The sequence below is a fragment of the Croceicoccus sp. BE223 genome (assembly GCF_031457155.1).
Classification (GTDB): Bacteria; Pseudomonadota; Alphaproteobacteria; order Sphingomonadales; family Sphingomonadaceae; genus Croceicoccus.
Genome location: NZ_JAVDWB010000001.1, coordinates 333114 through 389503, shown reverse-complemented (window position 1 = coordinate 389503; position 56390 = coordinate 333114). Strand labels below are relative to the sequence as shown.

Below are 56390 nucleotides of genomic sequence, written 5' to 3'. Positions count from 1 at the left end.
ATCGCGACGAGCGGCAGGATCTGGACCCATCCCGGAGGGCCGGCGGCCGGGGCGGCGGCGGCAAGAACGAGCAGGTTGCTGGACATGAAAGGCCTTTGGCGTTGTGGTGTGGCTTCAATAAGAGCCGTGGGCCGCGAAACAAGGGCCACGGGACATGGCCCGCGCGCCTAGCAGCTATGCATAGGCGAGGCAACGTGCGGCTGGTTTCGCGTGTGACGGAAAAATGCGGCAATGGCCGCGAAAGTCCTTTCAGAAAAGGACTGGTCGGGACGAGAGGATTCGAACCTCCGACCCCCACACCCCCAGTGTGATGCGCTACCAGGCTGCGCTACGTCCCGACCGGAGCGCGCCCTATAGGCGGGGCATTTCGGCTTGGCAAGCGGGCGCAAGGCCCGAAATCGCGACTTTCGTTTCGCGGCGCACCGGCACCGCCGCGCCCACCGCCTGGCCGATCAGGATGAGCGCCGGGCCATCGCCAAGCGCGGTCTGCGCCGCGATCGGCAGGAGGTCGAGCCGGGTCAGGAACGTACCGCCCTCCGGCAGGCTCGCCTGCTCGACCAGCGCGCAGGGCGTGTCGCCGGGCAGCCCCGCCGCGATGAGCCCCGCCGAAACGTCGCGCGCCGCCGCCTTGCCCATGTAGACGGCCAGCGTCGCCTGCGGATCGGCCAGCGCCGGCCAGTCGAGCGTGACGCACTCGCCCGCCCGCGCATGGGCGGTGACGAAGGTGAGCCGGCGGGCAAGGCCGCGCAAGGTCAGGCTCATGCCCAGGTCCGCCGCCGCCGCGCTGGCCGCCGTGATGCCGGGGCAGATGCGAACCGCGACGCCCGCCGCGCGGCAGGCCTCCAGCTCCTCGTTAGCGCGGGCGAAGATGGCGGGATCGCCGCCCTTAAGCCGCACCACCTTCTCGCCCGCCAGCGCCGCCTCGACGATAAGGCGGTCGATGCTGGCCTGGTCCTTCGAATGGCGGCCCGACCGCTTGCCGACCGGCTCCAGGCGCACATGCGCAGGGATCAGCGCCAGCACGCCTGCGCCAACCAGCGCATCGTAGAAGACGACGCTCGCCGCGCCGATAAGCCGCTCCGCCTTGCGCGTCAGCAGGTCGGGATCGCCCGGCCCGGCGCCGACCAGCCACACCTGTCCGGGTTCGAAGTCGTTCATTCCGCAGCCTCCGCCAGATTGGTCTCGCGCAGGATCGCGCTCAGTTGCGGGCGACAGCTGCCGCAGTTGGTGCCCGCGTTCAGCGCGCGGCCGATCGCCTCGACGCTGGTGAGCCGCTGCTGCGCGATCGCGGCGAGGATGGTGTTGAGGCCGACGTCGAAGCAGACGCACACCTGCGGCCCCGGATCGGGGCGCGGCGTGGCGGGGCGTGCGGCTAGCAGTTCGACCGGACCGGCGGCATCGTCGCCGAGTTGCGCGGCGATCCAGTCGCGTGGTGGCAGATCGCCGCTGCGGGTCACGAACATCGCGGCGGCAAGCCTGCCGTCCTCGCCGATCACGGCGATGCGTTGCATGCCGCGGCGCGTGTCCTCCGCCTCCAGCCGCCGCCCCTCGGGCAAGACAGCGTCCAGCGGCACGTCGCCCACGCCCGCCAGTTCAACCAGCCAGCCCTTCGCCTGGCGCGCCTTCGCCCAGTAGAGCACGTCAGGCCCGACCGGTTCGCCGGTGCTGGCGAGAAAGGCCCGCCATTCCGGCACCACCGGCGCGATCGCCGCGGCACAATCCTTGAAGCCCGGCTGGCCCGAGACCGGGTCGTGCGCAGGCGAGGTCAGGCGATTGGTGCGCCCGCCGCTGGCGAAAAGGTCGCTCCAGTGCATCGGCGCGAAGATCGTGCCCTTGGCCTGAGCATCGGTGACGCGCACCCGCAGCACGGTCGCGCCGCGCGGCGTCGCGATCCGGGCGAGGCCGCCATCGCTGATGCCTGCCACCGCCGCATCGATCGGATGCACTTCGGCCAGCGGTTCGGGTCGATGCGTCGCCAGCCGCGCCGAAAGGCCGGTGCGGGTCATCGTGTGCCACTGGTCGCGATAACGCCCGGTGTTGAGGCGCAGGGGAAAGGCCGGATCGAACGGCGTTGCGGCGAGGGGCGCGACATCGACCAGGCGGGCGCGGCGATCGGCAAAGGAAAAACCGTCGGCACGGAGGTTGCCCGTCCCCCAGCGGAAGGGTTCGAGCGCGTCGTAGCCTTCATCCGACAAGTCGGCCATGGCGGTGAAGTCGAGCTTCAGGCCGCGCCGCGCCGCAAGCCCGGTCATCGTCGCGTTTTCGCGGAAGACCGCCGCCGGGCCGGTCCAGCCGAAGGCAGCGCCATGCCCCATCGCGGCGGCCACTTCCGCGACGATGCGCCAGTCGGCCTTCGCCTCGCCCGCAGGGGCAAGGAAGGGCCGCTGGCGGCTGACCATCCGTTCCGAATTGGTGACGGTGCCGTTCTTCTCGCCCCACCCCTTGGCCGGGAGGCGCACGTGAGCAAGCCGGGCGGTATCGGTATCGGCCATGCAGTCGGAGACGACGACGAACGGGCATTTCTCGAGCGCTTTGCGCACGAAGCCCGCGTCGGGCATCGACACGGCAGGGTTGGTGGCCATGACCCAGATCGCCCTGATCCGCCCGTCATCGACCGCGCGGAACATATCGACCGCCTTCAGCCCCGGCCCGGAGCACAGCCGGTCGGTGCCCCAGAACCCGGCAACCGCCTCGCGCTCATCGTCGGCAAAGCCGAGGTGGCAGGCCAGTGTCGAGGCCAGGCCGCCGACTTCGCGCCCGCCCATCGCGTTCGGCTGGCCGGTGAGCGAGAACGGTCCCATCCCGGCCTGGCCGATCCGCCCCAGCGCGAGGTGGAGGTTGATGATCGCATTGCCCTTGTCGGTGCCGCGAACCGATTGGTTCGATCCCATCGAAAACACCGTCACCATCCGCGGATGGGCGGCGACGAGATCGGCGAGCGCGGCGAAGGCGTCCGGCAGATCCTCTCCATGCGCCCCGTCGAGATTCGTCCAGAAGCCGTCGGGCACGACGCACCGGTCATCCAGGAACGCGCCGTCCACCAAGCCTCGGCCCCGCATCTCGGCCAGCAGGGCGCGGAATAGCGGGATGTCGCCGTCGGGCGCGATCCGGACGTGGAGGTCGGCCTCCGACGCGGTTTCGGTGCGGCGCGGATCGACGACCACGACCTTGGTGCCCCGCGCCGCGCGGGCCGCCTCGATCCGTTGCCAGACGACCGGGTGGCACCACGCGGTGTTCGACCCGACCAGAACGATCAGGTCCGCCGCCTCGAGATCCTCGTAGCCGACGGGCACGTGATCCTCGCCGAAGGCGCGGTTGTGGGCGGCGACCGCGCTCGCCATGCAGAGACGCGAATTGGTGTCGATGTTGCCGCTGCCGATGAAGCCCTTCATCAGCTTGTTGGCGGCGTAGTAGTCCTCGGTCAGCAACTGGCCCGATACGTAGAACGCGACGCTGTCCGGCCCGTGCTCGGCGATGGTGTCGGCAAAGGTCCTTGCGACGAAGCGCGCCGCCTCGTCCCAGCTTGCTCTCCGGTTGCCGATCATCGGGTAAAGCAGCCGCCCTTCGAGGCCAACGGTGTCGCCCAGCGTCGTGCCCTTGATGCAGAGACGGCCGCGGTTCGCCGGATGGTTCGTGTCGCCCGCGATCGCCACTTCGCGATCCCCGGCCCCCGGCGTCGCGACGATGCCGCAGCCGACGCCGCAGTAAGCACAGGTCGTGGCGACAGGCGCGCGCATCGCGATCAGGCGGCCCGGGGCGCTTCGCCCCGCGTTTCGGGGTTCAGCACCGCATCGCGCAGCAGGAAGATGCGCCCGCCGTCGACCTTTACCGGGATAGTCGGCACGCAGCCCTCGTCGTCGCCGAGCGCGCGGCCGGTCACCAGGCTGATGTTCCAGTTGTGCAGCGGGCAGGTCACGACGTTGCCGTGGACGATGCCCTGCGACAGCGGCCCCTGTTTGTGCGGGCACGTGTTGACCACCGCGAAGACATCGCCGCGCATGGTGCGGAACACGGCCAGTTCCTCGCGCCCCTCGACCGGCAGGGTGCGCGCGGTGCCGGGTTCGATCTGGTCCACTGGGCCGATGTCGAGCCACTTGCCGTAAACCATTACACCGTCTCCACGATCGAAAGGGGGCGCACTTCGGCCAGATGGCTGTGCAGGTCGCGGCGGTCGCCACCGGCGCGCGCGGCCCAGGGGTCGTCCTGCGAGAAGCTCTGCGAATGACGGAAGCGGCGGGCCAGTTCGAACACCGTGCCGGGCTGGGCGAAGAGCGCCTGTTTCAGCCAGTCCAGCCCCTTGCGCTCGATCCACGGCGCGGTGCGTTCGAGGTATCGCGCATCCTCGCGGTAAAGCTGGATGAAGGCGGCGCAGACTTCCATCGCCTCCGCTTCGGTCTCCACCTTGCAGAGGAGGTCGGTAGCGCGGACGTGGATGCCGCCGTTGCCGCCGACGTGCAGTTCGTAGCCCGAATCGACGCAGACCACACCGAAGTCCTTGATCGTCGCCTCGGCGCAGTTGCGCGGGCAGCCGCTGACCGCGATCTTGAACTTGTGCGGCATCCAGCTGCCCCAGGTCATCTGTTCGATCTTCACGCCGAGTCCGGTCGAATCCTGCGTCCCGAAGCGGCACCATTCGCTGCCGACGCAGGTCTTCACCGTGCGCAGCGACTTGCCGTAGGCGTGACCCGACACCATCCCGGCGGCGTTGAGATCGGCCCAGATGCCTGGCAGGTCCTCCTTGCGGATGCCGAACAGGTCGATGCGCTGGCCGCCGGTCACCTTGACGAGGCGCGCCTGGTACTTGTCGGCGGCATCGGCGATGGCGCGCAATTCGTCGGGCGTCGTCACCCCGCCCCACATGCGCGGCACCACCGAATAGGTGCCGTCCTTCTGGATGTTGGCGTGGAGCCGTTCGTTGACGAAGCGGCTCTTCTGATCATCGACGTATTCGCCGGGCCACGCGCAGAGCAGATAGTAGTTGAGCGCCGGGCGGCACGAGGCGCAACCGTCGGGCGTGGTCCAGTGCAGTTCCTGCATGACCTGCGGGATTTCCTTCAGCTCCTTTTCCACGATGTGCTTGCGGACGTCGTCGTGGGTGAAGCTGGTGCACTTGCACATCGTCTTCGGCCCGCTTTCGACCGCGTCCGCGCCCAGCGTCAGCGACAGGAGGCTTTCGACGAGGCCGGTGCACGACCCGCAACTGGCCGAGGCCTTGCAGCCCGAACGAACCGCGTCGAGGCTGTGCGCCCCGCCCGAGATGCACGCGACGACCTGCCCCTTCGATACGCCGTTGCAGCCGCAGATCTCCGCGTCATCGGAAAGAGCAGCAACGGCGGCGTTAGGGTCCAGCGAAGCGCCTCCGCTGGCGAAGGCCTGCCCGAAGATCAGCGCCTCGCGGATCGGGGCGATGTCCTCGCCCTTGCGCAGGAGATCGAAATACCAGTTGCCGTCGGCGGTATCGCCGTAAAGCACCGCCCCGACGATGCGGTCGTCCCTGACCACGACCCGCTTGTAGACGCCGCGGCTGGCATCGCGCAGGACGATGTCCTCGCACCCCTCGCCGCCCGAGAAGTCGCCGGCGGAGAAAAGGTCGATCCCCGAAACCTTCAGCTTGGTCGAAGTGACCGAACCGCCGTAGCCCGAGGGCGCGTCGGTGGCATAGTCGGCGAGGCTGCGGCACATCTCCCACAGCGGCGCGACGAGGCCGTAGCATTGCCCCCGGTGCTGGACGCATTCGCCGACGGCCAGAATGTCGGGGTCGCTCGTCACCATGTGATCGTCGACCATGATGCCGCGCTCGACCTCGAGACCGGCCTCGCGCGCCAGCCCGGTCGCCGGACGGATGCCCGCGGCCATGACGACGATATCGGCGGGGATGACCGTGCCGTCGTCGAGGCGGACGGCGCTGACCTGGCCGTTCTGGCCGACGATCTCCCTGGTGTTGGCGCCGGTCAGGATGGTCTGCCCCCGGCTTTCGAGCTCCGCCTTCAGCAGGTAACCCGCCGCCTCGTCCAGCTGGCGTTCCATCAGGGTTGGCATCAGGTGGACGACGGTGACTTTCATCCCGCGCAGCGACAGGCCGTGCGCCGCCTCCAGCCCGAGCAGGCCGCCGCCGATGACGACCGCGTTCCCGCCCTTGCCGGCGGCTTCCAGCATCCTGTCGACATCGTCGAGATCGCGGAAGGTGACGACGCCGTCGAGATCCTTGCCCGGCACCGGAATGATGAAGGGGTCGGACCCGGTCGCGATCAGCAGGGTGTCATAGCCCTCGATCCGCCCGCCACGGGTCACGACCTGTTTCCTGTCGCGGTCGATGCCGACCACCGGGTCGCCCGAGACCAGCTCGATCCCGTTCTCGTCGTACCATTCGCGGGTGTTGATCACGATCTCGTCGAAGGTCTTTTCTCCGGCGAGGACCGGCGAGAGCATGATGCGGTTGTAGTTTACCCGCGGCTCCGCGCCGAAGATCGTCACGTCGAAACGGTCCGCATCGCGGGCCAGGATATCCTCCACCGCGCGGCACCCGGCCATGCCGTTGCCGATGACGACGAGCTTTCGCCCGCGGGAAAGGGCGGCGACGGCCCCGCTGGTGTCAGGTGCGACGGTCACGTTCATCCTCGATCCTCGAAACCGCGCAACGCAAAAAGCCGCCAAGATCCGTCGAGGGGACTGGGCCCCTTGATGGTTCCGGGCGGCTTCGTTGCCACGCAATGTTGAAAAGGGTTCGCTGCGACCTGCCGGTTGCCGGCCCCACCTTGGGCGGCGCAAGTGCTGCGGTCCGGTCGTTATAATCGATTCGCGGCGGGTGCGGCAAGCGGGTTTTTTGCATTGCAGCACGAATTTGCCGCACCGCACCCTCACCGCATCAGAACGCGAAGCCCGCCTGCACCCACAGCTTCTCGACATCGCCCGACGCGGGCCAGGCATCGGCCTTGTAGTTCGCGTACTTGAACAGGAATGGAAAGTTGCCGACCTTGAAGCCCAGCGTCGCATCCCATTCGCTGCCGTAGTCGATGCCACCGACATCGCTGTCGAAGCGGTGCCAGGTCACGCTGGCGTTGAGGCCGGGGATCGCCTTCACGTTGGGGAAGGCATAGGCAACGCCTGCGTAATAGTCCTGGATGCCCGCGGCCGGGGTGTTCAGGAACACGTCGGCGAACCCGTTGAACTTGTGGAGCGTCGCCATCGGCGTCGAAAAGCCGATGCCGTTGTCGCTGCCCAGCTTCTCGTACCCCGCGGTCAACTTGAAGCCCTTGATCGCAGCGGCCAGCTCGGCGTTGACGTAGTCTGCCGAATAGTCGGCGGTATGGCCCTTGTAGTCCTGCTGTCTGGCGTAGCTGGCGACGAAGGTTACCGCGACCGGCCCGTCGATCGGCAGCTTGCCCGCGGCGACCGCGCCGTAAGTCTGGCTCGACGGAGCCGCTTCGCCAGCGTCGTAATCGAGCAGGTAGGCAAAGACGGTGACGTCGATGTCCTTCACCTTCACGCCAGCGTTCGCCAGCACGAAGTCGCCGTCGAACGCGCGGCGCGCGCCGGCATCCTGGCCGAAGATCGTGCGCTGGGACTTCGAGTAGGTGGCGTCGAGATAGCCCTGCCCGAACTTTGCGGTGGCGCGCACGGCGTCGAAGGTCTGCTCGTTCTGGCGCCAGCCGACGTTGCCGACGAAGCGCTGGTTGCCGAGATTGATGCGCTGGCGGCCCAGCGTCACCGAACCGGCCTTGCCCGCATAGCCGACGTGGAGGCGGTTGAGCTCGAGCGTCTCGGGATCGGCGACCACCGAGTAGGGCTCGGCCCCGAGATAGCCGTTGTTGCCCGCGATGGTGTCGTTGTAATGGTCGTCGACCGCGACGGTGCCTTCCGCCTCGGCGAGAAGCGAGAAGCCCTTGGCCTTCAGCTCGGCGCCGAACTGGACGCCGATGGTGACGGCATCGGCGTCGAGGTTGGCGTCGTCCTGCTCGACGTGTTCGTAACGCAGCAGCCCTTCGATGATCGGGTCGAGCGTGACGCGGTCACCCAGCGCGATCGGCTCGCCCGGCCTGGCATGGGCGGTGCCGCTGGCGGCGATGGCCGAAAGGGCGGCGCACAGAACGATCGATGTCCTCATGTCATTACCTCCTTGGGCGGCGCCGGACCCCGTCTTCGGGTATCCGGACGTCGCAGTTTCCCTGAACCTGTGATGGGCGTACGGCAGCGTTGCCGACGGCATGGCGCGAAGGCGGGCGCATCGGGGACGGGCTCCGTTGCCCTTCCCCTGCCCCGCATCGCGGCGGGGCGCGGCGCTGTCGACCGGTTCGGTGCCCGGCCGGGAAAAGCGATCAGGCCGCCCTGGCGGCGGGTCCGTGATCGTATTCGGCAAGGAAGTGGAGCACTTCCTGCCGGTAGGCGTAGAACTGCGGATGTTCGAGCAGCGCCTTGCGATCGCGCGGGCGCGGCAGGTCGACCTTCAGCACCTTGCCGATCGTGGCGTTCGGGCCGTTGGTCATCATCACCACCCGGTCGGCCAGCAAGATCGCCTCGTCGACGTCGTGGGTCACCATGATCGCGGTGACCTTGGTGCGGTTCCACACTTCGACCAGCACGTCCTGAAGGTCCCAGCGGGTCAGCGAATCGAGCATCCCGAACGGCTCGTCGAGCAGCAACAGGCGCGGGCTGAGCGCGAAGGCGCGGGCGATGCCGACGCGCTGGCGCATGCCGTTCGACATTTCCGCCGCCATCTTGTCCTTCGCATCGGCCAGCCCGACACGGTCGAGGTAATAGTCGACGATGTCGCGGCGCTCGGCCCGGGAAGCGTGGGGATAGACCCGCTCCACACCGAGCGCGACGTTCTGGCGCGCGGTCAGCCACGGCATCAGGCTGGGGGCCTGGAACACCACCGCCTTGTCGGGGCCGGCGGCGCTGATCTCGCGGTTGTCGAGCACGATGCCCCCGCCGCTGATCTCGTTGAGGCCCGAGGCCATCGTCAGCACGGTCGACTTGCCGCAACCCGAATGGCCGATCAGCGAGACGAACTCGCCCTTGTCCATGATCAGGTTGAAATCGTCGACGACCTTCAGCGGACCGTTCGGCGTGGGGTAGACCTTGTCGAGCTTGTAGAATTCCAGATAGCGGTTCTCGACCGCGCTCCGCCCCGCTTCCATGTAGGCCCTGGGCGGTCCGTCGGCGGCGGTGAGGTCGAGCGGGGCGACGCCCGGCAGCGCAACGCCGCTCTCACCCTCGCCTGGCCCCTGCGCGTTCAGCGAGGACAGGTAATTGACGATGCGATTGCGCAGCGCCTTGAAGTGCTCGTCGTCGTTCACCCCTTCGCGATCGCGCGGGCGCGGCACGTCGACGTCGAAGATGCGCCCGATCCGGGCGGCGGGCGCGGGCGTCAGCACCGCGACCCGGTCGGCCAGCAGCAGCGCCTCGTCGACGTCGTTGGTGACGAGGATGATGGTCCGCTTCTCCTCCTCGCGGATGCGCTCGATCTCGTCCTGCAGCTTGGCACGGGTCAGCGCATCCAAGGCCGAGAGCGGCTCGTCGAGCAGCAGGATCTCCGGCTCCATCGCCAGCGCGCGGGCGACCGAGACGCGCTGCCGCATGCCGCCCGAAAGCTGCGCCGGCTTGCGGTCCATCGCGTGGCCCAGCCCGACAAGCTCGACCTTTTGCTTGACCAGCGCGGCGCGTTCGGCCCGCGACCGGTCCTTGTGCACCGCGTCCACCGCCAGTTCGACGTTCTGCCGCACGGTCAGCCACGGGAACAGCGAGTAGGACTGGAACACGAGGCCCCGGTCGCGGCCCGGCCCGCTGATCGCCTCTCCGCGCAGCAGGATGCGGCCCGCGTCGGGCTCGACCAGCCCGGCGACGGTGTTGATGAGCGTGGTCTTGCCCGCCCCGGAAAAGCCCAGGATGGCGACGAACTCGCCTTCGGCCACGTCAAGTTCGATGCCGCCCAGGACAGGGCTGACGCCGCCGCCCTTGCCGGTGTAGCTCTTGGTCACGCCCTGGAGCGAGAGGATCGGCCGGGTCGAGATCGGCAGCTGTTCCATGCGGGTTCTCCTGGCCTGTGCCGGCAATCAGATCGTGCGGTTCTTGGACACGGCGGCCTGCAGCGCCATCATGATCCGGTCGAGCCCGAAGCCGATGAAGCCGATGACGACGACCGCGAACATGATCCGGGCCAGCGACTGCGAGGAGCCGTTCTGGAACTCGTCCCACACGAACTTGCCGAGGCCGGGGTTCTGCGCGAGCATTTCGGCCGCGATCAGCACCATCCAGCCCACGCCCAGCGACAGCCGCATGCCGGTGAAGATGTAGGGAAGCGAGGCGGGCAGGACGAGCCGGGTCAGCTTGGCGAAGAAGCCGAGGCGCAGGACGCGGCCCACGTTGAGCAGGTCCTTGTCGATGCTGGCCGTGCCGACCGCGGTGTTGATCAGCGTCGGCCAGAGCGAGCAGAGCATCACCACCAGAGCGGAAATCACGAAGGCCTTGGGCAGCAGCGGATCGGCGCTGGTGATCATCGCCGAGATCACCATCGTCACGATCGGCAGCCAGGCGAGCGGGCTGACCGGCTTCATGATCTGGATCAGCGGGTTGATCGCGGCATTAAAGCGCGGCGACAGGCCGGCCAGCAGCCCGATCGGCACCGCGACCAGCGTCGCCAGCACGAAGCCGAGCGCCACCGTCTTGAGCGAGGTGAGGATCTGGTCGAGGAAGGTCGGCGGGCCGGAGTATGCGAAATCCTGCACCGCGCCCGGATTGCCGGCCGCCACGGCGGCGGCATTGCGAGCGTCCTGGTCGGCGTAGAACTGGGCTTCGGCATCCTTGGCCGCCGACCATTCGCCGGCCAGCACAACCCCCTGCTCGACCACCTCGACCGGGCCCGGCAGCGCGCCGAGCGAGGTCTGCACCTGCGGCGCCAGCGCGCCCCAGAGCGCGAGGAAGCCGAGGATGCCCAGGGTCGGGGCGACGAGAGCCTTCAGGACGCCGACCGCCTTTTGCGCGGCCGGGTGCGGGCGGCGCGGCTGGACCGGGGTGGCCGGGGGCGCCACCTTGCCGGCAACCGAGCCCGGCGCGGCTTCGATCACGGGGTTCGCGGGATCGCCGGCGGCGGTTTGCGAAGGCGCGGTATCGGCGAAAACGGTGGCCATTGTCGGATGCTCCTGAAGGGTCTTCTTCGCGTTACTTGACGCCAGCCGCGGTCACCGTCTGGCCCTGCTTCAGGCCGATGGCGAACTTGGCGAGATAGGCGTTGGGCTGCTTGCCGTCGTAAGTGACGCCGTCGATGAACCCGCTCTGCGCGGGGCGGAAGCCATCTGTTTCGGGCACCGCGGCGGCAGGGATCGTCCCGGCGTCGACCAGCTTCTTCGCGGCGGCGAGGTAAAGGTCGGGGCGATAGACAGCCTTGGCGCGGTCGAAATACCACTGGTCGTCGTGGTCTGCCGGGATCTGGCCCCAGCGGCGCATCTGCGTCAGGTACCAGACCGCGTCGGAATAGAACGGATAACCGGCGTACTTGTCGAAGAAGATGTTGAAGCCAGCCGCGTCGCGGGTGTCGCCCGGCTCGAACGTGAACTTGCCGGTCATCGAGGCGGCGATCACCGCCGCGTCGGCGCCGACGTAGTTCGACTGGGCCAGGATCTTCACCGCTTCGGCCCGATTCTTGCCGCCTTCGGCATCGAGCCACTGCTGCGCCTTGATGATCGCGCGGATCAGGGCGGCGGTGGTCGCGGGGTTCTTCTCGGCGAAGTCCTTCCTCAGGCCGAGCACCTTTTCAGGGTTGTCGTTCCAGATCTCGTTGTCGGTGATGATCGGCACGCCGATCTTCTTCTGCACCGCGGCCTGGTTCCACGGTTCGCCCACGCAATAGCCGTCGATGGTGCCCGCTTCCATCGTCGCAGGCATCTGCGGCGGCGGAGTGACCGAAAGCTGCACGTCGGCGCCGACCGTCCCGGCTACGTCGCCCTCGGTATAGTAGCCGGGGTTCAGCCCGCCCGCGGCAAGCCAGTAGCGCAGCTCGTAATTGTGGGTCGAGACCGGGAAGACCATGCCCATCTTGAACGACTTGCCCTGCGACTGCCACTTGGCGACCACCGGCTTCAGCACACTGGCGCTGATCGGGTGCCTGACCTTGCCGCCCTCCATCGGCAGCGTCGGCTTGATCTCGGCCCAGACCTTGTTCGAGACGGTGATCGCGTTGCCGTTGAGGTCGAGGCTCATCGGCGCGATCAGGTCGGCCTTGGTGCCGTAGCCGATGGTGGCGGCGATCGGCTGGCCGGCCAGCATGTGCGCGGCGTCGAGCTGTCCGCCGATCACGCCGTCGAGCAGGACCTTCCAGTTCGCCTGGGGCTCGAGCGTGACGTTGAGGCCCTCCTCGGCGAAGAAGCCCTTTTCCTTGGCGATGGCGAGCGGGGCCATGTCGGTCAGCTTGATGAAGCCCAGCTTCAGGTTCGGCTTCTCGATCGAGCCGTCGACATTGGCCGCCTGCACCGCGCCGTCGGGGGCGGTGCCGTCCTTGTGGCCCGAACCGCAACCGGCGAGCGCCGCCGAAGCGAGCATGGCGACGATCACGCCCCTGCGAGCGAAACCGGTCCGCCTGAACGAAACCCCGTCGAAACCCCTGGTGCTCATCGCCTTGTCGTTCCCCGTCTGGCGCGAAAACGAAAAAAGCCGCCACGAACCCTGCCCGGCCATCCGGGTGGATATCGGGCGGCATCGTTGCCACGCAGTGTCTGTCTAAAATCGGGCTGCGAGAGGTTCTGTGGGCCGCCCGTCCTTGGTCGGCGAACCGGTCTCGCTGCCCCTTTTGATTAAGCGATTCGTTGCACCTGCGTAAAGCGCTTTTTTGCACCGCAGCACAAAAAGCTCAGGGCAGGCTGGCCAGATAGTCCTCAAGCCGTTCGGGATCGAAGGTTTTCCCGTCGAAGAAGCGGTCGGGCGACATGACCAACGTACCTTGCGCCGCCCCGACGCCGAGCGGCATGCCAATCCCGCCCTCCACCTTGGAACTGGCACCGGGCAGCGGCGAATTGCGGCCGGTCAGCGCCGCGCGGTAGACGTCGGGCCGGAACACCCCCATCGCCGTGCGCGCCGCGTCGGGATCGAACCCCATGCCTTCCCAGCGGACCATCTGCGCGTAGAGCCACGCCGCCTGGCTGACCCAAGGGAAGTTCGCCGCCTCCCGGTACTGGAACATGAAATCGGGGAAGTGGACCAGCGCGCCGCCCTGCACCAGCCGCAGCCGGTCGGATATCGCGCGAAGGATCAGCGCCGGATCGGCGCCGACATATTCGGTCCGGGCCAGGATCGCGGCGTTGGTTTCCCAGTTCGCGGGATCGACGAAATGCTCGCCCGCCTTGCGCATCGCGATGACCAGCCTCTCGATTGCGCCGCGCTTCTCTTCGAGTCGCGCGGTCGGCACCGCCAGCACCTTTTCCACCCCGCGCCGCCAGATCTGCGCGGTGGTAAGGACGATCCGCCCCGCCCCCCGCTCCACCGCGACCGAGCTCCACGGCTCGCCCACGCAGATGCCGTCGATCTCTTCCGCCGCCAGCGCGTCGGCGGCGAACGGGGGGGCGATGGTGACGATCTCGACATCGCGATCGGGCTGCACGCCGCAGGCGGCCAGCCAGTAGCGCAGCATGTAGTTGTGGCTGGAATGGCGGTGGACCACGCCGAAGCGCGGTTTGCGCCCGTGCCCGGCGACCGCCGTCTTCAACCGCGCGCCGACATCGACCGCATTGCCGAGCCCCGCTTCGGGCTGGATGCGGTCGGCCAGCGCGTTCGACACGGTGATGGCATTGCCGTTGAGGCCGAGGACGAAGGGCACCGACAGCGAACGGGCGGGCCGGCCGATACCCAGCGTCGTCGCAATGGCCAGCGGGGCCAGCATGTGAGCGGCATCGCTATGGCCGTAGAGCAGCCGGTCGAGCACCGTTGCCCAGCTGAGGTCGCGCACGAATTCGAGCGCCAGGCCTTGCTCGGCGGCGAAGCCGTGTTCGTGTGCAAGGATCGGCAGCGCCGCGTCGACCAGCGGCAGAAACCCGATCTTCAGCCGCTCGCTCACCGTCCGCCTCCCAGCAATTCCTCTGCCATCAACAGCGCCTCGGCCACGTCGGCGATGCGCTTGCTCGACCGCATGGCCTGGCTGCGCAGTTCCTTGTAGGCCTCCGGCTCGCTCAGTCCACGGCTGTTCATCAGCAGCCGCTTGGCCTTGTCGATATTGGCCCGTTCGGCCAATTGTCCGCGCGCTTCGGCAAGGTCACTTTCCAGCCTGGAAAAGGCGTTGAAGCGCCTCACCGCAAGGTCGAGGAGCGGTTTGATCCGGTTCTTGGCGAAGCCGTCGACGACATAGGCCGAGACGCCGGCATCGACGCTGGCCGCGATCGATTCCTCGTCCGATTCGTCGACGAACATGGCAATGGGCTTGGCCAGCGCGCGACTGACCACGAAATATTCCTCGAGCACGTCGCGCGACGGGTTGCCGAGGTCCATCAGGACGATGTCCGGGCCGAACGCGGCGATGGCGGCGATCAGCCCCTTGCGATCGGTGATCACGACCGTTTCGCAATCGTCGACGTCAGCCAGTCCCTCCTGGATTATCGCGGCCCGGGCCGCACTTTCGTCGACGATGGCAATTCGCATCGTTGTGCAATGCAGCACGATCTTCGCGCTTGCAAGAGCGCTTTGCCGTTCAGCCGCCAGCCAGCTTGCCCTCGGCATTCCTGTCGCCGAAACGTGCATGAACTGCGCCAAATCGTGGGGAGTTGAGATGGCAGGCAATTCTGGTCGCGGGATGATCGCCGCAGTGTTGTTCGGCGGCTCTGCCGCTCTCGTCGCTCCGATGGCGGTCGGCCCCCTGTTCGCGCAGGATGCCGGGCAGGATCCCACCGGTCGCAGCCAGCAGGGCGACGTGTCGGTCACCATCTATAACAACGGGCAGGCGCTGGTGCAGGACGTGCGCCAGATCGCCATCGGCCAAGGGCGCAGCCGGATCGAGTTTCCCGACGTGTCGAGCCAGATCCGGCCCGAGACGCTGAGCTTCGTCGCCGAGGGCACCGGCGTGGTCGAGCAGAACTTCGACTTCGACCTGCTGACGCCGGGCAAGCTGATGGAAAAGGCGGTCGGCGAGACGATAACCCTCATCCGCACCAATCCCGCCACCGGTGCCGAAACGCGCGAGCGGGCCAAGGTGCTGTCCACGGCAGGCGGCGTCGTGGTCCAGATCGGCGAGCGGATCGAGGTGCTGCGCGACGACGGCCTACCGGTGCGTGCCATCTTCGACCGGGTGCCCGAAAACCTCCGGGCCCGCCCGACCCTTTCGGTGACGGTCGATTCCGCGCGGGGCGGAACGCGCCCGGTCTCGCTGCGCTACCTGACCCCCGGCCTCGGCTGGGTGGCCGACTATGTCGCGCTGTACGACGAGGCGAAGGGCACCGTTGACATGCAGGGGTGGGTCACGTTGACCAACAACACCGGCACGACCTTCGACGATGCCAGGACATTGCTGGTGGCGGGCAGCCCGGGCAGCGACCAAGGCAACTCCTATCCCCAGCCCTATCGCGGCTATCGCCCCGCACCGCCGCCTCCGCCGCCTCCCGGTTACGGCGACGTCGCGCAGATCGGCACCGAAAGCGCAAACCGGGACTGGCTGGGCGATTTCTACCTCTATCCTCTTGCCGCGCGCACCACGATCGCCAACGCGCAGACCAAGCAGGTCAGCTTCCTTGACACCGCGGGCGCGGCGGCGCGCAAGGTCTATTCACGCACGCTCGGCTGGCTGCAGAACGACGAGCAGCCGGTGAAGGCGTCGAGCGTCATCGCCTTTTCCTCCTCGCGCGATGGCGGGCTGGGCGATGCGCTTCCGGCAGGCACGGTCCGTTTCTACCAGCGCGACGCGCGCGGCACGCCGCAGTTCATCGGCGAAAACACCATCGGCCACACGCCGATGGGCACCCGCCTGACCCTGCGCACCGGCGACGCCTTCGATGTGGCCATCGAATCGACGCTGGTAAGCCGCGAGAAGATCGATTCGGAGGAATTCGTGCGGTCGGAAAAATACCGGGTCATCCGCGGCGGCCGGGTCGACGAGATCGAGGTGCAGCGCGCGCAGACCTTCTACCGCACCGCCATGCGCTATCGCGTGACCAACGCCCGCCCGGTGCCGGTGGAAGTGGACGTGACGCAGGCCGGGCTGGACCAGGGCCTTGCCACGCGCGATTTCCGCGTCGTTTCCGAAAGCATCAGGGGCGAACAGGACGGGATCGACCGGCGGCGCTGGACGGTGCCGGTGCCGGCGAACGGCACGGTCGACCTCAACGTCACCTACGAAGCGCGCTACTGATCCGGGGCGCATAATGCGGCCTCGCGCATCCCATCTGGCCCTGATCGCGGCCCCGATCGCGGCGCTGTCCGGAACGGCGGCGGCGCGCGACGTCGTGATCGCTTCCGCGCCGGAGACGGTTTCGGTCACCGTCTATCGCGATCCAACTCGCGACGACCGGTCGATGACGCTCGACTGGCTGAACGGCTTTGCACTGGTCTCCGAAACGCGCACCGTCACCCTGCCGCCGGGCGAGAGCACGATCCGCTTCGACAACGTGGCCGAAAGCATGGTCGCGGTCAGTGCCATCGTGACGGGCCTGCCCGGCGGCACGATCGAGAAGAACCGCAACGCCGCGATCCTGTCGCCCGCCGCGCTGGTCGACGGCACGCTGGGCAACCGCGTCACGATCACCCGCACCAGTCCGGCCACCGGCGCGCAGGTGAGCGAGAGCGCGATCGTGCGAACCCGTGCCGACGGCGGCCTCGTGCTGCAGACCGGCGCCGGTTACGAGGCGGTGCGTTGCGCGGGCCTGCCCGAAAGGCTGAGCTTCGACCGGGTGCCCGATGGCCTTTCGCCCAACCCGGTCTATTCGGTCGACAGCGCGAGCGATACGGGCGGCACCTACCGCGTCACCCTCACCTACCTCGCTTCCGGTTTCGACTGGAACGCGCACTATGTCGCGACTTTCGCCAAGGCCGGGCTGGAGCCGAAGCGCAAGCTGGCGCTGGAAGCGTGGCTCACCGTCGCCAATGCCAACGGGCAGAGCTTCGCCGATGCCGAACTGCTCGCCGTCGCGGGCAAGCTGGAGGTCACCAGCGACTATCGCGGCATGGCCGAACCCCCGCGCGGCGAGCCGCTGCGCCTGACCTGCTACCCGCTGGGCAACACCTCGATGGGCAGCGACCCTCGCTTTGGCGCCCCGCCCCCGCCGCCTCCGCCGCCCCCGCTGCCGCAAGCCTCGATGGCCATGGCGGACGAGGCGATCATCGTCACCGGCGCAGCGCGCTCTGCGGTCATGGAAAAGGCGGTCCTGGCGTCGGAGGAAGAGCTGGGCGACCTGAAGCTCTACCGCGTGCCCATGCCGGTCGACGTCGCCGCGAAATCGCAGAAACAAGTAGCTTTTCTCATGCTGGACGACGTGTCCGGTTCGCTGGTCCATATCGCGTCGTGCGGGCCGGGCGAAGTGTCGGAGACGGCGCCGGCCCGCCTGATCCTGCGCACCCGCAACGAGGAGTGGAACGGCCTTGGCCGCGCGCTGCCTGCGGGCGGGGTCACGGTGTTCGAGCCGAGCGCCTACGGCCCGTTGTTGCTGGGCGAGGACCGGATGCGCGACTTCGCGATCGGCGAGGAAGTCGAGATCGCGATGGCCGATACGTCGCAGGTGCTGGCAAGCTGCAAGGTGGACAGGGCGGGCGATGCGCCTTTCGACCTCTACGACCGCAAGCCCCATGCGATGCGCGCAACCTTGACCAACCCCTCGTCGCATGCCGCCGATGTCGAACTGCGCATCGGCACTCCGGCGGAATGGTCGTTCGCAAGGACCGGCAAGACCGCGCTGCAGAACGGCTATCGCGTCATCCGGGTTCGGCTGCCCGCGGGATCGACGAAGACGCTGCGCTGGACCGTCGCCTTCACTGGTTGATCGTTCGACCGGACCGGATCATTCGACCGGGATCGCGGGCGATTTCTTGACGTCGGCCAGCACCACGATCGACTTCACGTCGCGCACGCCGGGAATGCGGACCAGCGTCTTGAGCGTGATCTGCGACAGGTGCTCCATGTCCCGCGCGATGACATGGAGCAGGTAGTCCATCTCGCCTGTCACCGCATGGCAGGCGATGACGTAGGGATTGGTCTTGATCTCCCCCTCGAACCGGTCGATGATCTCGTCGCTGTGCGCCTGCAGGTTGATGGCGATATAGGCGTCGAGCGGCAGGCCCAGCTTCTTCGCATCGAGCCGCGGCGAATAGCCGGTGATGACTCCGTCCTCCTCCAGCTTGCGAAGGCGGCGGCTGACCGGCGTTGCCGATAGCGACACCCGCTCGGCGATCTGCGCTACGGTCATCCGCGCGTCTTCCTGCAAAGCGGCGATGATGCGACGGTCAAAACTGTCCAGCGGCACGAAATCACTCCCCCAGGTCGCATGGTTGGCGGAAACCTGCGCCGAACGCCGAAAACGCGCATGTCTTAGCACGGACATTCGTTCCCGACGATGGTATTGTGCCCGCAAAGACGAAAGGGCGAGATGAAAAAGCCGGGGGCCGCGAACAGCGACAGCGAACTGCGGGGCGATTATTCGCAGGCGGGGCGCGATTTCACCATCGCGCAGGACTGGGACGCCTACACGCCCGAGATGCACGACCGCTGGCGGCGGCTCTACCGGCGGCAGAGCGAACTGGCCGAACGCTACGCCGCGCCGCAGTTCCTCGAAGGGCTGCACCGGCTGGACTGTTCGTATGGCGTCCCGCGCTTCGAATATGCCAACATGGTGCTGGGCCATGCGACCCGCTGGCAACTGGTTGCGGTGCCCGGCTTCATTCCCGACGAGGTGTTCTTCGAGCATCTCGCCAACCGGCGCTTCCCGGTGACCCGCTGGATCCGCGAGGAAAGCGAGCTCGACTATCTGGTCGAACCCGACATTTTCCACGACTTCTTCGGCCACGTGCCGATGCTGCTCGATCCGCACGTCGCCGACTTCCTCGAACTGTATGGGAAGGCGGGGGCGCGGGCAATCGCGATGGACGCGCTGCCGATGCTGGCGCGGATCTACTGGTACACCATCGAATTCGGCCTGATCGCGACGCCAAAAGGGCTGAAGGCGTTCGGCGCGGGCATCGTGTCGAGCGCGGCGGAGACGGTTTTCTCGGTCACCGATCCCGATGTCTTGCGGCTGCGTTTCGAACCGGTGCGGGTGATGAACACCGCCTACCGGATCGACGATTTCCAGCCCAACTACTTCGTGCTCGAGAGCATGGAGCAGCTCATCACCGATCTCGTCGAACTCGATTTCGGACCGATCTACGAAACATGGCGCGACAAGGCGCCGATCGCGCCCGGCACCCTGATGGACGGGGAACGCCCGTGGCGCGGCAAGCTTGCGGAGAAACCCGAATGACCGATCTTTTCGACAACCCCATCGGCCTCGACGGGTTCGAATTCGTGGAATTCTCCGCGCCCGAAAAGGGCGTGCTCGAACCGGTCTTTGCGGCCATGGGCTTCACCCGCGTCGCGCGGCACCGGTCGAAGGACGTGGAGCTGTGGCGGCAGGGCGACATCAACCTCGTCACCAATTTCGAGCCGAAGAGCGCGGCCTGGTACTTCAGCCGCGAACACGGCCCCTCGGCCTGCGGCATGGGGTTCCGGGTGAGGGACGCGCACCACGCCTATGCCGAACTGCTCGCCCGCGGGGCAGAACCGGTGGAGACCCACACCGGCCCGATGGAGCTGCGCATTCCCGCCATCCGCGGCATCGGCAACGCGATCATCTACCTGACCGACCGTTACGACGACGGAAACGGGGGGATGAGCATCTACGACATCGACTTCGAATACCTGCCCGGCGTCGACCGCCGCCCGGTCGGCGCGGGGCTGGCGCGGATCGATCACCTGACCCACAACGTCTATGGCGGGCGGATGGCCTACTGGGCCGACTATTACGAGACGCTCTTCAACTTCCGCGAGATCCGCTATTTCGACATCAAGGGCGAATACACCGGCCTCACCAGCAAGGCGCTGACCGCGCCCGACGGCAAGATCCGCATCCCACTGAACGAAGAGGGAAAATCGGGCGGCGGCCAGATCGACGAGTTCCTGCGCGCCTACAACGGCGAGGGCATCCAGCACATCGCGTTCATCTGCGACGATCTCGTCGCGACGTGGGACCGGCTGAAGGCGGCGGGCGTGCCGTTCATGACCGCCCCGCCCGCGACCTATTACGAGATGCTGGCAGAGCGCCTGCCCGGTCACGGCGAACCGGTCGAGGAACTGCGCAAGCGCGGCATCCTGCTCGACGGAACGACCGCCGAAGTCCCGGAAGGCGGCCAGCCCCGCCTCCTCCTCCAGATCTTTGCCGAGGCGCAAGTGGGACCGGTCTTCTTCGAGTTCATCCAGCGGCGCGGCGACGAAGGTTTCGGCGAAGGCAACTTCAAGGCGCTGTTCGAGAGCATGGAGCGCGACCAGGTGCGCCGCGGCGTGCTGGCGGCCGACCAGCCGGCCTGAACCGCGCGACAGGACAGGGAGGGGCGCCCGGCGCGGTTCGCGACACGATGATACGGGGGTGTCATTTGACGCGGCCGCGCCGGGACGCCTAGAACGCCTCCATCCATCCACTGCCGGAGAAGCCCCATCCTGTCCGTACTCGACGTCGTTTCCATTCTCGAAGAACAGGTCCAGTCGATGGGCACCGGCTTCATCAAGGCCCTGCCCAATTTCGTGATCGCGCTGGTGGTGCTGATCATCACCTGGCTGGTCGCGAAATTCACCACCCGCATCGCCGACATGATCACCGGCCGCACCCGGCTGCGCGTCAGCCTGCAGGCGCTGGTGGAAACGCTGGTGAAGCTGACGATCTGGCTGATCGGCATCATGATCGCGCTGACCATCGTGTTGCCGGGGCTGGAACCGGGCAGCCTGATCGCCGGGCTTGGCGTCGGCACCGTGGCCATCGGCTTCGCGTTCCAGGACATCTTCGAGAATTTCCTGGCCGGCGTGCTGATCATGCTGCGCGACAAGATGGAGATCGGCGACACGATCGAGGTCGAGGGGATCATCGGCAAGGTCGAGCATATCTCCCTGCGCGAAACGCATATTCGCCAGCTGACCGGCGAACTGACCGTCTGCCCCAATTCGATGCTGTTCAAGAATCCGGTCAGGATCATGACCGAACAGCCGATCCGCCGCTGGGAAGTGACCGTGGGCGTCGCTTACGACACCGATCTCGACCACGCGACCGACGTCATGCGCCGGGCCCTGGAAGGGCAGGAGGACCTGCCCGACGATCACCCCGTCGACATCTACGTCAAGGAATTCGGTGCCAGCTCGGTCGATTTCATGGTGCGCTGGTGGTCGGGCAGCACGCCGCGCGACATGTTCGCGGTGCGCGACGACATCCTGCGCCGGATCAAGCGCGCGCTGGACGAGGCGGAGATCGAGATACCCTTCCCCTACGTGACCCACACCTTCAAGGAGCCGGTGCCGATCGCCGCGCGCGGAGAAGCTGACGCCCGAACCTAGGGCGCGATCCACCACCGGAGCACGGCGGCCAGCGCGCCCAGCACCGTTATGCTGAGTGCCCAGATGACCGCCAGCCAGCCCAGCCGCTGCCACAGCGGCCGCGCATCGCCGCGCTCGCCCGGCCGGCGACGCCGATGATCCTCAGTGGTAGCCATGCGCGCCGACCTTGCCGCGAAAGACGTAGTAGGCCCATCCGGTATAGGCGACGATCAGCGGCATCGTCAGGGCAAAGCCGACCAGCATGAACTGCTGGCTGCGTTCGGGGGCGGCGGCATCCCAGATCGTCAGGCTCGGCGGCACGATATCGGGCCACATCGTCAGGCCAAGCCCCGCCATGCCGAGCAGGAACAGCAGCAGGCTGAGCAGGAAGGGCGCGAGCTCGCTGCGCCTGGCAAGGCCGCGCCATAGCAACACCCCGGCCAGCGCGGTCAGCAGCGGGATCGGCCAGGTATAGGCGATTTCCGGCGCGCCCAGCCAGCGGCCCCGGTACTCGGGCCGCAGGAACAGGTTGTAAAGCGAGACCGCGACCATGAGCGCTCCGGTCGCCAGCATGGCGCGGAAGGCCAACTTGTAGGCATGGTCCTGCGCCGGGCCTTCCAGCTTCCAGACCAGCCAGGTCGCGCCCAGCAGCGCATAGCCCGCCGTCGTGCCGATGCCGGTCAGCAACGTGTAGGGCGTCAGCCAGTCGAACCACGAACCGGCATATTCGCGGCCCGACACCTCCACCCCCTGCAGCAGCGCGCCCAGGATCATCCCCTGCGCCATGGCGGCGACCAGCGATCCTCCCGCGAAAGCGAAGTCCCAGAAGGCCCGGTGCGCCGGGTCACGCCAGCGAAACTCGAAGGCGACGCCGCGAAAGACGAGGCCAAGCAGCATCGCGATGACCAGCGGATAAGTTGCGGGCAGCAGCACCGCGTAGGCCAGCGGAAAGGCCGCGAACAACCCGCCGCCGCCCAGCACCAGCCAGGTCTCGTTCCCGTCCCACACCGGGGCGATGGAATTCATCGCCATGTCCCGTTCGGGGCCGACCTTGAACGTCGGGAACAGCACCCCGATGCCGAGGTCGAACCCGTCCATCACCACGTATGCGAAGATGGCGAAGGCGATGATCCCCGCCCAGAGCACGGTCAGGTCCATCAGCGGTCTCCCTTGCCCACGCCGCGCGCCGTCGGCCCGCCATCGGTCGGATCGCTGTCGGGCAGGCGTTCCGCCTGGCCGGGATTCTGCGTCGGCCCGGGCGTGATGCCGGCGGTGCGGATCGGACCGTCCATGTCGTCCTTCACGTCGCCTTCGTGCGGATGCGGCGGCTTGTGCATCAGGTGGAGGATGTACCAGACGCCCATGCCGAACACCGCGAAGTAGATGACGACAAAGGCCAGCAGCGACGCCGCGACCGCCGGGGCATCGAGCGGGCTGGCGCTTTGCGAGGTGCGCAGCAAGCCGTAGATCGTGAACGGCTGGCGGCCCACCTCGGTCGTGATCCACCCGGCGATCACCGCAACGAAGCCGGACGGCCCCATCACGATGGCCGCCCGGTGCAGCAAGGGCCAGTCGTAGAGCCGGCCCCGCCAGCGCGCGAAAAGGCTCCACAGCCCCAGCCCCAGCATCGCGAAACCGATGCCGACCATGACCCGGAACGACCAGAACACGACACCCACCGGCGGCCGGTCCTCTTCCGGAATGGTGTCCAGACCGGCGAGCGGCGCGTCGGGATCGTGCTTGAGGATGAGCGAGGAGAGCTTCGGAATCTGCAGCGCGCACCTGACGCGGCCCTCGGTGCTGTCGGGAATGCCGAACAGGATCAGCGGCGCGCCGTTAGGGTGGCTTTCGTAATGCCCCTCCATCGCCATCACCTTGGCGGGCTGATGCTCCAGCGTGTTGAGGCCGTGCGCGTCGCCGGCGAAGATCTGCACCGGCGCGACCAGCGCGGCCATCCACATCGCCATCGAGAACATCTTGCGCGCGTGCGCATTCGTCCGGTCGCGCAGCAGGTGCCACGCCCCGACACCGCCCACCGCCAGCGCGGTCGTCAGGTAGGCGGCGATGACGGTGTGTGCGAGGCGATAGGGAAAGCTGGGATTGAACACGATCGCCCACCACGACGGGCCGGGCAGAAACTGGCCGTTCTCGCCGATCAGGAAGCCCGTCGGCGTTTGCATCCAGCTATTAACCGAAAGGATCCAGAAGGCCGAGATGAAAGTGCCCAGCGCCACCATGCAGGTCGCGGCGAAGTGAATGCGCCGGCCCACTTTCTCCATGCCGAACAGCATGACGCCGAGGAAACCGGCCTCCAGGAAAAAGGCCGTCAGCACCTCGTAGGCCATCAGCGGCCCGATCACCGGCCCGGCCTTGTCCGAGAACACCGCCCAGTTGGTGCCGAACTGGTAGGACATGACGATGCCCGAAACGACGCCCATCGCAAAGGCGACGGCGAAGATCTTGAGCCAGTAGCGGAACAGGGCGAGGTAGAGCGCCTTACCCGTCTTCAGCCACAACCCTTCGAGCACCATGAGGTAGCTGGCCAACCCGATCGAGAAGGCCGGGAATATGAAGTGGAAGCTGACCGTGAAGGCGAACTGTATGCGGGCCAGCAACAGGGCATCGAGACCGTCGAACATCGTCATCCTCGAATTTTCCGAGGACTAGAGGTTTTGCCGCGCGGGGAAAAGCGCGCATCCCGGTTTCGCGGTTGCACGAAACGCAACCGCCACGCGATCACTCCACAGTGACGGATTTCGCCAAGTTGCGCGGCTGGTCGACGTCGGTGCCTTTGACGCAGGCAACGTGGTAGGCCAGCAGCTGCACCGGAACGGCGTAGACCAGCGGCGCGATCAAAGGATGGACATTCGGCATCTCGATCGTGGCGATGCAGCCCTCGCCCGCTTCGGCGATGCCTTCGGCGTCGCTGATCAGCACGATCTGGCCGCCGCGCGCGCGCACTTCCTGCATGTTCGACACGGTCTTCTCGAACAGCGGGCCCGACGGGGCGAGCACGATCACCGGCACCTTGTCGTCGATCAGCGCGATCGGACCGTGCTTCATCTCGCCGCTGGCATAGCCTTCGGCGTGGATATAGCTGATTTCCTTGAGCTTGAGCGCGCCTTCCAGCGCGAGCGGATAATCCGGCCCGCGGCCGAGGTAGAGCACGTCGCGCGCCGGGGCGATGAGGTGGGCCATGCCCTTGATGTCCTCGTCGTGATCGAGCGCGGCGTTGAGGCAGGCCGGCGCCTCCAGCAGGTGTTCGACCACCGCGCGTTCCTCGGCGGCGTCCATCATCCCCTTCTTCACCGCAAGGTGCGCGGCCAGCGCGGCCAGCACCGCGAGCTGGCAGGTAAAGGCCTTGGTGCTGGCAACGCCGATCTCCGGCCCGGCGTGTGTCGGCAGCAGGAGGTCCGCCTCGCGCGCCATCGAACTGGTCGGCACGTTGACGACGACCGCAATGGTCTGTCCCGCCGCCTTGCAATGGCGCAGCGCGGCCAAGGTATCGGCGGTCTCGCCGCTCTGCGAAATGAACAGGGCAAGGCCGCCCGCGGGCAGCACCGGATCGCGGTAGCGGAACTCGCTCGCCACATCGATGTCGACCGGAACGCGGGCGAACTTCTCGAACCAGTACTTGGCCACCATCCCCGCATAGAAGCTGGTGCCGCAGGCGACGATGGTCACGCGGTCGATGGCGGAAAGGTCGAAATCGATCTGCGGCAGGGCGACGGTGCGCTCCAGCTGCCGGACATAGCTGCGCAGGGTCTGCGCCACCACGGTCGGCTGCTCGAAGATCTCCTTCTGCATGAAGTGGTGATAGTTACCCTTCTCGATCGCGGCGGCGGTCGCGCCCGAATGGACGATCGCGCGGGTGACGGGGGCATTGTCCTTGTCGAAGACCTGCGCGCCGTCACGGGTGATGACGACCCAGTCGCCTTCCTCGAGATAGCTGATCCGCTGCGTCAGCGGCGCCAGCGCCAGCGCGTCGGAGCCGAGGTAGGTCTCGCCCTCGCCGTATCCGACCACCAGCGGCGAGCCGAGCCGCGCGCCGATCAGCATGTCGGGATGCTGGCGAAACGCGACGGCAAGCGCGAAGGCACCGCGCAGGCGCGGCAGCACCTGCTGCATCGCCGCTTCGGGCGAGACGCCCTGTTCGATCAGGGTCGACACGAGATGGACGACGACCTCGGTATCGGTCTCGCTCTCGAACTTGCGGCCCGCCGCGACCAGTTCGTCGCGCAGCGGCTTGAAATTCTCGATGATGCCGTTGTGGACCAGCGCCACCTCTGCCGTGGCATGCGGATGCGCATTCGCCTCGGTCGGCGCGCCGTGCGTCGCCCAGCGGGTATGCGCGATGCCGACCTCGCCCGGCGCGGGATGCGCGGCAAGTTCGGTGACGAGGTTCGCCAGCTTGCCTTCGGCCCGGCGACGGACCAGCAGCCCGCCGTCGATGGTGCAGATGCCCGCGCTGTCATAGCCGCGATATTCCATACGCTTAAGGCCGTCGACCAGCCGCTGCGCCACGGGCTCGTTGCCGACGATGCCGATAATGCCACACATGAAACGGTATTCCCTGCTGCCCGCTCAGTGCGGGAACTTGCTGTCGACGAAGTGCATCGTGAATTCGAGCGGATCGGGTTCGCGCCCGGTGGAGGCGAGGAACCGGATCCGGCCCTTGTCCCAGACCTCGCGCACCGCGCGGGCCATGCCGGGCGGAAACTTCATGCGCTGTTCGACCATCGATCGCCAGTCGCCGTCCAACCCGGTCTGCTTCTGCATGTCGGCTTCCATGAGCGTCAGTTCAAGCTCCGTCGCCGGGTCCATGTGACCGATCGCGTCGATGATGTAGGCATCGACCAGCTTGAGGAACGGCTTGCCTTCGTAACGTCCGCTCATGCCTTGCCCTCTTCGGTTCGGTCACCCTTGGCCGAGGCCTTCGCCGCCTCCTTCTTGCGCTTCATCGCGTCGTGGAAGCGGTCGGCCCAGCCGGGCTTCACCATCTGTTCGGCCCGGACCATGCGCAGTTCGCCATCCGCGACATCGCGGCTGACCGCGCTTCCGGCTGCGACGATGGCATCCGCGCCGATCCGCACCGGGGCGATCAGGGACGAGTTCGAGCCGATGAAGGCGCGCTCGCCGATCTCGGTCCGGTGCTTGAAATAGCCGTCGTAGTTGCAGGTGATCGTGCCCGCACCGATGTTCGCGCCTGCACCGATGCTGGCATCGCCCAGGTAGGTCAGGTGGTTGGCCTTCGCCCCCTCGCCCAGTGCGGCATTCTTCATCTCGACGAAATTGCCGACGCGCGAACCCTTGCCCATGATCGCACCGGGCCGCAGCCGCGCAAAGGGACCGACCTGGCACCCCTCGCCCACCGTTGCGCCCTCCAGGTGGCTGAAGGCGCGGATCGTCGCACCTGTCGCGACCTTCACGCCGGGGCCGAAGACGACGTTCTGTTCGATCGTCACGTCGGGCGCGATTTGGGTGTCCCAGCTGAAGAACACGGTTTCGGGCGCCTTCAGCGTGACGCCGTTCTCCATCGCCTCTTGGCGCTTCAGGTCCTGCCACTGCCGTTCGGCGGCGGCCAGTTCGCTGCGCGAGTTGACGCCGGTGACTTCCTTGGGATCCTCGCACTCCACGACGGCAGACGTGCGCCCGTCCTCGTTGGCGAGGTTGACGATGTCGGTAAGGTAGTATTCGCCCTGCGCGTTGCGGTTGCCGACGCGCGACAGCAACGCGAAGAGCTCGCTTCCCTTCACCGCCATCACGCCCGAATTGCACAGCGTGCAGGCGCGCTCGGCCTCGTTCGCGTCCTTGTGCTCGACCATCTTCTCGATCCGGCCGTGCTTGTCGGCGATGACCCGGCCATAGCGCAGCGCATCGGCCGGGCGGAAGCCGAGCACGACGACGGCGGGCGCATCGTCGGCATGGAGCCTGTCAAGCATCGCGCGCATGGTGTCGGCGCGGACGAAGGGCACGTCGCCGTAGAGGATCAGCACGTCGCCGGCGAAATCCTTCAGCGCGCCCTCGGCCTGCTGCACCGCGTGGCCGGTGCCGAGCTGCGGTTCCTGCACCGCGTATTCGACATCGTTCCCCAGCGCCGCCTGCACCTGGTCGCGGAATTCGCCGACAATCACCACGGTCTTTTCCGGTTGCAGCCTGTTCGCCTGGTCTAGCAGGTGGAGGATCATCGACCGGCCCGCGACCGGGTGCAGCACCTTGTGCAGCCCGCTCTTCAGGCGCGATCCCTTGCCGGCGGCGAGGATGACGGTGGCGACGTTCTTCATGATGCTCCCGCAAGTGACGGTACGAAGGGGCTGGCCCGAAGGCTTGTGTCGGTGCCTTGCCAGCTTTCCGTTGTGCTTTCCAGTTCGCCGGGCCATGGCCCACAACGATATGCAGGACCAGTCCCACAACGTCGCCTCCGCCATTGCCACCCCCGCCGACGGGACCACCGCCGAAGGGGCGGGGTCGATCCGCTTTCGCGCGGTGGGCTTCGATCTCGACGGCACGCTGCTCGAAACCGCGCCCGACATCGCCCGTGCCCTGAACCACGCGCTGGGCGTCGCGGGGCTGCCCGCCCTGCCTTACGAGGACGTGCGCCCGATGATCGGCGGCGGCGCCAAGCGGCTGCTGGCGAGCGCGCTGGCGGGCAAGTTCGGCGGCCGGATGCCCGACGACACGCTGAACCCGCTCTACGATGTGCTGCTCGATCACTACCGCGCCAACATCGCGGTCGAAACAGTGCCCTACCCCGGCCTGCTGCCCGCGCTCGACCGGCTGGCCGAAGCCGGCGTCACGCTGGGCGTCGCGACCAACAAGCTGGAGTCGCTCGCCGTCCACCTGCTCGAAGAAGTGGGCATCGCCGACCGTTTCGCCTGCGTCATCGGCGGCGACACGCTGGGAACCGCCAATGCCAAGCCCCGCCCCGACATGCTTCACGAGCTGGAGCGGCGCTGCGGCGGCGGGCCGACCGCGTTCGTCGGCGATTCGATCTACGACACCGGCGCGGCGCGGGCGGCGGGCCAGCCGAGCGTGGCGGTCAGCTTCGGCTATCGCACGCAGCCGGTGGCGGAGCTTGGCGCAGACGCCGTGATCGATCACTTCGATTCGCTCTGGGACGCGCTCGCGGCCCTGTGAGCCGCTCCGTGACTGCGGCGAATGGCGGAACGGCGGCGACCTGATTGCCGTTGGGGACATGAGGGTTTCGGGGTCGTTGCCACAACGCCCAAGGAGGCCCGAATGCTCACCCGGACGACGTCCGATACTGAAGACCTGCGAAGTCTCATCCGCCAGCTCGAGAACGCGGCTGTCCCGGAATACGACTTTGCCAAAGACATCGCGCTGACGGCAAAGCGCAAGCTGCGCATCGGCGAAACGATCCGCGCGATGCACGCCCGCCGCATGGCGCGCCAGCCGGGCGCCAATCGCCGCAAGCGCGCCGCCCTCGCCATCGCCGCGGCAAACATGGGCTTTGGCACATCGGGCATGGTCCCGCCAACCCCCGTCGCGCAAGCACAACTCGCCGCTTACCAGGCGGGCCGCCCCTCGTTCGAGGACATGACCGGCCGGGTCCCTGCCAGGCAACTGACCGCGAGCGACGAGTTGCGCGAGGCGATGATCGAGGAAGAGGGCGTTCGCACCCGCGTCTATCGCGACATCGCCGGTTATCTCACGGTTGGTATCGGCCACCTCGTCCGCGCGGAAGACCGGCTTTCACTGGGCGATCGCATCTCGCGCGAGCGGATCCTCGACTTCTTCGAGGAGGACGTCGCGCTCGCCGAAGCGGCGGTCCGCAGGCTGGCCGGCGACACGCCGCTCCACCAGCACGAATTCGATGCCCTGGTCGATCTCGTTTACAACGTCGGCGAAGGCAACGTCTCGCTGGATCGCAGCCCTCGGCTCAATGCCGCGCTGGACGAAGCCGACTACGACTCGGTCGCCGAGGAGCTGACCTACACCCACGCCCGCGGACAGACGGCGGAAGGCCTGATCTACCGCTCCCGACGGAGGGCGCAGATCTTCCAGGACGCGGTCTACACCGATCCTCGCAACGCGGCATGAGCCTGCCGGACTGCCCGCGGCAATCGGCGCGCTACTTGGGCGCCGGTTTTACGTAACTCGCCACCTCGGGCGGCACGTCGCGCGCATAGCGACCGAATGTATCGACGACGCCCATGTCCGGACCGTCGACCGGGTCTTCGAGCAGTTCGGGATGATCCACCCTCACCCGGTCCAGGACGACCGGCGGGATGTCCTCGATCGTGCCGGTGATCTTGTAAGTGTGCATTCGGCCCGTCAGGATGCCGTCGCGCACGTCGGACTGCCCCATCCTCATCCACGGCCACCACGGACTTTGCCGCATGAACCCGCCGGTGTAGCGCGCCGAGACCACCGAGCGATCCTCGATCTCGGCGACTGGCGTGAACAGCACGAAGTGTTCGGAAGGGTTTACCCTGACGCCGGAACTCGCCTTGGGCCACCCCTCCGGCGTGACCGGATTGACGTATTCGTGGCTGTAGTCCCAGCCAACGAGATACTGGTCGCCGATCTTCTGCCACGGCAGCGTGAACGGCTCGTCGCCCTGCGCCGCCTTCTTCTGCCCCATGCCGTCGTTGTTGACGGTCTTGCTTCCGTTGACCTCGAAAACCTTGCGCGTGAGGCCGAGCGTGCCGCGAAAATCATTGTTGATGAAATCGTAGACCTGCACCCGCTCGCCGGTCCAGGGATTGTCCCAGTGATCGATGATCCGCCCGGTTTCGAGATCGGTGAAGAACGCGCATTCGCGCCCCATCACGCGCACCGATCCATCGGGCTGGATCGCGTTGCGGATATTGCCGAACCCGACGAGGCCAAAGACCGGCACGGCGCGATTGCGCCCGATTACCGCGTATTGCACGCCCTGGTAGGCGGAAATGACCGGCCGCTCGCCGATCGTGCCCCACATCTTGGCAAAGGCGTAGAGATGCTCGCGCGGATCGCCGAGGTCGAGCGGACGCCGGCTGCCCGTCTCCGCCGCCGCGACCGTCGGCACCATTCCTGTCGCCATCGCCCCGCCCAGCGCGCCCGCGCCGAGCATGCCGCCTATGGCGCGGCGGCGGGACAGCCCGCTGGTCATCGTTTCCAGAAACATCTTCGCTCGCTCCTTGAGACTTTGGGTCGTCGATCCGCCGGGACCGGGGGGAATCGGGTCGGGACTTCTCAGGCCGCCGGCGGCGGCGCGGCGACGAGAACGACCGACATGTCGCACACCCCCTCGCGAAGCGCCTTGGCTGCGCGATATTCGGGATCGTCCCAGAACGCGCGCGCTGTCGCGGCATCGGGAAACTCGATGACGATCTGCGACGATCCGGGCACGCCGTCGCCTTCCAGCACCTCGGTCCCGCCGCCACGCACGATGAAACGACCGCCGAACCGTTCGACGACCTTTGCCGCGGCTGGCGAATAGCCGGACATGAAGGCGGCGCGGTCATGCAGGACGACAGTGACGATCAGCCAGGCGGCCATGGAATGCTCCTCGTAGATTGGGCGGGTCAGGCCTTTGGCGACATCGTGCCGTCCGCAGCGACGCCGCGGGCGGCGAAGCCCGATTTATCCGACAGGCGAATGCACGGCCAGTCGGCACCGATCGACGCACGGCCCGCCGCAGTGCCCGCTTCCGGCTACAGGCACTTTGCGGCACAACCGACCCGACAAGCCCACCGCACAAAAAGAGAAGACCGCCATGCAGACCACCCGCGCCATGCTCCGCCAGACCGGCGGCCCTTCCGCGATCGAATGGGAAACCGTCGACCTGCCCGATCCGGGCGAGGACCAGGTGCTGGTCGAACACACCGCCATCGGCCTCAACTTCATCGACACTTACGTCCGCAGCGGCCTCTACCCGGCCGCGTTGCCCAGCGGTCTGGGCATGGAGGCGGCCGGGCGGGTCGTGGCGGCGGGCGCCGCATCGGGCTTCGCCGAGGGCGAGCGTGTCGCCACGTTCGGACCCGCACCGGGCACTTACGCGACGCATCGCATCTATCCGGCCAAGGATCTCTTCAGGCTTTCCGGCGGCGTCACGGACGAAGTGGCCGCCGCTGCCCTTTTGAAGGGATGCACGGCGGAATTCCTGATCGAACGCTGCGCCCGGGTGCAGGCCGGGCAGACCGTCCTGGTCCACGCCGCGGCGGGCGGGGTGGGACAGTTGCTCGTGCAGTGGCTGAAGCACATCGGCGCAACCGTCATCGGAACCGTCTCCAGCGCCGCAAAGGCCGACGCCGCGAGCAACGCGGGCGCCGACCATGTCGTTCGCTACGACAGCGTTGACGTGGCCGAAGCGGTTCTGGCGATCACCGATGGTGCGGGGGTCGACGTCTCGCTCGACGGTGTCGGCCGCTCAACCTGGGAAGCATCGCTCAAATCGGTGCGCCGACGCGGATTGATCGTCAGCTTCGGCAACGCCAGCGGGCCGGTCACCGACGTGGCGCTGGGCACCCTGTCGGCGCACGGCTCGCTCTTCGTCACGCGCCCGGGGCTGTACCACTACTACGCCGAGCCGGAGGAGAGGGCCGCCGGGGCCAGGCGCCTGTGGCAGCTGATCGAACAGGGCGTGCTGTCGGTGCCGATCGGCCAACGTTACTCCTTGCGCGAGGCGGCGGCGGCGCATCGCGACCTTGAGGCGCGCGGCACGATGGGGTCGACCATCCTGCAACCCTGAGACAACGTCCTTCGGGCGGCGGTCAGGCGCCGGTCACGCCTGCGCCGCCCAGCAATCGACGATGCCGCCGCCGGTCGCGAACCAGGCTTCCTGCCGCGCCGACAGCATGGCCAGCAGACGCTCGAACGCGGCGATGCGATAGGGCAGGCCCATGATGTAGGGCGTCACGTGGATCGGTAGCATCCGCCCGCCGCCGGTTGCCGCCGCTTCGCCCGCCAGCCAGTCGAACGCGTCTTCCATCGATTGCGCCCAGCTGTCCGCGCTTTGCTGCTGCACCGCGACGATCGTCCGGTCGGACAGTTCGTGGTTCAGCGGCAGGTTCACGATGCCGTTGCGCCAGCGGTAAGGCATCTCGTCGTTCACCCAGTCGCACTGAAATGCGATGCCCTGTTCGCGAAGGATATCGGCAGTGCGAAAGCTCTGCGACCGGGCGATGGACAGCCAGCCCTTCGCCACTTGTCCCGTCGCGGCGTTCAGCCGGGAAAGCGCGTCCCCGATCAAAGCGCGTTCGGCCTCTTCGGACAGCGAGCCGTCGATCGTGCCGTTCATGTCGGTCGAGTGGGCGATGATCTCGTGCCCGCCCGCCAGAACCGCCTCCACCAGCTCCGGGTAGCGTTCCGCAATCGCGGCATTGGTGGCGAAACTGGCCTTCACACCCGCCTTGTCCAGCGCCTCCAGGAAGCGCCACGCGCCGATGCGATTGCCGTAGTCGCGCGCGGTATAGTGGCGGAAATCGGGATAGGCGGTCTGCATGTGACCGGGCGCGCGGAACGGCTGGTCGGTCGGCAGGATCGGAAACCATTCGAGGCTGACGCAGATCCAGACCGCGACGGACCCGGTCGGCCAGCTCACCGGCTTGCGTTCGTGCAACGGCGACCATGAGTAGAGTTCGTGGTCGTAGCCTTCGCCGCGCGCAGGATAGGACAGGTAGTGCGAATCGAGGCTCATGCGCGTGCTCCCGGCAAGGTGGCGGGCGTTTGCGCGCGCCAGGCATCGACGATCTCGCCAGCCTTCGCGATCCAGGCGCGCCCGTCGCTCGCGATGTGCTCCAGCGCTTCCTCGAACGGACCGATCCGGTGAGGCTGCCCGATGAGATAGGCGTGCAAGGGGATGCACATGACGGTGCCCGAACGCTCGCCCTCCTGCGCCAGCCGCTCGAACTGGCGAACCAGCGTGTCGGCGTATTCGCGCCCGCTCATGTTGTAGATGAAGAAGCCGTAGTGGTCGTTGACCTCTAGGCTGTAGGGGATCGAGGCGAGGCGGCCCTTCGCGACCTTCACGTCCTGCACTTGGTCGTCGTGATAGAGGTCGCAGGTATAGTCGAGGCCATATTCGGCGATCAGGTCCAGCGTGCGCGGCGTGTGGGTCAGCGCGGGGGCCAGCCAGCCGCGGATCGTCTGCCCCGTCGCATCGCGTACGGTGCGGATCGAATCCTCGATGATCGCGCGTTCCTGCGCCTCGCTTATGTCGTAGGCGTAGCGGGTGTTGTAGATGCCGTGGCTGAAGAATTCCCAGCCCCGTGCATTGGCGTCGGCGACGACTTCGGGATGATGCTGGCACAGCGCCACCGACAGGCTGACCGAACCGGGGAAGCCGTGCTTGCTCATCACCTCGGCCATGCGCCAGTGCGACACGCGATTGGAATGGTCGCGGTGGGAATAGCCGACGACATCGGGGTGGGGCCTTGCCCACGCCTTGCGCCGCGGATGGGCGGGCGGATCGATCTCGTAGTATTCGAGGTTGGGCGCGACCCAGACGGCCACTGTCTTGCCGCCCGGCCACACGACCTTGGGCCGGCCCGCGTAGGGGACGTAATCGTAGAGGTCGGGATCGGCCGCGTTCTCGCGCATCAGCGGGCCTCCAGCCAGTCGATCACCGCCTGCACCGGCTCGACGTCGGCGTACTTGAGTTGCAGGTCGGTAAGGTTGGCGAAATGGTAGCTCGCGTGTTTGTCGGCGGTCGTTTCGATCGGGACGATGGTTCGGTAGCCGTGGCTCAGGGCGTCGACCGCGGTGGCGCGCACGCAGCCGCTGGTCGATCCGCCGGTGACGACCACGGTATCGACCTTGTGGAACAGGAGATAGCTGGCAAGCGGCGACTCGAAGAAGGCGCTGGGCATGCGCTTGGTATATTGAAGGTCGTCGGCGCCGATCGCGACGCGCGGGTCATAGGCGTGGCGCTCGCTGTCGTACTTGATGTTCTGCAGCGAATCCTCGGTATCGGTGCGCGTGCCCCAGACGCCCGCATCGGCGGCATCGGCCTTGTAAGCAACCCGGGTCCAGATCACCGGCATTCCGCGCATCCGGGCGAGGCGACTGATGGTGTTGATGTACTCGATCTGGCGCGGATCGGTTTCGTAGGCGGTCCGGAACCGGTCGATGCAGGTATAGGCCTGCTGCACGTCGACGTTGACGATGGCCAGTCGCTCGCCGAAGCCGAACTTGCGGCGGGCCGGGTTGGCCATCACCTCTTCGAAGATCTCCCGGGCGGTGCGTCCGTCCTCGACCATCCGTGTCCCTGCAACTGTCATCGCCGGCTCCGTTTTTTCAAAGTTTCTTTGACGCAAAGCATAATCGCGCGTAGTGGGTTGTCGAGCACAATTTGTCCGGACAACTTTCCGCATGCGAAAGCCATTGGAAATCGATCGTCTGAACCCCGCTAGCGCGCTCGCACCGCCCTGCGCCCGCCCCGTTTGCGCTGACAGGGGAATGCCCGGCTCTATCCGATACGAGGGCAGATAAGACCGCTGTGCGGAGAATCGCGACATGCCCCGCCGACACGGCGAAGCATCCGCGCCATCACCAGGTTGCCCGATGTCACCAACGATGCAGGAACCCGAGATCATGACCACGACAACGACCGTATCCATGGCCGAAGCGATGCCGCTCCTCGCTCGCCACGAAGGCGTCTGGGACGGCACCTACACCTACTTCAACGACAAGGACGAGCAGATCGACCAGCACGCGAGCCGCCTGTTCTGCCGCATCAAGGACGAGGGTCCCTATCCCTACCACCAGACCAACCATTACACCTGGGCCGATGGCCGCAAGGACATTCGCGACTTTCCCGCGAGCTATCGCGACGGCCGCATCTGGTGGGACAACGACCTGATCAAGGGCTGGTGCGCCCCTGTCTCGCTCGACGAGTACGAGCGCACGATGATGCTCTACTGGCAGCGCGTCGGCGATCCCTCGCTCTATCTCTACGAGATGATCCAGATTTCCGACGACGGCGAGAACCGCTGCCGCACCTGGCACTGGATCCGCGACGGCAAGCTGGAAACGCGCACCTGCATTCAGGAAAAGCTGGTCACCCGCGACTGGCGCAGCCTCGACGTCTGAGCCAACCCTGACGATGCCCACGTCTGAGAACACGCACCCCGCAGCCAAGACCCTGTTCGATCGCATCTGGGACGCGCACCGCATCGCCGACACGGCGGGCGGCGCGTCGCTGGTCGCGATCGACCGGATCTTCCTGCACGAGCGGACGGGGGCATCGGCGCTGAAGTCCATGGCCGCGAGCGGGCGGCGGGTGCGCGACCCCGCCCGCACTTTCGCGGTCATGGACCACATCGTCGATACCCGGCCCGGGCGCGGCGACAGCACCCTGATGGCGGGCGGACAGGGCTTCATAACCGAGACCCGCGCCGCCGCGATCGAGGCGGGAATCACGCTGTTCGACGTGACCGACCGCGACCAGGGCATCACCCACGTCATCAGCCCGGAACTGGGCATCGCCCTGCCCGGCCTGACGCTGGTTGCGCCCGACAGCCACACCTGCACACAAGGCGCGCTGGGCGCGCTGGCCTGGGGCATCGGGTCTAGCGAGGCCGAGCACGCGATGGTCACCGGTACCTTGCGGCTGGACCGGCCACGCACGATGCGGGTGGCCTTTACCGGTGCCCTGCCGCGTGGCGTGACGGCAAAGGACATGGCGCTGGCCCTGATTGCCCGGTACGGCGCGGGCGGCGGCGCTGGGCATGTGGTCGAATTCGCCGGCGAAGCGGTCCGGGCGCTCGGCATCGAGGGGCGGATGACCCTGTGCAACATGGCCACCGAGTTTTCGGCGATGACCGGCATCGTCGCGCCCGACGAAACGACGTTCCGCTATCTCGCCGGACGCCGCTATGCCCCGGACGATTTCGACGATCCCTACTGGCATGCGCTGCACAGCGACGACGATGCCCGTTTCGACCGGGAGATCGCGATCGACGCGGCCTCGCTGGCGCCGATGGTCACCTGGGGCACCAGCCCGGAACACGCCGTCGCCATCGACGGTGCCGTGCCGCAGGGGCCTGCCCGCGCGCACGACTACATCGGCCTGCCCGCGGGCACACCGATCGCGGGCACCCCTGTCGATGCCGCTTTCCTCGGCTCGTGCACCAACGCCCGCCTGTCCGACCTGCAGCGCGCCGCGGCGATCCTGCGCGGCCGCCGCATCTCGCCCGCGATCCGCAAGGCGCTGGTCGTGCCCGGAAGCAGCGCGGTCAGGCGAGCGGCAGAGGCCGAGGGGCTGGACCAGGTGTTTCGCGATGCCGGCTTCGAATGGCGCGAAAGCGGCTGTTCGCTGTGCTTCTATGCCGGCGGCGAAGGCTTTGCGCCAGGCAGCCGCACGATCAGCAGCACCAACCGCAATTTCGAAGGACGCCAGGGCCCCGGCATCCGCACCCACATCGCCAGCCCCGAAACCGTGGCGGCAAGCGCGCTTGCGGGCGCCATCGCCGATCCGCGCCGGTGGATGGGAGATGCGGCATGATCCCCTTCACCACCCTCTCCTCGATCGCCGTGCCGGTTCTGCGCGACAACGTCGACACCGACGCGGTCATCCCCAGCCGCGAGATGCGCTCGACCGGGCGGACCGGGCTTGCCGATGGCCTGTTCGCCCCGTGGCGATACAGCGATGTCGACGCGCGGCTTCCCGATCCCGATTTCGCCCTGAACCGGCCCGAAGCGCGCGGCGCCCGCATCTTGCTCGGCGGCGCGAACTTCGGCTGCGGGTCGAGCCGCGAGCACGCGGTCTGGGCGCTTGCCGAATGGGGCATCCGCTGCGTCATCGCCGCGTCCTTCGCCCCGATCTTCGCGGCCAACTGCGTGCGCAACGGGCTTCTTCCCCTCACGCTTCCGTCCGCCACGGTCGCGTCGCTGGCCTGGCGCGAGGTGTGCGTCGACCTTGCCGCGCAGACCGTTGCCGAGGGCGCGGACAGCTACCCGTTCGACATCGGCGCGGAGGCGAAGCAGATGCTGCTCCACGGCCTCGACGCCATCGACCTGACCCTGACGCAGGCACCCGCTATCGAGGCGTGGACCGCGGCCGACCGCGTCGCGCGCCCGTGGGCCTACCTCGCCTCACATCGGGAAAGCACGACATGACCGCCATCCTCGTTTCCGAAGTCGGCCCGCGCGACGGGCTGCAATCCATCGACCGGGTCATGGACCTGGAGGCCAAGAAGCGCTGGATCAGCGCCGAGGCCGCCGCCGGGGTGAAGGAGATCGAGGTCGGCTCTTTCGTCCCGCCGCGTCTCCTGCCGCAGATGGCCGACACCGCCGAACTGGTCGCGCACGGGCTGACCATTCCGGGCCTGCGGGTCGTGGCGCTGGTCCCCAACGCCAAGGGCGCGCAGCGCGCGGCAGACGCCGGCGTTCACGCGATGAGCATTCCCTTTTCGATGAGCGAGACGCATTCGCTCAAGAACGTGCGCAAGGACCACGCCGCGATGCTGGCGGAAATCGCCGAAGTTGCGAGGATCGCCCGGGAAGCGCGCATCGGCTTCGCGGTCAGCCTGTCGACGGCGTTCGGCTGCACGCTGGAAGGCGCCGTGCCCGAAGCGACGGTCGTGCGGCTCGCCGAAGCCTCGCTGGAAGCGGGGGCCGAGGAACTGAGCCTGTCCGACACGACCGGCTACGCCGACCCGGCGCAAGTCCGGCGGCTGGTGCGCGCGGTCAAGGCCGTGGCGGGCGACCGGCTGTCGACGCTTCATCTCCACAACACCCGCGGACTGGGGCTGGCCAACGCGGTGGCCGGGCTGGACGAGGGGATCACCACGCTCGACGCCTCGATCGGCGGGCTGGGCGGCTGCCCCTATGCGCCGGGGGCGAGCGGAAACCTGGTCACTGAGGATCTGGTGCTGATGCTCAATGCCATGGGTTACGAGACCGGCATCGATCTCGAGACGCTCTTCGCCGTGCGCCACATCCTCGCCGAAGCGCTGCCCGGCGAGCCGCTCTACGGCTTCACGCCCGATGCCGGGCCGATGCTGGATTACAACGAAAGGATCGCGCGATGAGCGCGACGCCGCTGGCCGGGCTGAAGGTCGTCGAATTCACGCACATGGTGATGGGCCCGACGGTCGGCCACATCCTGGCCGGGCTGGGCGCGGAGATCGTGCGGATCGAACCGATCGGCGGGGACCAGACGCGCCGCCTGCTGGGATCGGGCGCGGGCTATTTCCCGATGTACAATCGCGGCAAGCAGTCGATCTGCCTCGATCTCAAGAGCGATGCGGGGCTCGAAGTCGCCGCCGACCTCGTCGCCGGGGCCGACATCCTGGTCGAGAATTTCCGGCCCGGCGCGCTCGATCGGCTGGGCCTTTCGTGGGAGGTGACGAGCGCGCGCAACCCGCGGCTGATCTACTGTTCGGAAAAGGGCTTTCTGCCCGGGCCTTACGAGAATCGCACCGCGCTCGACGAAGTGGCGCAGATGATGGGCGGCCTCGCCTACATGACCGGGCCGCCGGGCCGGCCGCTTCGTGCCGGGGCCAGCGTGATCGACGTGACGGGCGGAATGTTCGGCGTGATCGGCATCCTCGCCGCGCTGGAGGAACGCCATCGCACCGGGCGCGGCCAGAAAGTGGTCGCGAGCCTGTTCGAGACGACGACCTACCTCGTCGGCCAGCACATGGCGCAGTTCGCGGTGACCGGGAAGCCCGCCGCGCCGATGCCGGCCCGCGTCTCGGCTTGGGCGATCTACGACGTGTTCGAAACGCGCGACGAGCCGGTCTTCATCGGCGTCGTCACCGACAGCCTGTGGGAGAAGTTCTGCAGGCTGTTCGGCCTCGACGACCTGTGGGCCGACGAAACGCTGCGCGCCAACAACCAGCGGGTGCTGGCGCGCGACCGCATCCTGCCGACGATACGCGCTCTGGTGGCGACGATGAGCCGCGACGAGGTTATCGCCCGGCTGGACGGATCTGGTCTCCCGTTCGCTCCCATCGGCAGGCCGGAAGACCTGTTCGACGATCCGCAGCTCGCCGAAGGCGGGCTGGAGGACGTGACGCTCGACACCGGTGCGCAGACCCGCCTGCCGACGATCCCGCTGATGATGGACGGAGAGCGGCTGGGCAAGGGGGCGACCCTGCCCACGCCCGGCGCCGACAGCCGCGCTATTCTCGCCGGTCTGGGCTATGAGGCAGCCCGAATCGACGAGCTGATCGCGGACGGGTCGGTCGGCGCTGGCTGACCGTCAGACAAAAACGCTTCGGGCGGCGGGCCGCGCCGCGATGACCGTGGCCCACCGCCGGATCGCGGGATAGCCCCGCAACGGATCGCCGCCGAGCATCCGCACCGAGGTTCGCGCCACGGGATAGGCAAGCACGTCGGCATAGGTCATCGCCGATCCGGCCAGCCACGGGCTATCGTTCAGCCGCGTGTCGATTACCGCCAGCCCGCGGTGTGCCTGCGCCGTGAAATGATCGAGTGCGGTCTGGACCGGCGCCTCACCCAACGCCAGGGGCAGGACGCCGAACTGGAAGATGCCGGTGAACGCCGCAGACAGATCTGCCGATACCAGGCTGGCGAACTGGTCGGCCATGGCCGCTTCGCGCGGGTGGCTCGGCAGCAGCAGGCCGGTCTTGCCCGCGAGATAGCGGACGATGGCGGCGGACTGGCTTATCGTGATCGCCGCGCCGCCGGGGCCGTCCTCGTCGTGGAGCACCGGGATCTTGCCGAGCGGATTGCGCGCCAGGAAGGCCGGGGCCAGGTGCTCGCCCGCCTGGAGGTCGATTGCGATCCGCTGGTGCGGCAGGCCGCATTCCTCCAGCATCAAGGCCGCCTTCTGCCCGTTGGCGGTGTCGCTGGTGAACAGGGTGATCACGTCAGGCCCTAGAACGGCTTCACCAGCCCGATGTACGACGTCGCCAGCAGCAGGGCATAGACGGTCCAGACCCAGATGCGCGTCCGGTTCATGGTCCGCAGCAGCGGCACCTCGGTCGCGTCGCTCGACCCTTCGGCGACCAGCTTCATCAGGAGCGGGCCGACCGGCTTGAAGGCGACGTCGATCATGATCGCCGCAAGGAAGATGACGCCGAACAGGAGCGCCTTGGTCGCGAGCCAGGCCCCCGGCAGCGGCCCGCCCTCAGCCAGTGAAAGCGCACCGAGACCGAAGTAGAAGGCGGCGAGCGCGACCTTCAGGACGAATTCGATGCGCCGGTCGCGCTTGGCCCGCGGCGTCTGGTCGTGGCGGTGCGCATCCCAGACCAGCCACAGCCAGAACGCGCCGATGGCCCATGCCAGCGCGAGCGCCCAGCCCGGCAGGACCCACCACTGACCGAGATGGACCACGGTGAGCGACACGGGCACCATCAGCGCCCACGCACTGCGCGGGACCATGTCGACTTCGACCAGCAGGCGCAGCAGGGCGAGGCGCTGATCGAGCGTGTAGCTCGTCCGCCTGCGGAAATGCTGGCCCAGGATGAAGACACCGGCATCGGCCCCCAACCACAACACGAACAGGAGCAGGTGGACATAGACCATGGTCGGATAGGCAAGCTCTGACATCAGCCGGCGTTCCTTTCGGGATGATGGGGCGGTTCGGGTTCGCTGGCCGGGCCAAAGGGGCCGTCGGCGGCGGGGTAGCGGGGGCCGAGCGCGGAAGCGGGCGTCGGCGGGACGATTCCGGCCGGGCCGTCAAGCCAGGCCGAAAGGAACGCCGCGACCTCGCCCGCATGATGGTCGAGGAATCCGTGCCCCCAGCCGGGCACCGCGGCGACGCGGTAATTTTCGCCACTCCCCTCTGCCCGCCAGGTCTGCGTCTCGAGATCGTCGCCGGTCGCCAGAACCAGCGTTGCCGATGCCGAACGCCGCATCGCCGCGGTCAGATCGTGAGCGAAGGCGGCGGCATGGCCCCACCACTCGTCGTTGCCGCCCAGCAGCGCTTCGCGGAACATGTCGTTGATCGCGGCCACGGAAACGCCGGGGCGGTGATGATGATGGTAGAAGCCCTGCCAGCGACGCAGGACATGCGAACCGTCCGCCTGCGGGGCGCGGTGGCGGTAGTGCTCGGCAAAGGCGGTCCGCTCTTCCGGCGTCAGGATCGGGGCGCCGATCATGATCACACGGCGCACTCTTTCACCGGCGTCGGCCGCCATCTGCACCGCCGTCATCGCACCGGTGTGATAGCCGATGAGATCGACGGGTCCGGCGAGGCCGAGCGCATCCAGCGCCGCGAACGTCGAGGCGGCGTAGTCTTCGATCCGCGGCGGCGCGGGTGGCGGGTCGGACATGCCGAAGCCGGGCGTGTCGAGGGCGAAGACCGGGCGATTCTCCGCCATTTCGGCCGCGAATTTCTCGAACACGCGGCCGCTCATCGGGCTCATGTGCAGGCAGACGAGCGGGATTCCGCCCGGCCGGACCGGCTTCGCGCAGCGCAGGTGGACCTGGCCAAAACGTCCATCGACATATTCGCGGCGAACCGGCCGGGTCATGACTTCTGCCTTTCGATTGGTCCGGACAAGTCAGCATAGCTCGGCCCTTCGGGCAAGCATAATTTGTCCGGACAAATCGCCAGAAGGCAGGCAGAATGCCCGCCGTCGGGTTGTCTCAGGCGTCGATGTCTATGTGCATGGAATAGGCGAAGCGGTCGCCCGGATGATGGCTGACCGAAACCTCGAACAGGCGGCCCCCGGTGTCGTAATAGCAGCGCAGGAGGCGCAGGCATGGCGAACGCCGCGCGATGTCGAGCTGCTTGGCGACCCCGGCGCTGGCGGGCACTGCCTGGATCTCCTGCGTGATGTTCCCGACCCTGATCCGGCACAGCGATTCCATCTGGCGGAAGATCGCCACGCCATCGAGCGAAAGCTCCTGATCGCGCAGCACCTCCGCCGCGACAAAGGCGTCGGTCACCGCGATCGGTCGCGCATCGCCCGGCCGGATGCGGATGCCGTGATAGCTGTGCCACTGTCCGCCCGAACCGTTTAGCACATCGGCCAGCTTGCGCGGCAGCGGTCCCTTGCCGGTCGGCTTGTAGTGGATTTCGGTATCATGGGCGTATTGCAGGATCTCGCCGACGTTGGAGAGAGGCTGCGACAGGGTGCCGCCCCGCTGACCGACCGGGCGGATGATCGTGCCCGAGCCGCGCTTGCGGGAAATGAGGCCTTCGATCTCCAACCTGCGGAGCGCCTCGCGCACGGTATGGCGGCTCAGCCCATGGGTGGCGCTCAGCTCGTGCTCGGTCGGAAATTGTTTGCCGACGCTCAGCTTGCCGGCCTGGATCGCATCGCGCAGTTCGTCCGCCAGCACCATGTAGCGTGGCCTAGCCGGTGTCTTGACCGGTGCCTCGGTGTCGCCGTCTGACCGGCTCATCTCCTCTTCCCCATTGAACGGCCATCGTCCCAGTGCCCCGCCGTGCCATCGTCCTAATCCGGCTCGGCTCGAAGGTCAAAGTGCAGCGGCCGCTTGCCCGACGGTTTCGCCCCGCGCCCCGGCAATGGCTCGCGATGCCGCGTGCCACGCCCTCGCCGATTGGGCCTGCAGCAGCGCACGATGCTCGCGCGCAAGACGCTCCGGAGCGATCTCTTCCACGCCGAAATCGATGCCGTGCGAAGCGTCGGCGCAATACCACGGCGCGAAGAAGTGCGCGGCGCGGACGATCGACCAGGCCGTGATGAGATAGGCGCCGAAGCGATCGGGCGTCAGATCGGGAAACAGCAGCTCCGTCTCTCCGTCAGGTGCCGGCTCGTATTCGATCTCGCCAGCCTCCAGCGTCGCCGCCACCGCCGCGAACAGGGCCTGCCACGCGGCCGGATCGGTCGGCGCGGCTCCGTCCCAGTCGTCCGACAACCCGTGCCCCGGGACATCGATGGCAAGCCCGGTGTCACCGGCTAGCAATTCGGCGGAACGCCCCGCAGCGTGTATCGTCAGCGCGCCGCCACGCCTGCCGCGCCAGTGGACGAGACCGTCGAAGCCCGGCACATCGACGGCGACAAAGCCTTCGTCCTGCGCTTCCACCAGTTCGGGCACCGCGACGCCGTGTTGGCGCAGGAAAGCGACGCTGGCTTCTTCCAGGTCGGCCGGCGTCGCAACCTTGCGCGCACTCCACTGCGCGGGAAGCGGGCCGAGCCGGTCGATATGCTCCTGCAGCGGATCGCCATCGTAGGCGGCGATGAGGACCGGCGCGGTCGGCTCGTCCGGTCCGGGGATGTCGCGACTGGCCCGCAGCACCGCGCCATAGCCGGTGCGATAGGCGTCGCCCGCGTCCAGCATTTCGCGCACGACGGCATCGACGCGCGCGGGATCGGCATGCGCGACCGGCAGGCGGCGCGCGGCCCGGGTGTCGAACCAGGGGAAAAACCAGCTCTGTTCGAGAATGCGGTTCCACAGCCAGACGAGATGGCTGCCGTAAGGGTCGGGCCGGAACGGCGGCAGATAGCTTTCGGAAAAGAGCCTGCGCTCCGCCTCGGTCCAGATCGCATAACCGCCGATGGCCAGCGCGGAGAAGCGACCGGGATGACGGCGCAGCGCGGTCACGAGGATGATGCCGCCCGAGTGGAACCCGTAGGCCGGAACCCGGTCGATGCCCAGCACGTCGAGCAGATCGACCAGACCGTCGGCGAAATCGGCGATTGTCGCATCGGGATCGGCAAAGGCATCGGACTGGCCGAAACCGGGCGAATCCGGCGCGATGCACGTGAAGTCGCGGCCCCAGCGCCGCATCAGGTCGGCGTATTCCGCCGAGGAGCGCGGCGACTGGTGCACCATCAGCAGGGCAGGCCCCTGGCCGCAGCGGCGATAATGGACACGCCGGCGGCTGGCGCCGGTGCCGACATCGATGAAGTGACGGGTGATTCGCATGACTTGCAATTTGTCCGGACAAATGGATCTCGACAAGCCCTCGTGATGCCATCATCGTGGCAGGCATGATCGGAGTCCTCGCGCCATGACCGTCACCATGCCCCGCCCTGCCCTGTCCGTCCGCAATCCGCGCACGGGGCTGCTCGACGCGCAGATCCTTCCCGCCGATGCGGCGACGATAGACGCGCTTTCTTCGCAGCTTCGTGCCGCGCAGCCCGACTGGGAGGCGATCGGGCCCCAGGCGCGGGACGAATGCATGCGCGCGCTGGCCGATGCCATCGAGCGGAACGAAGCGGCGCTGCTGGCCGCGCTGGCTGCGGACACCGGACGGCTCGCATTGTCGCGCATGGAGATCGGCGCGGTCTGCGGCATGCTGCGGCGCTGGGCGGACATCGCACCGCAGCTCATGCCCGCAGGCGAAGCACGCCGGGCAAGCGCGAGCCCCGGTGTCGAGCTGGCCGGGCGATCGCTTCCCTATCCGCTGGTGGGGGCGATCAGCCCGTGGAACTTCCCTTTGCTGCTGGCGATGATCGATGCCGTGCCGGCGCTGGCCGCCGGCTGCGCGGTAATCGTCAAGCCGTCGGAGGTGACCCCCCGCTTCATCGCACCGCTCCGCGATGCGATCCGGCAGGTTCCCGCCATCGAAGCGGTGTGCGCCGTGATCGAGGGCGATGGCGCGACGGGCGCGGCCCTTGTCGGGGCGGTCGACTACCTGTGCTTCACCGGATCGGTCGCGACCGGTCGCAAAGTGGCGGAAACGGCGGCGCGGTCGCTGGTGCCGGTCAGCCTTGAACTCGGCGGCAAGGACCCGCTGGTCGTGCTGGCGGGAAGCGACCCGCGCACCGCGGCGCGCATCGCCCTGCGCGCAAGCTGCGCCAATGCCGGGCAGGCCTGCCAGTCGATCGAACACGTCATCGTCCACCGCTCGCTCGAGGCGGATTTCCTCGACGCGCTAGTTCGCGGGGCGGAGGAGGTCACGCTGAACGTCGGCGACATCGCGGACGGCACGATCGGCCCCTTCATCCACGCACCGCAAGCCGGGATCGTTCAGGCCCAGATCGACCAGGCGGTCGCGGCGGGCGCAAGCGTGCTGTGCGGCGGGACGGTCGAGATGATCGGCGGCGGGCATTGGCTGCGCCCGACGGTGCTGACCGGCTGCACCCGCGACATGGCCATCCTGCGCGAGGAGACCTTCGGGCCCGTAATGCCGGTCACCCCCTTCGACAGCGAGGACGAGGCGGCCGCGCTCGCCAATGCCGGCGACTTCGGCCTGTCGGCGGCGGTCATCGGACGGGACGCCGACAGCGCCCTGCGTTTTGCCCGCAGGATCGAGGCGGGCGCAGTGTCGATCATGGATGCCGGGCTGACGACATCGGTCTGGGATGCCGAGAAATCGGCATTCGGCATCAGCGGCATCGGGCCGTCGCGCATGGGTCCGGGCGGACTGCTGCGCTTCCTGCGGCGGCAGGCGTTCATCATCCAGACCGGCACGCCGCAGCCGCTCGCCGCCTATGGCGAGAACGCCCCGCCCGGCGGCTAGCGGGTGAGTTCGACCAGTTCGTACCAGGTCTGCATGTAGCCGCCGACACCCCCCTGCACGAAGATCGCATCGTCGTCCGCGGTCACCCACACGTCGTAATGCGGGTGCGTCGTCCCGCCCATGCCGCCGGCGCTTTCGTCGATGAACCGGAAATGCCGGGTCGCGAAGGTGCCGGCCGCCACCGTGACCGTCTCCTCGCCGAGGTATTCCAGATCGATCAGCACTTCGACCGCCATCGGCGGGGTCGCGCCGCGGTGGTCTGGCGACGGCAGGTAGGCGCGGATCGTGCGTCGATGGGGCCCGCGCGACAGGTCCATGCATTTCGTCATGTAGGCATCGGAGGCGACCGGGTGCGTGCCCAGGCCGTCGATCGCGCCGGCAAAGGGCAGGACCTGCGACAGGCGGCCGATCGACGGCCCTTCGCTCTCGCAGGACACGGTCCCGCCGTTTTCGTCCCGGCTGACGCTGAGCCAGCCCGAACCCATGTATGCGTCGCCGACGGTCAGGTGGACATGCAGGTTGCGCGGGCTGCCGTCGGGGCCGAGATGATAGATCACGTCGCGCAGCACCGTCGGCTCCGGCTCCTCGATCTCGCACTGTGCGCGAAAGATGCACGAACCGTCGCGGTGATGCGAGAAGGCGAACCATTCACGGCCACGCTCCTGGTCCAGCCTTTCGGGCTTTTTCGAGGTGTAGCGGATCTGGCCCCGGATCGATCGATGCTGCATCACGATTCCCGCAACTCCTTGCTCAGCACGTCCATCGCCTTGTCATCCGCCTTCATGGCCTCCGCCGCCTGCTGCACCCCGCGCATGATCCGCGCGATATAGGCCTTGGTCGCCACGCCCCGCTCCTGCGCCGCTTCGCGCGAAGGGCGCCAGGCATCGATCTCGGCGCGGTCGATCACGCCCTTGTCCTCAAGGATGCGTTCTAGCGTGTCGCCGCGCTGGCGCTGCACCGAAAGCTCGGCGGCGAGCGCCATGGTGATCGACATCAGCCGTTCCACCGCCGGGTCTTCGAAATATTGCGGGCGCTTGCCCTTGGCGCGCTTTCCGGCGCGGGCGATCCAGTCGATCTCTTCGGTCATCTTGATTTTCCGTTCTAACCGGGGTTCGGCCGAGGCCTCAGGCCGCCGCACCCTTCCATGCGCCATAGGCGTGCCAGAACGCGGCCCGGCCGTGATCCTCCTCGCCCTCCTTCGCCTGCGGGAAGACATCGGTATCGACGACCGCGCGCACGCCGGTGGTGAACAGGTCGTCCGGCGCAAATCCCGCGCCGGTCATCACCTCGGTCATGTCGAGCGCGTGCATTGCCGACCAGAACGGCTCGTTGTTGTTGAAAGCGTCCCAGTCGCGAATGAACTGTTCGTAGAGCGGCATTTCGTCGGTGTATTCGGGCTGCTCCAGATGAAGCATCAAGCCGCCCGGTTTCAGCACCCGGTACCCCTCGCCGACGATGCGCGGCAGGGCCTTGCCCGACAGTTCGTGCAGGAACATCGTGGTCTGCACCCAGTCAAAGCTTTCGTCGGCAAAGGCGGACATGTCCTCCGCATTCATCTGGCGGAACGTGATGTTGCGCGCGCCCAGCGCCATCGCGCGAGCATGGGCATAGCGCAGCGACGGGGCGGCGGTGTCGATGGCGATCACTTCCGCGTCGGGAAAGGCGAGCGCGATCGGCACGATCGAATGGCCGACGGTGCAGCCGATGTCGAGAATGCGGCGCGGCTGCCATTCGGGACGCTGCTTCCGGGCCCATTCGGCCAGCGCCTGCCCGCCGCCGTCGGACAGGGCGCCCATGCCACCGGCGGTGGTGGCAAAGATGCCGCAGTCGTAGTTGGCGCCCGCCGACACGTCTCCGGGCCGTTCCTCGCCGTGGTAGCTGCCCGGCATGCAATGGATGTCGACCGCCGCCTGATAGCGCGGCACGTCGACGGCAGGGTCGAGTTGCAGCGTGTCGCGGCCTTCGTTGTACTGGCGGGCCTTCGCATCCAGTTCGTCGAGCTGGCGCAACACGATCTGGCGTCCGTTGTGCTGGCGCATTTCCATCGAGTTGCGCTTCATCGCCGACCAGAACCGGTGGAACGGATCGCGATTCATCGCGTGCCGGATCTCGAAACGGTCGACCGGGTCGCGGCCATGTTCGGCCCGGAAGGCCGGCAGCACGCGGGTTTCGTAGGCGCGCCTGTTGCCCACGCCGACACCGGCCAGATAGCGGTTCAGGTTGGCGAGGAAATCGAAGCGCGCCGCCTCGTCATGGTCGGCATCGGGAAACATCGGGTGGCGCGAAACCGCCGTGTAGGGCGGCGGGACGTCGTGCTTCATATCAGGCCCTCCTTGGCCAGGCGCTCGATGACTTCGGCCTGCACCCGGGCGAAGTGATCGCGTTCGGGAACGATGACCGCGCCTGCCTCGTCCAGCAAGCTGTCGGCGCGCTGTATCTGCGTGGCGGAATAGACGGGAACGAACAGCTCGGTCCGCTGCCGCGAAAGCTGGTTGGTCATGCCGGGCTTGCGGCGCTGGGCGCGCAGGGCGGCGATGTCGATGTCGGCAAAGGCGGTGAAGGTCTCTCCCGCTCCCGCCTCGGCCAGGACATGCCCCCGGTAATCCACCACTGCCGAATGCCCGTCGGCAGAGGCCAGCGGCATCGCGGTGCCGGCGATCCCGGCGGTGTTCGCCGAGACGACGTAGGCGCAGTTCTCGAAAGCGCGGGCGCGGCGGGCGATGACCTTGGGCGTGGCCAGCGGGGACCCGATCTCGGACGAGGAATGGACGAAGATCTCCGCCCCGCGCAAGGCATGGGCGCGCGCGATTTCGGGATAGAGGATTTCTTCCGACGCGATCGCCGCGATCCGGCCGATCGGGGTGTCCGCCACGGGAAACACCCCGTCGATGCCATGGATGTCGAGATACTTCGACCAGACGTCGTGCGGCGTCGGCGCGAACATCGAGTTGAGCCGGCGATAGCGCAGCACGACCTCGCCCGTCGGCGCGACGACGAAGCTGGTCTGGAAATAGATGCCGGGAAAATGCCGGTCGCGTTCGTAGAGATTGCCGGCGAGAAACACCGCACGTTCCGCCGCTACCCGGCCCAGCGCGGCATATTCCGGCCCATCGATGTCGACGGCGGCCACCGCGGCGAAATCCGCGACCGATACGCGCGCCGGATAGCTGGTAAAGAGGTATTCGGGCAGGACCACCAGCCGCACCGGGCAGCCGCCGTACTGTGCGACGAAGCCGGCCGATGCCGCGAGCCTGCGGTCCATCTCCGCGATTCCCGCAAGGATGTGCGCCGATGCCACACCCCGGTCGGTCAGCCGGTCGAGCGCCCGCGCCGTCAGTTGCAGCGCGATCGCGGCATAGGGCGCAGGATCGGTCATCGCGGCCCGTTCTTCACCCGCGCCGGATCACAGGCCCAGTACGCCGGGGTTCATCCGGCCATCGGGATCGACGGCCTGCTTTACTGCGCCGAGAATCGCCCACGTGGCGGGATCGCTGCGCGGTTCGAGCGGATAGGCGCGCCCGATCTGGAAATGCACCGCGTCCTGTTCGGCGAACAGGGCGATCAGGCGCGCGCGCAGGGTCTCGACCAGCGCCCGCGCCTCGGCATTGGCGGGGAACCGCGTCAGCTTGGCCAGGTGTGCCGGTTCGAGCGAGCGTTCGTGAATGGCGGTCATCGCGTCGGGCCAGAAGAACACCGGCTCGATCAGGAACCCGGTCGGGCCCGCGGTCATGAACAAGTAGCCCGCGCCGATGTCCAGCCGCTCCATCGCGTCGGCATGTTCGGCATAGAGCGCGACGATGGCGTTCAGCGTCGCGAGGGCGCGGCCATGCCGCACCACCCCGTGCACCGGCACCCAGCGTTCGCCCGACGGGCCGACCATCGAATTGACCGGGGGAAAGGGATTGGCGCGCATGATCTTCGGAATGGTGTTCTCCACCTCCCGCCCGCCGGACCGTGCGACGATCGCGCGGATTTCCGCCAGATCGGCATCGGCAGCCGCCTGGTTGCGCCCTTCGCAGATGGTGTGCACCGAAAATCCCGCATCGTCGAGGAACGAGCGGCCCGCGGCGACGACCTTGGCGCCCTCCTTGATGCCCTTCCAGAAGCCGCCCTGCGACTTCATCATGCCGACCAGCGACTTCGCGTCCTTGACCAAGCTGTCGCGCTTCATCCGCTGCGCCTGGAGGAACGGGTCGAATCCGAAGCACTCGGTGGCGAGGCCGGCGCGGGCGATGGCGCTGCTCGCGCTCATGAACCCTTCGGCGCTGTCGAAGGCGAAGCTGCCATAGGCGAAGGCCTTCGCTTCCGCGATCAGCGGCATGGTCACCCGGGCCTTGATGCCGAAAGCGCCGCAATCGCCGCCGAACAGGCCGGTCACGTCGGGGCCGAAGGGGCGGAAGCCCTCGTGCCCGGTGCGCATGATGCGGCCGTCCGCCAAAACGACGTCGAGGCTCAGCACCGATGGTGCGATGGTCCCGCGCCCGGCGCCCCAGAACACGCCGTTCTGGCTCACCCCGCCGCCGATCTGCGCCTTCGTTCCCGACAGCGTGCCCCAAAGCGGGGTGCGCAGGCCGCGCGGATGAAGTTCGCGGTAAAGCGCCTCCCACGTGCAGCCCGCCTCTACCGTGACGGTCATGTCCTCTTCGTCGACCGCCACGATTCGATCGAGCGCGGACAGATCGACGACGAGCGCGCCCTCCTGCGCGGGCAGGTAGCCCGAGGTGTAGCTCATCCCGCCGCCGCGCGGCACGATCGCAAGCCCGGGCGCGGCGGCGATTGCCACCCCGCGCGACAGAGCCTCCACCGTGTCGGGCCGGAAGATCGCCTTCGGCACCGCGCCCAGCGAAAACACGTCCTGTCCGGCAAAGGCCAGTTCCTGCGGATCGGTGACGACCTTGCCCGGCCCGGCTTCGAGCAAGGCGTCGGTCAGCGAAGGATCGTCAAGCACGGGGTTCATCGGTCACTCCAAGATCGGGATAGCGGCCCATCAGCAGCAACAGCGCGCCGCCCACCGCGAAAAGACCCGCCGCCGTCATCAGCATCAGGTCGTAGCTTCCTGTCGCATCGCGCACCGCGCCGTACAGGATCGGCGAGAAGCCCGAGCCGATCCCGAACGGCATGTAGAGCGTACCGTAGATCCGCCCGTAATGCCGCATGCCGAAATAGCGCGCGGCGAGATAGGCGATGACGTCGGATTCGGCACCCGCTGCAAAGCCCAGCATGAAGCCGCCGGCCATGATGAGCGGCAGGTTGCTGTCGGTGCCCATCAGCATGAAGGCGGCACCGGCGGGCAGCAGCATGGCAAGGAACGCGACGACGGGAGCCCAGAAGCGATCGAACAGCAAGCCGACCAGCACGCGGCCCGCAAAGATGCCCATCGCCACCACGGACAGAACCGTGGCCGCGTCGGCCGGGGCGAAGCCGTGCAGGCCGACGATCTGCGCCATGTGGATATGCGCGCCGCCATAGGCGACGGAAATCAGAGAGGTTGAGGCGATCAGCACCCAGAACCGATAACCGCGCGCCGCCTCTCGCAGCGAAAGGCCGGGCAGGCTGCCGTCGGCGGCGGCAAGGCCGACGGGCCGTTCCTCGGGTCGCGGCTCGCGAAACCAGGCGAGGGCCACGGGAAGCGCCAGCAGCAGGGGGAACAGGGCCACGACCGGAAAGGCAAGACGCCAGCCGCCCGCATCGATGGCGCGCGTCGCGACTTGCGGCACGACCAGCGCGGCAAGGCTCGTGCCGAGCAGCATGATGCCAAGGGCAAGGCCGCGATTGCGCGAAAACCACATCGAGACCGCGCGGCTCCACGTCACCGGCGTCGAGCCGATCGCCACCAGCGACAACAGGAACCACATGCCGTACCACCCCATCAGGCTGGCGGGCGTGAAGTAGAACGCGGCGAAGATTACCCCGAAAGCCGCGAGCGAGGCCAGCGCCACGCGCCTGACACCCAGCCGGTCGGCCATTGCGCCGTAGACCGGGGCCAGCAGCGGGGCGACCACCCCGAAGATCAGCATCGCGGCGCTGATCTCGGCGAAGTCCCAGCCGTATTCGGCGTTGATCGGCCCCATGACGAGGGGCAGGACGTTGAAAGGCAGCGGCGATGCGCCGCAGGCCACGCCCACGAGCGCTGCGGCCAGAACCTTGCCGCCGTGGCGGAATTCGGACGGCGAGGTCCTGGTTTGGGTCATGCGATCCGGACCTCCGGTCAGAATTCGCGGCGCAGGCGGGCCATCCACGTGCGCGGCGCGTTGAGGTAGCTCCAGCCCAGGTAGCTCTGGACGAAGGAGTCGTTGAAGCAGTTGGAGCAGGTCAGCGAAAGCGACCAGTCCCGATCCTGCGTGGCCAGCGTCAGGCCCGCGTTAACCTGCCACGCCGCCGCGCTGTAGGATCCGACGATGAAGTCTCCGCCCTGCGGATTGGCGGGGTAGGTGCCGTTCGTGCCGGTGACGCTGCCGCTGTAGATCGTGAGGTTGCCGGTCTGCACTTCCTGCTTGGAATGCCACGAGGCGGCGACCGATGGCGTCAGCGTCAGGTTGTTGCCCAGCATCGCCTCGTAGCTGCCGCCGAACGATAGGGTCCAGTCCGGGGTGCGGACCGGCTCGGCGATGTCGCCGTTGGGCGTGACGATGCCCGCGCCGCAGAAGCCGGTGGTGCCGGTGCCGCCGCCGACCGCGCCGCCGGCGATGGCCGCTTGGCACAGCGCCTGCTGCGCGCCGACCGAACGGGTGCCATATTCGTCGAATTCGGGGGCGTCGTAATCGATGATGTACTTGTCGTCCTGGTACCCGCCGTTGAAGAACAGGTTCAGCCCGTCGATCGGCGCGAAGGTCAGTTCCAGCTCCGCGCCGCGATTGCGATAATCGGCGAAATTGCGGGTAATGAAGGTGACCGAGCCCGAGGCGTTGATGACGCCCGACGGAGTCTGCAGGTCGCTGACATCCATCCAGTAGAGCGTCAGGTTCGCGCGCAACTTGCGATCGAACAGCTCGGACTTGATGCCGGCCTCGTAGCTCCAGACCTTTTCGGGATCGAAGGGCAGCGCCTGCGTCGGCGAGGAGACGCGGGCCGCCCAGCCGCCCGACTTGAAGCCGCGCGTCGCGCTGGCGAAGAGCAGGACGTCGGGGTTCGCCTTGAAATTGACGGCGAAGCGCGGGGTCCAGATCTTCGTCTTCAGCTCGGTCGGGATCGCCTCGCCGTTGGGCGCGTAGAGGTTGGCGGTGTCGAGGCAGTTGGCGGGCAGCGGCGTGACTTGGCACTGGGCCCGGTTGTCGCTGAAGTCGATCTTCTTGGTCTCGTCGGTGTAACGTACGCCCGCGGTCAGCTTGAGCCGGTCGGTGACGTTGAAATCACCCTGCACGTAGCCGGCGATCGCCTCGGTCGAATTGCGCAGGGTTCGGTCTGCCAACAGCAGCGCGCTCGTGGTGCTGAGCCCGAAGATGTCGGCAAAGTCGGAGTAGTTCTTCTCCTTGATGTAGTAGATGCCGGTCGTGTAGTCGACCAGCCCGTCGGCGAGGCTCCCGCTCAGCTTGGCTTCCTGGCTGAACTGGTCCGCATAGCTGTCGTTGGCGATCACGAAGCCGCCGAACTCCGCGCCGCGAACGGCGGGATAGGGATTCGACAGGCTCGGCGCGCCGCTGCCGTCGTAGAAGTCCAGCGCGTACTGCTGTTCCTGCCGGACGTAACCGGTGATCAGCGACAGCGTGGCGCTGCGCGAGACATCGAAATCGAACTTGCCGATGACGATGTCGCTCTGCGTCTTGTTGCCCAGCGCGAAGTCGGCCTTGCGGCCAGTCACCGTCACCGGATAGTCCGGCGCCTGCGCCGTGGTCATCCCGCTCGAGATGAAGCGACCGTTGCAATCAGTGGGATCGGCGCGATTGCATTCGAAATTGACGAGGTTCTCGCCGTTGGCGACGATGTGCGAGTACGACCCGCTGAACCGGGCCCAGTCGGCCATCTCGCCACGCAGGCCGAGCCGCGCGCCCCAGCCGTCATCATCGTTCAGCCGCTCACCGGTCGTGACGTTCTTGGCGTAGCCGTCGTCGTCCTGCCAGTAGCCGCTGATCTTTATGGCGAAGCTGTCGGCAAGCGGCAGGTCGATCGAGCCGCGCGCCAGTTTCTTGTCGAATGCGCCATAGCCGACTTCCGCAAAACCGCCGATACGGCCGAAATCGGGCTGCGCCATGACGACGCTGACCGCGCCGCCGGTGGTGTTGCGTCCGAACAGCGTGCCCTGCGGGCCGCGCAGCACTTCGACCCGCTCAACATCGAACAGGCTGAGGTTGTTGGCGTTCTGCCGCGACAGGTAGATTTCGTCGACATAGACGCCGACCGGCGGATCGAAGGTCGGGATCGTTTCCGAGTTGCCAAGCCCGCGCAGGAAGAAGGAGTTCGCCGAACCCAGGCCGGTGTTGTTGTTGGCGATCATGTTCGGGACGAACTGCGACACCTCGAGGGTGTTGGTGATGCCCTGTTTGGCCAGCTGGTCGGGCGAGAAGGCGGAAACCGCGATCGGCACGTCCTGCATGCTTTCCTCGCGCCGCTGCGCGGTGACGACGATCTCGTCCAGGCCGCCCGAAGTGGTGTCGGAGGAGACGGAGGCGTCCGCCGGGCGCGGATCAGACGCGTCCTGCGCCAGCGCCGGAACCGATGTCATGATGGCGACGAGCGCCGAGCTTGCTGCAAGGTAGGTCAGTCTCATGGGGCTACTCCCTGGTTCCTCGGGTTGGACACCGCTTGGCGCGTTTTTATTTGTCCAGACAAATCTGTCACATTCTCGACGCGAGTCAAGCGGTTCATTGCAACACCCTAGATTGGCCGCGACGAGCGCGTTGCCAACACGACAAATCACCTTGGCGCCCTCGCGATTACCGCCTCATGTCTTTGTTTTAATGTGTGAAAATGGAAGGTTTCGCCCCTCCCATGAACCTGTCCGCTTGACGGAGAGCGGGCGATTGTCCACCATATTTGTCTTGACCTCCCGCTAATGTCCGGACAAATATTTGCCAAAGCGTGAGAGGTTGGCATGACAATTCTGTCGCCAGATCGCCGCGCCGGTCAATCACCTCGCGGCAAAGGCCGCCGATGCATCAGGCAGGGGTTCATGAACACGTCCTTCCAGTCGCTTCTTTTTGTCCCCGGTAACCGCCCCGACCGCTTCGCGAAGGCGTTCGCGAGCGAGGCGGACTGCGTCTGCATCGACCTCGAGGACGCGATCCCCGCCAATGCCAAGGATGATGCGCGCGGCGCGGCGCTGGCCGCAGCGGCGACGGCGGCGCGGTGCCTTGCGATCCGCATCAACCCGGTGACGACTCGCGCCGGCCTCGCCGATCTGCTGGCCCTCGCAGCGGCGGATGTCCGGCCAGCGGTCATCCTCGTGCCGATGGTGGAGGATGCGGCGGAAGTGGCTATCGTCCGCCGCGTGCTGGCCGATCCGCAAGTCACGCTGGTGCCGCTGGTCGAAACCGTGCGCGGGCTCGACAACGCGGGCGCCATCGCGGCCGATCCGGCGGTGGGCACGGTGATGTTCGGTGGCGGCGATTTCTCGGCCGAGATCGGCGTCGCGCTCGAATGGACGCCGCTGCTGGCCGCGAGGTCGCGGCTGGTCATGGCCTGCGCCTCGCAGGGCAAGGGTGTGCTCGACGTGCCGTTCATCCGCATGGACGATGCCGAAGGCCTCGCCCGCGAATGCGAGATGGCCCGCGATCTCGGCTTCACCGCCAAGGCGGCGATCCACCCGGCGCAGATCGCGGCCATCCACGCCGCGTTCCGCCCCGCCCCGGCGGACGTGGAAGAGGCCGAGGCGGCCGTCGCCGCCTATGCCGAGGCAGGTGGCGGCGCGGTGCGCTTTCGCGGCAAGATGCTCGAGGCGCCGGTGATGGCCCGGTACAGACAGATTCTGGCTTTGAAGGAAAAGACCAATGCGTGAAGGTGCAATCGAAGTCGCCCCCGGCCGCTACCGCGAGACCTACGGGCGCTATTACGAGGAATTCAACGTCGGTGACGTGTACGAGCACCGGCCCGGCCGCACGATCACCCAGAACGACAACATCTGGTTCAGCCTGCTGACGATGAACCAGCACCCCGCGCACTGCGACGAAGCGTTCGCCGCCAGGACCGAGTTCGGCAAATGCATCGTGGCGTCGCCGCTGACGGTGGCGATCATGACCGGGCAGAGCGTGTCCGACGTCAGCCAGAAATCGGTCGCGAACTTGGGCTGGAACGACATCAAGATGGTCAAGCCGGTGTTCGCCGGCGACACGATCTTTTCGGAGACCGAAGTCCTGTCGAAGCGCGAAAGCGCCAAGCGTCCCGAACAGGGCATCGTGACCATTAAGACCATCGGCAAGAACCAGCACGGCGAAGTCGTCTGCACGTTCGAGCGGGTGATGCTCATCTGGAAGCGGGGCTTCGGCCCGATGGAAGCCTGAGGACCAAGACGATGACCGGCACTGCCCGCGACCTGCTCGACCCCGAAGAAGAAGCCGCGCTGCTGGCCGGCATCGACAAGTGGGTCGAGAAGGAACTGACCCCGCAGATCGTGATGAAGCACGACCACGAGGACATCTGGCCCGCCGA

General features: G+C 67.4%; 52 protein-coding genes and 1 tRNA gene (2 of these 53 cut by a window edge). 17 read left to right on the top strand and 36 right to left on the bottom strand.

All coding sequences use genetic code 11. The annotated features are described in order from the left end of the window. The 12 genes from yajC to J2X37_RS01860 all read right to left on the bottom strand — a co-directional run. Positions 1 to 86: the beginning of a preprotein translocase subunit YajC gene (gene yajC / locus J2X37_RS01915; protein ID WP_310017130.1), read on the bottom strand. Its footprint begins 244 nt before the window's first position; 86 of the gene's 330 nt are visible here — the first part of the coding sequence; it begins with the start codon at positions 84 to 86; its stop codon lies off the left edge, out of view. Between the two features lie 175 nt (positions 87 to 261). Continuing rightward, positions 262 to 338: transfer RNA gene (locus J2X37_RS01910), tRNA-Pro, on the bottom strand. Positions 339 to 351: 13 nt separating this feature from the next. Further along, positions 352 to 1158, bottom strand: a complete 807-nt coding sequence (gene cobA, locus J2X37_RS01905; protein ID WP_310017128.1) for a uroporphyrinogen-III C-methyltransferase — start codon at positions 1156 to 1158, stop codon at positions 352 to 354. Next, complete coding sequence (locus J2X37_RS01900; protein WP_310017126.1) at positions 1155 to 3737, bottom strand: molybdopterin-dependent oxidoreductase; 2583 nt, start codon at positions 3735 to 3737, stop codon at positions 1155 to 1157. Before J2X37_RS01900 ends, cobA begins: the two co-directional genes overlap by 4 nt. Before the next feature lie 5 nt (positions 3738 to 3742). After that, on the bottom strand, positions 3743 to 4108 hold the full coding sequence (nirD, locus tag J2X37_RS01895) for a nitrite reductase small subunit NirD (RefSeq protein ID WP_310017124.1): 366 nt from the start codon (positions 4106 to 4108) through the stop codon (positions 3743 to 3745). Beyond that, entirely contained in the window at positions 4108 to 6615 is a 2508-nt protein-coding gene (gene nirB, locus J2X37_RS01890) for a nitrite reductase large subunit NirB (protein WP_310017122.1), read from the bottom strand. Before nirB ends, nirD begins: the two co-directional genes overlap by 1 nt. Positions 6616 to 6865: 250 nt before the next feature. Continuing rightward, entirely contained in the window at positions 6866 to 8104 is a 1239-nt protein-coding gene (locus tag J2X37_RS01885; protein WP_310017120.1) for an alginate export family protein, read from the bottom strand. A gap of 211 nt (positions 8105 to 8315) precedes the next feature. Continuing rightward, positions 8316 to 10025, bottom strand: coding sequence for a nitrate ABC transporter ATP-binding protein (locus J2X37_RS01880; protein WP_310017118.1), 1710 nt, complete (start codon positions 10023 to 10025; stop codon positions 8316 to 8318). A gap of 27 nt (positions 10026 to 10052) precedes the next feature. Next, positions 10053 to 11126 (bottom strand): ABC transporter permease, encoded by a 1074-nt coding sequence (locus tag J2X37_RS01875; protein WP_310017116.1) that lies wholly within the window; start codon positions 11124 to 11126, stop codon positions 10053 to 10055. Positions 11127 to 11157: 31 nt separating this feature from the next. Beyond that, on the bottom strand, positions 11158 to 12606 hold the full coding sequence (locus tag J2X37_RS01870) for a CmpA/NrtA family ABC transporter substrate-binding protein (RefSeq protein ID WP_310017114.1): 1449 nt from the start codon (positions 12604 to 12606) through the stop codon (positions 11158 to 11160). 235 nt (positions 12607 to 12841) lie between these two features. Beyond that, the gene (locus tag J2X37_RS01865) at positions 12842 to 14041 is read right to left on the bottom strand and encodes an ABC transporter substrate-binding protein (RefSeq protein WP_310017112.1); all 1200 of its coding nucleotides are present in this window, start codon (positions 14039 to 14041) and stop codon (positions 12842 to 12844) included. After that, positions 14038 to 14619 carry an ANTAR domain-containing protein gene (locus J2X37_RS01860; protein ID WP_310017110.1) on the bottom strand — a complete coding sequence of 194 codons (582 nt, stop codon included), beginning with the start codon at positions 14617 to 14619 and terminating at the stop codon, positions 14038 to 14040. Before J2X37_RS01860 ends, J2X37_RS01865 begins: the two co-directional genes overlap by 4 nt. Positions 14620 to 14770: 151 nt before the next feature. On the opposite strand from J2X37_RS01860, the gene J2X37_RS01855 reads away from it, so the two are divergent. Both J2X37_RS01855 and J2X37_RS01850 read left to right on the top strand, forming a co-directional pair. Beyond that, positions 14771 to 16318, top strand: a complete 1548-nt coding sequence (locus J2X37_RS01855; RefSeq protein WP_404979590.1) for a DUF4139 domain-containing protein — start codon at positions 14771 to 14773, stop codon at positions 16316 to 16318. Positions 16319 to 16331: 13 nt separating this feature from the next. After that, positions 16332 to 17942: a hypothetical protein gene (locus J2X37_RS01850; protein ID WP_310017108.1), complete on the top strand. Its 1611-nt coding sequence runs from the start codon at positions 16332 to 16334 to the stop codon at positions 17940 to 17942. Between the two features lie 18 nt (positions 17943 to 17960). On the opposite strand, the gene J2X37_RS01845 is transcribed toward J2X37_RS01850, so the two are convergent. Next, the gene (locus tag J2X37_RS01845; RefSeq protein WP_310017106.1) at positions 17961 to 18422 is read right to left on the bottom strand and encodes an Lrp/AsnC family transcriptional regulator; all 462 of its coding nucleotides are present in this window, start codon (positions 18420 to 18422) and stop codon (positions 17961 to 17963) included. Between the two features lie 123 nt (positions 18423 to 18545). On the opposite strand from J2X37_RS01845, the gene phhA reads away from it, so the two are divergent. From phhA to J2X37_RS01830, 3 genes are all read left to right on the top strand, one after another. Further along, a complete protein-coding gene (phhA, locus tag J2X37_RS01840; RefSeq protein WP_310017104.1) occupies positions 18546 to 19415 on the top strand; it encodes a phenylalanine 4-monooxygenase in 870 nt (289 codons plus the stop codon). Further along, complete coding sequence (gene hppD, locus J2X37_RS01835; RefSeq protein WP_310017102.1) at positions 19412 to 20518, top strand: 4-hydroxyphenylpyruvate dioxygenase; 1107 nt, start codon at positions 19412 to 19414, stop codon at positions 20516 to 20518. Before phhA ends, hppD begins: the two co-directional genes overlap by 4 nt. A 177-nt stretch (positions 20519 to 20695) precedes the next feature. Continuing rightward, a complete protein-coding gene (locus J2X37_RS01830; protein ID WP_310017101.1) occupies positions 20696 to 21532 on the top strand; it encodes a mechanosensitive ion channel in 837 nt (278 codons plus the stop codon). Here J2X37_RS01830 and J2X37_RS01825 read toward each other — a convergent pair. The 6 genes from J2X37_RS01825 to glmU form a co-directional block, all read right to left on the bottom strand. Beyond that, on the bottom strand, positions 21529 to 21687 hold the full coding sequence (locus tag J2X37_RS01825) for a DUF2474 domain-containing protein (RefSeq protein WP_310017099.1): 159 nt from the start codon (positions 21685 to 21687) through the stop codon (positions 21529 to 21531). The genes J2X37_RS01830 and J2X37_RS01825 overlap by 4 nt on opposite strands. Further along, on the bottom strand, positions 21674 to 22669 hold the full coding sequence (cydB, locus tag J2X37_RS01820) for a cytochrome d ubiquinol oxidase subunit II (RefSeq protein WP_310017097.1): 996 nt from the start codon (positions 22667 to 22669) through the stop codon (positions 21674 to 21676). The genes J2X37_RS01825 and cydB overlap by 14 nt, the downstream gene beginning before the upstream one ends. Beyond that, on the bottom strand, positions 22669 to 24150 hold the full coding sequence (locus J2X37_RS01815; protein WP_310018036.1) for a cytochrome ubiquinol oxidase subunit I: 1482 nt from the start codon (positions 24148 to 24150) through the stop codon (positions 22669 to 22671). The genes cydB and J2X37_RS01815 overlap by 1 nt, the downstream gene beginning before the upstream one ends. A gap of 97 nt (positions 24151 to 24247) precedes the next feature. Then, a complete protein-coding gene (gene glmS / locus J2X37_RS01810) occupies positions 24248 to 26071 on the bottom strand; it encodes a glutamine--fructose-6-phosphate transaminase (isomerizing) (protein ID WP_310017095.1) in 1824 nt (607 codons plus the stop codon). A gap of 24 nt (positions 26072 to 26095) precedes the next feature. Further along, positions 26096 to 26407 (bottom strand): hypothetical protein, encoded by a 312-nt coding sequence (locus J2X37_RS01805; protein ID WP_310017093.1) that lies wholly within the window; start codon positions 26405 to 26407, stop codon positions 26096 to 26098. Then, positions 26404 to 27795: a bifunctional UDP-N-acetylglucosamine diphosphorylase/glucosamine-1-phosphate N-acetyltransferase GlmU gene (gene glmU / locus J2X37_RS01800; protein WP_310017091.1), complete on the bottom strand. Its 1392-nt coding sequence runs from the start codon at positions 27793 to 27795 to the stop codon at positions 26404 to 26406. The genes J2X37_RS01805 and glmU overlap by 4 nt, the downstream gene beginning before the upstream one ends. Before the next feature lie 94 nt (positions 27796 to 27889). Between glmU and J2X37_RS01795 the strand changes: the two genes are divergently transcribed. After that, entirely contained in the window at positions 27890 to 28648 is a 759-nt protein-coding gene (locus J2X37_RS01795) for an HAD-IA family hydrolase (protein ID WP_310017089.1), read from the top strand. A gap of 102 nt (positions 28649 to 28750) precedes the next feature. Then, a complete protein-coding gene (locus J2X37_RS01790) occupies positions 28751 to 29572 on the top strand; it encodes a lysozyme (protein ID WP_310017088.1) in 822 nt (273 codons plus the stop codon). 31 nt (positions 29573 to 29603) lie between these two features. Here J2X37_RS01790 and J2X37_RS01785 read toward each other — a convergent pair whose 3' ends face one another. Both J2X37_RS01785 and J2X37_RS01780 read right to left on the bottom strand, forming a co-directional pair. After that, positions 29604 to 30641 carry a DUF1838 family protein gene (locus J2X37_RS01785; RefSeq protein WP_310017086.1) on the bottom strand — a complete coding sequence of 346 codons (1038 nt, stop codon included), beginning with the start codon at positions 30639 to 30641 and terminating at the stop codon, positions 29604 to 29606. Positions 30642 to 30709: 68 nt separating this feature from the next. After that, positions 30710 to 31015, bottom strand: a complete 306-nt coding sequence (locus J2X37_RS01780) for a DUF1330 domain-containing protein (protein ID WP_310017084.1) — start codon at positions 31013 to 31015, stop codon at positions 30710 to 30712. Positions 31016 to 31232: 217 nt separating this feature from the next. On the opposite strand from J2X37_RS01780, the gene J2X37_RS01775 reads away from it, so the two are divergent. After that, positions 31233 to 32207, top strand: coding sequence for a quinone oxidoreductase (locus J2X37_RS01775; RefSeq protein WP_310017082.1), 975 nt, complete (start codon positions 31233 to 31235; stop codon positions 32205 to 32207). A 33-nt stretch (positions 32208 to 32240) separates the two neighbouring features. On the opposite strand, the gene J2X37_RS01770 is transcribed toward J2X37_RS01775, so the two are convergent. From J2X37_RS01770 to J2X37_RS01760, 3 genes are read right to left on the bottom strand one after another with little or no spacing between them, the layout of a single operon-like run. Continuing rightward, on the bottom strand, positions 32241 to 33155 hold the full coding sequence (locus tag J2X37_RS01770) for a polysaccharide deacetylase family protein (protein WP_310017080.1): 915 nt from the start codon (positions 33153 to 33155) through the stop codon (positions 32241 to 32243). Then, positions 33152 to 34057: a polysaccharide deacetylase family protein gene (locus J2X37_RS01765; RefSeq protein ID WP_310017078.1), complete on the bottom strand. Its 906-nt coding sequence runs from the start codon at positions 34055 to 34057 to the stop codon at positions 33152 to 33154. Before J2X37_RS01765 ends, J2X37_RS01770 begins: the two co-directional genes overlap by 4 nt. Continuing rightward, on the bottom strand, positions 34057 to 34737 hold the full coding sequence (locus J2X37_RS01760) for an isochorismatase family protein (protein WP_310017076.1): 681 nt from the start codon (positions 34735 to 34737) through the stop codon (positions 34057 to 34059). Before J2X37_RS01760 ends, J2X37_RS01765 begins: the two co-directional genes overlap by 1 nt. 313 nt (positions 34738 to 35050) lie before the next feature. Between J2X37_RS01760 and J2X37_RS01755 the strand changes: the two genes are divergently transcribed. The 5 genes from J2X37_RS01755 to J2X37_RS01735 are packed head-to-tail and all read left to right on the top strand — an operon-like array spanning position 35051 to position 39662. Then, positions 35051 to 35548: a DUF3598 domain-containing protein gene (locus J2X37_RS01755; RefSeq protein ID WP_310017074.1), complete on the top strand. Its 498-nt coding sequence runs from the start codon at positions 35051 to 35053 to the stop codon at positions 35546 to 35548. A gap of 13 nt (positions 35549 to 35561) precedes the next feature. Next, the gene (locus J2X37_RS01750) at positions 35562 to 36962 is read left to right on the top strand and encodes a 3-isopropylmalate dehydratase large subunit (protein ID WP_310017072.1); all 1401 of its coding nucleotides are present in this window, start codon (positions 35562 to 35564) and stop codon (positions 36960 to 36962) included. Further along, on the top strand, positions 36959 to 37576 hold the full coding sequence (gene leuD, locus J2X37_RS01745; RefSeq protein WP_310017070.1) for a 3-isopropylmalate dehydratase small subunit: 618 nt from the start codon (positions 36959 to 36961) through the stop codon (positions 37574 to 37576). The genes J2X37_RS01750 and leuD overlap by 4 nt, the downstream gene beginning before the upstream one ends. Continuing rightward, on the top strand, positions 37573 to 38490 hold the full coding sequence (locus J2X37_RS01740; RefSeq protein ID WP_310017068.1) for a hydroxymethylglutaryl-CoA lyase: 918 nt from the start codon (positions 37573 to 37575) through the stop codon (positions 38488 to 38490). The genes leuD and J2X37_RS01740 overlap by 4 nt, the downstream gene beginning before the upstream one ends. Further along, on the top strand, positions 38487 to 39662 hold the full coding sequence (locus tag J2X37_RS01735; protein ID WP_310017066.1) for a CaiB/BaiF CoA-transferase family protein: 1176 nt from the start codon (positions 38487 to 38489) through the stop codon (positions 39660 to 39662). Before J2X37_RS01740 ends, J2X37_RS01735 begins: the two co-directional genes overlap by 4 nt. Before the next feature lie 3 nt (positions 39663 to 39665). Here the strand turns inward: J2X37_RS01735 and J2X37_RS01730 are convergent, their stop codons facing one another. From J2X37_RS01730 to J2X37_RS01710, 5 genes are all read right to left on the bottom strand, one after another. Further along, entirely contained in the window at positions 39666 to 40295 is a 630-nt protein-coding gene (locus J2X37_RS01730; protein ID WP_310017065.1) for a glutathione S-transferase family protein, read from the bottom strand. A gap of 8 nt (positions 40296 to 40303) precedes the next feature. Then, on the bottom strand, positions 40304 to 40978 hold the full coding sequence (locus tag J2X37_RS01725; RefSeq protein WP_310017063.1) for a hypothetical protein: 675 nt from the start codon (positions 40976 to 40978) through the stop codon (positions 40304 to 40306). Continuing rightward, the gene (locus J2X37_RS01720) at positions 40978 to 41904 is read right to left on the bottom strand and encodes an alpha/beta hydrolase (RefSeq protein WP_310017061.1); all 927 of its coding nucleotides are present in this window, start codon (positions 41902 to 41904) and stop codon (positions 40978 to 40980) included. Before J2X37_RS01720 ends, J2X37_RS01725 begins: the two co-directional genes overlap by 1 nt. A 115-nt stretch (positions 41905 to 42019) precedes the next feature. Then, entirely contained in the window at positions 42020 to 42781 is a 762-nt protein-coding gene (locus J2X37_RS01715; RefSeq protein WP_310017059.1) for a GntR family transcriptional regulator, read from the bottom strand. A gap of 75 nt (positions 42782 to 42856) precedes the next feature. Beyond that, positions 42857 to 44269 (bottom strand): alpha/beta fold hydrolase, encoded by a 1413-nt coding sequence (locus J2X37_RS01710; RefSeq protein WP_310017057.1) that lies wholly within the window; start codon positions 44267 to 44269, stop codon positions 42857 to 42859. An 85-nt stretch (positions 44270 to 44354) separates the two neighbouring features. Here J2X37_RS01710 and J2X37_RS01705 point away from each other — a divergent pair, with 85 nt between their 5' ends. Further along, complete coding sequence (locus J2X37_RS01705) at positions 44355 to 45809, top strand: aldehyde dehydrogenase family protein (RefSeq protein WP_310017054.1); 1455 nt, start codon at positions 44355 to 44357, stop codon at positions 45807 to 45809. Here J2X37_RS01705 and J2X37_RS01700 read toward each other — a convergent pair. The 7 genes from J2X37_RS01700 to J2X37_RS01670 are packed head-to-tail and all read right to left on the bottom strand — an operon-like array spanning position 45806 to position 54513. Continuing rightward, the gene (locus J2X37_RS01700; protein WP_310017052.1) at positions 45806 to 46537 is read right to left on the bottom strand and encodes a hypothetical protein; all 732 of its coding nucleotides are present in this window, start codon (positions 46535 to 46537) and stop codon (positions 45806 to 45808) included. The two genes, J2X37_RS01705 and J2X37_RS01700, sit on opposite strands and share 4 nt — an antisense overlap. Continuing rightward, on the bottom strand, positions 46537 to 46896 hold the full coding sequence (locus J2X37_RS01695; RefSeq protein WP_310017050.1) for a hypothetical protein: 360 nt from the start codon (positions 46894 to 46896) through the stop codon (positions 46537 to 46539). The genes J2X37_RS01700 and J2X37_RS01695 overlap by 1 nt, the downstream gene beginning before the upstream one ends. 37 nt (positions 46897 to 46933) lie before the next feature. Next, positions 46934 to 48130, bottom strand: a complete 1197-nt coding sequence (locus J2X37_RS01690) for a class I SAM-dependent methyltransferase (protein ID WP_310017048.1) — start codon at positions 48128 to 48130, stop codon at positions 46934 to 46936. Then, a complete protein-coding gene (locus J2X37_RS01685) occupies positions 48127 to 49185 on the bottom strand; it encodes a nitrilase-related carbon-nitrogen hydrolase (protein ID WP_310017046.1) in 1059 nt (352 codons plus the stop codon). Before J2X37_RS01685 ends, J2X37_RS01690 begins: the two co-directional genes overlap by 4 nt. 27 nt (positions 49186 to 49212) lie before the next feature. Further along, entirely contained in the window at positions 49213 to 50766 is a 1554-nt protein-coding gene (locus tag J2X37_RS01680) for an FAD-binding oxidoreductase (protein WP_310017044.1), read from the bottom strand. Next, the gene (locus J2X37_RS01675) at positions 50750 to 52000 is read right to left on the bottom strand and encodes an MFS transporter (RefSeq protein ID WP_310017042.1); all 1251 of its coding nucleotides are present in this window, start codon (positions 51998 to 52000) and stop codon (positions 50750 to 50752) included. Before J2X37_RS01675 ends, J2X37_RS01680 begins: the two co-directional genes overlap by 17 nt. Before the next feature lie 17 nt (positions 52001 to 52017). After that, positions 52018 to 54513, bottom strand: coding sequence for a TonB-dependent receptor domain-containing protein (locus J2X37_RS01670; RefSeq protein WP_310017040.1), 2496 nt, complete (start codon positions 54511 to 54513; stop codon positions 52018 to 52020). Between the two features lie 402 nt (positions 54514 to 54915). On the opposite strand from J2X37_RS01670, the gene J2X37_RS01665 reads away from it, so the two are divergent. The 3 genes in view from J2X37_RS01665 to J2X37_RS01655 are tightly spaced (at most 11 nt apart) and all read left to right on the top strand, a layout consistent with a single transcriptional unit that may run on beyond the window. Beyond that, the gene (locus J2X37_RS01665) at positions 54916 to 55740 is read left to right on the top strand and encodes a CoA ester lyase (protein WP_310017038.1); all 825 of its coding nucleotides are present in this window, start codon (positions 54916 to 54918) and stop codon (positions 55738 to 55740) included. Next, positions 55733 to 56242: a MaoC family dehydratase gene (locus J2X37_RS01660; RefSeq protein WP_310017036.1), complete on the top strand. Its 510-nt coding sequence runs from the start codon at positions 55733 to 55735 to the stop codon at positions 56240 to 56242. Before J2X37_RS01665 ends, J2X37_RS01660 begins: the two co-directional genes overlap by 8 nt. An 11-nt stretch (positions 56243 to 56253) precedes the next feature. Continuing rightward, on the top strand, positions 56254 to 56390 hold the 5' end (the start) of the coding sequence (locus tag J2X37_RS01655) for an acyl-CoA dehydrogenase family protein (protein ID WP_310017034.1). The gene runs 1036 nt beyond the window's last position; 137 of the gene's 1173 nt are visible here — the first part of the coding sequence; it begins with the start codon at positions 56254 to 56256; its stop codon lies off the right edge, out of view.

Bases quoted from the DNA above. Each gene is read 5' to 3' on its own strand.
- cobA (WP_310017128.1), bottom strand. From the start codon at position 1,158: ATGAACGACTTCGAACCCGGACAGGTGTGGCTGGTCGGCGCCGGGCCG.
- J2X37_RS01900 (WP_310017126.1), bottom strand. From the start codon at position 3,737: ATGCGCGCGCCTGTCGCCACGACCTGTGCTTACTGCGGCGTCGGCTGC.
- nirD (WP_310017124.1), bottom strand. From the start codon at position 4,108: ATGGTTTACGGCAAGTGGCTCGACATCGGCCCAGTGGACCAGATCGAA.
- nirB (WP_310017122.1), bottom strand. From the start codon at position 6,615: ATGAACGTGACCGTCGCACCTGACACCAGCGGGGCCGTCGCCGCCCTT.
- J2X37_RS01885 (WP_310017120.1), bottom strand. From the start codon at position 8,104: ATGAGGACATCGATCGTTCTGTGCGCCGCCCTTTCGGCCATCGCCGCC.
- J2X37_RS01880 (WP_310017118.1), bottom strand. From the start codon at position 10,025: ATGGAACAGCTGCCGATCTCGACCCGGCCGATCCTCTCGCTCCAGGGC.
- J2X37_RS01875 (WP_310017116.1), bottom strand. From the start codon at position 11,126: ATGGCCACCGTTTTCGCCGATACCGCGCCTTCGCAAACCGCCGCCGGC.
- J2X37_RS01870 (WP_310017114.1), bottom strand. From the start codon at position 12,606: ATGAGCACCAGGGGTTTCGACGGGGTTTCGTTCAGGCGGACCGGTTTC.
- J2X37_RS01860 (WP_310017110.1), bottom strand. From the start codon at position 14,619: ATGCGAATTGCCATCGTCGACGAAAGTGCGGCCCGGGCCGCGATAATC.
- J2X37_RS01855 (WP_404979590.1), top strand. From the start codon at position 14,771: ATGATCGCCGCAGTGTTGTTCGGCGGCTCTGCCGCTCTCGTCGCTCCG.
- J2X37_RS01850 (WP_310017108.1), top strand. From the start codon at position 16,332: ATGCGGCCTCGCGCATCCCATCTGGCCCTGATCGCGGCCCCGATCGCG.
- phhA (WP_310017104.1), top strand. From the start codon at position 18,546: ATGAAAAAGCCGGGGGCCGCGAACAGCGACAGCGAACTGCGGGGCGAT.
- hppD (WP_310017102.1), top strand. From the start codon at position 19,412: ATGACCGATCTTTTCGACAACCCCATCGGCCTCGACGGGTTCGAATTC.
- J2X37_RS01830 (WP_310017101.1), top strand. From the start codon at position 20,696: ATGGGCACCGGCTTCATCAAGGCCCTGCCCAATTTCGTGATCGCGCTG.
- J2X37_RS01825 (WP_310017099.1), bottom strand. From the start codon at position 21,687: ATGGCTACCACTGAGGATCATCGGCGTCGCCGGCCGGGCGAGCGCGGC.
- cydB (WP_310017097.1), bottom strand. From the start codon at position 22,669: ATGGACCTGACCGTGCTCTGGGCGGGGATCATCGCCTTCGCCATCTTC.
- J2X37_RS01815 (WP_310018036.1), bottom strand. From the start codon at position 24,150: ATGTTCGACGGTCTCGATGCCCTGTTGCTGGCCCGCATACAGTTCGCC.
- glmS (WP_310017095.1), bottom strand. From the start codon at position 26,071: ATGTGTGGCATTATCGGCATCGTCGGCAACGAGCCCGTGGCGCAGCGG.
- J2X37_RS01805 (WP_310017093.1), bottom strand. From the start codon at position 26,407: ATGAGCGGACGTTACGAAGGCAAGCCGTTCCTCAAGCTGGTCGATGCC.
- glmU (WP_310017091.1), bottom strand. From the start codon at position 27,795: ATGAAGAACGTCGCCACCGTCATCCTCGCCGCCGGCAAGGGATCGCGC.
- J2X37_RS01795 (WP_310017089.1), top strand. From the start codon at position 27,890: ATGGCCCACAACGATATGCAGGACCAGTCCCACAACGTCGCCTCCGCC.
- J2X37_RS01790 (WP_310017088.1), top strand. From the start codon at position 28,751: ATGCTCACCCGGACGACGTCCGATACTGAAGACCTGCGAAGTCTCATC.
- J2X37_RS01785 (WP_310017086.1), bottom strand. From the start codon at position 30,641: ATGTTTCTGGAAACGATGACCAGCGGGCTGTCCCGCCGCCGCGCCATA.
- J2X37_RS01780 (WP_310017084.1), bottom strand. From the start codon at position 31,015: ATGGCCGCCTGGCTGATCGTCACTGTCGTCCTGCATGACCGCGCCGCC.
- J2X37_RS01775 (WP_310017082.1), top strand. From the start codon at position 31,233: ATGCAGACCACCCGCGCCATGCTCCGCCAGACCGGCGGCCCTTCCGCG.
- J2X37_RS01770 (WP_310017080.1), bottom strand. From the start codon at position 33,155: ATGAGCCTCGATTCGCACTACCTGTCCTATCCTGCGCGCGGCGAAGGC.
- J2X37_RS01765 (WP_310017078.1), bottom strand. From the start codon at position 34,057: ATGCGCGAGAACGCGGCCGATCCCGACCTCTACGATTACGTCCCCTAC.
- J2X37_RS01760 (WP_310017076.1), bottom strand. From the start codon at position 34,737: ATGACAGTTGCAGGGACACGGATGGTCGAGGACGGACGCACCGCCCGG.
- J2X37_RS01755 (WP_310017074.1), top strand. From the start codon at position 35,051: ATGACCACGACAACGACCGTATCCATGGCCGAAGCGATGCCGCTCCTC.
- J2X37_RS01750 (WP_310017072.1), top strand. From the start codon at position 35,562: ATGCCCACGTCTGAGAACACGCACCCCGCAGCCAAGACCCTGTTCGAT.
- leuD (WP_310017070.1), top strand. From the start codon at position 36,959: ATGATCCCCTTCACCACCCTCTCCTCGATCGCCGTGCCGGTTCTGCGC.
- J2X37_RS01740 (WP_310017068.1), top strand. From the start codon at position 37,573: ATGACCGCCATCCTCGTTTCCGAAGTCGGCCCGCGCGACGGGCTGCAA.
- J2X37_RS01735 (WP_310017066.1), top strand. From the start codon at position 38,487: ATGAGCGCGACGCCGCTGGCCGGGCTGAAGGTCGTCGAATTCACGCAC.
- J2X37_RS01725 (WP_310017063.1), bottom strand. From the start codon at position 40,978: ATGTCAGAGCTTGCCTATCCGACCATGGTCTATGTCCACCTGCTCCTG.
- J2X37_RS01720 (WP_310017061.1), bottom strand. From the start codon at position 41,904: ATGACCCGGCCGGTTCGCCGCGAATATGTCGATGGACGTTTTGGCCAG.
- J2X37_RS01715 (WP_310017059.1), bottom strand. From the start codon at position 42,781: ATGAGCCGGTCAGACGGCGACACCGAGGCACCGGTCAAGACACCGGCT.
- J2X37_RS01710 (WP_310017057.1), bottom strand. From the start codon at position 44,269: ATGCGAATCACCCGTCACTTCATCGATGTCGGCACCGGCGCCAGCCGC.
- J2X37_RS01705 (WP_310017054.1), top strand. From the start codon at position 44,355: ATGACCGTCACCATGCCCCGCCCTGCCCTGTCCGTCCGCAATCCGCGC.
- J2X37_RS01700 (WP_310017052.1), bottom strand. From the start codon at position 46,537: ATGCAGCATCGATCGATCCGGGGCCAGATCCGCTACACCTCGAAAAAG.
- J2X37_RS01695 (WP_310017050.1), bottom strand. From the start codon at position 46,896: ATGACCGAAGAGATCGACTGGATCGCCCGCGCCGGAAAGCGCGCCAAG.
- J2X37_RS01690 (WP_310017048.1), bottom strand. From the start codon at position 48,130: ATGAAGCACGACGTCCCGCCGCCCTACACGGCGGTTTCGCGCCACCCG.
- J2X37_RS01685 (WP_310017046.1), bottom strand. From the start codon at position 49,185: ATGACCGATCCTGCGCCCTATGCCGCGATCGCGCTGCAACTGACGGCG.
- J2X37_RS01680 (WP_310017044.1), bottom strand. From the start codon at position 50,766: ATGAACCCCGTGCTTGACGATCCTTCGCTGACCGACGCCTTGCTCGAA.
- J2X37_RS01675 (WP_310017042.1), bottom strand. From the start codon at position 52,000: ATGACCCAAACCAGGACCTCGCCGTCCGAATTCCGCCACGGCGGCAAG.
- J2X37_RS01670 (WP_310017040.1), bottom strand. From the start codon at position 54,513: ATGAGACTGACCTACCTTGCAGCAAGCTCGGCGCTCGTCGCCATCATG.
- J2X37_RS01665 (WP_310017038.1), top strand. From the start codon at position 54,916: ATGAACACGTCCTTCCAGTCGCTTCTTTTTGTCCCCGGTAACCGCCCC.
- J2X37_RS01660 (WP_310017036.1), top strand. From the start codon at position 55,733: ATGCGTGAAGGTGCAATCGAAGTCGCCCCCGGCCGCTACCGCGAGACC.